Origin of the sequence: Pandoraea pulmonicola (assembly GCF_000815105.2) — a bacterium.
In the GTDB taxonomy this organism is placed as follows: Bacteria; Pseudomonadota; Gammaproteobacteria; order Burkholderiales; family Burkholderiaceae; genus Pandoraea; species Pandoraea pulmonicola.
Genome location: NZ_CP010310.2, coordinates 171,605 through 229,275 on the forward strand (window position 1 = coordinate 171,605; position 57,671 = coordinate 229,275).

The window sequence follows — 57,671 nt, forward strand, 5'->3', positions numbered from 1 at the left end:
CATCAGACTCTTGCCGTCGAGATCGTAGACGAAGAAATAGCCGTCCTTGCCGAACTCCATGCGCGCAAGCGTGGCGAGCGCCGCTTCGCGTGCGGCGGGTGTATCGGGGCCGTTGTAGAGCGGTTCGATGGCGTTGCGTGCGAGCCCCACGTAATGCAGCAGCTCGGCCCGCTTGTTGGCCAGTAACGCGGTCTGCACCGCTTCGTGTTGCGCGCGCGCGAGCTCGTTTCCCTGATAGCGCACGGCCAGCGCGATGGCGACCATCGCGAGCGCAACGGGTAGCAGCGCAAGGACGAAAAATTTCTGTCGGAGATTCATGGCAATCGAAAAGCCTGCAATGCCGCCGCGTGCTGCGGTGGGCATTTGGCAGGCGTTCGCTACGTAATAGCACGTAGTTCGCCTGCGTAGTTCCGCGCTTGTGGCACGGCGGGCAAACGCCAATACTACACGGCGAATCGTGGCTGGGGCTGCCGAGTGCGTCTCCCGGACGAATCTCGGAGCCCGGCGTTCTTGCTCCGGACCTTGCGCAACCGCAAGTCATTCACAAGTTCGCGTTATCGGCCTTCGCTGCACCCAGACCCCCGCAAAGAGGGGCAATACGGGTGCGGGTGTGCCACGTTTCACGGCGTCGTCGCGACGTCGATACAAGAGGCGGGACAGTGCCGCAACGGCGCCGTCCCGGAATTGCTGCCCTAAGGAGGCAGTTCCGAGGAGAGACAATGAATCGCATCTGGCAACAACTGCCCTGGGCAGCCGTGGCCATCGTCGGCGCGTGCGCGCTCGGCACGGTGGCACTCTCGCGCGGCGAAACCGTCAGCGCACTCTGGATCGTGATCGCAGCCATCTGCGTTTATCTGATCGCCTATCGCTTCTACAGCAAGTTCATCGCCACGCGCGTCGCGCAGCTCGACGGCACACGCATGACGCCCGCCTGGCGTCACAACGACGGCCTGGATTACGTGCCGACCAACCGCTACGTGCTGTTCGGTCATCACTTCGCCGCGATTGCCGGTGCCGGCCCGCTCGTCGGTCCCGTGCTCGCCGCGCAGATGGGGTACCTGCCGGGCATGCTGTGGATTCTTGCCGGCGTGGTGTTCGCCGGCGCCGTGCAGGACTTCATGGTGCTGTTCATCTCCACGCGCCGCGACGGCCGCTCGCTGGGTGACCTCGTGAAGTCCGAACTCGGCATGATTCCCGGCGTGATCGCGCTGTTCGGCGCGTTCCTCATCATGATCATCATCCTCGCGGTGCTCGCGCTGATCGTGGTCAAGGCACTGACCGGGTCGCCGTGGGGCACGTTCACCGTCGGGCTGACCATTCCGATCGCGCTGTTCATGGGCGTGTACACGCGCTTCATCCGCCCGGGCCGCATCGGCGAAGTGTCGATCATCGGCTTCGTCATGCTCATGGCCGCGATCTACTTCGGTCAGAGCGTGCACGACAGCGCCGCGCTCGCGCCGCTGTTTACGTTCGACGGCAAGCAACTGACGTGGATGCTGATCGGCTACGGCTTCATCGCCTCGGTCCTGCCGGTGTGGCTGCTGCTCGCGCCGCGCGACTATCTGTCGACGTTCCTCAAGATCGGCACGATCCTGGCCCTCGCGATCGGCATTCTGGTTGTCGCGCCGGAGCTGAAGATGCCTGCGCTCACGCAGTTCGTCGACGGCAGCGGTCCGGTATGGTCGGGCAAGCTGTTCCCGTTCCTCTTCATCACGATCGCGTGCGGCGCCGTGTCGGGTTTTCATGCCCTGATCTCGTCGGGCACCACGCCGAAGCTCCTCGATAACGAAGTCAACGCGCGTTTCATCGGTTACGGCGGCATGCTGATGGAGTCGTTCGTGGCCATCATGGCGCTGGTGGCGGCGTCGGTGATCGACCCGGGGGTGTACTTCGCGATGAACAGCCCGGCGGCCGTGATCGGCACGACGCCGGAAGCCGTGGCGCAAGTCGTCTCCGGCTGGGGCTTCACCATCACGCCGGACGTGTTGACGGCCACGGCACAGGCCGTGGGCGAACACACGATCATTTCGCGCGCCGGTGGCGCACCGACGCTCGCCGTCGGCATGGCGCACATCCTGCACCAGGTGGTTGGCGGCGAAGCGATGATGGCCTTCTGGTACCACTTCGCGATCCTGTTCGAAGCGCTGTTCATCCTGACGGCCGTCGACGCCGGCACGCGCGCCGGGCGCTTCATGCTGCAGGATCTGCTTGGCACTTTCGTGCCGTCGCTCAAGCGCACCGAATCGCTGCCCGCCAACCTGATCGCGACGGCGCTTTGCGTGGCCGCTTGGGGTTATTTCCTGTATCAGGGCGTGGTCGATCCGCTCGGCGGCATCAATACCCTGTGGCCGCTCTTCGGCATCTCCAACCAGATGCTCGCCGCCATTGCGCTGACGCTCGCCACGTGCGTGCTCTTCAAGCTCAAGCGCGAGCGCTTCGCCTGGGTGACGATCCTGCCGACGCTGTGGCTGCTCGCCTGCACGCTCACGGCTGGCTGGCAGAAGATGTTCGATCCGGATCCGAAGGTCGGCTTCCTGGCCCACGCGGCCAAGTATCAGGCAGCTCTGGCTGACGGCAAGCTGCTCGCACCGGCCAAGTCGATGGCGCAGATGCAGCAGATCGTGTTCAACGACTACGTGGACGCGACGCTCGCCGGCGTGTTCATGTTCGTGGTGGTGGCCGTGGTGGTGTTCGGTCTGCGCACCGTCATCGTGGCGCGCAACGCCGGCAAGCCGACGGCCAAGGAAACGCCGTTCGAGCCGATGCCCGCAGGCCGTCAGGTCTGAGGCGAACGGGAGATGCCATGCTCGACGACGTCGGTAGCGAACTCGGTAAGGTCGGCCGATATCTGGGACAGGCCATGCGGTTGATGGTCGGCCTGCCCGATTACGACACGTACGTGGCGCACATGCGCGCCACGCACCCGGATCGTCCGGTCATGAGCTATGAGGCGTTCTTCCGGGAGCGTCAGGAAGCGCGCTACGGCGGCAAGAGCGGCGGACGCTGCTGCTGAACGCCTGCCGCGCGCCATGCGTCGGTGATGAAAAACGCCCGGTGGCATCCATCGGGCGTCCTGGCTTGCGGACTTGGATCGGTGCCCGGGCGACGATGCAGCGCCTCGCCCGAGGCTCTGCATCACATCACTTTTACATCACCTTTGCGCAGTGCGCGTTGGCCGCGCTTCGGCGATAGCCATCGAACACCTGCGCGATGACGCGCACCAGCAGGCGCCCCGCCGGTAGCACGCGCAGTCCGTGCGCATCGAGGCTCACGAGACCATCGGCGGCCAGATCGGCCATCTCACCGAGTTCGTCGGCAAAGTACGTGACGAAATCGATCTCGTGCGCCTGCTCGATGGTCGTGAAATCCAGCGTCATATGGCACATCAGACCGGAAATCACGTCGCGGCGGAGCCGGTCGTCCGCCGTGAGCCGCACGCCGCGCGTGATTGCCAGTCCGCCCGCGTCGATCGCCTCGTAATAGGCCTTCAGGGTCTTGGCGTTCTGCGCATAACTATCGCCGATGCGCCCGATGGACGACATGCCCACGCCGATCAGATCGCAGTCCGCACGCGTGCTGTAGCCCTGGAAGTTACGATGCAGCGTGCCGGCCGCCTGCGCGTGCGCGAGCTCGTCGTCGGGACGTGCGAAGTGATCCATGCCGATGTAGAGGTAACCGGCATCGGTCAGCCGCGCGATGATCGTCTGCAGCAGCGCGAGCTTCTGCGCGCCGTCGGGCAGCGTATCGGGCAGACGGCGCTGCATCTTGAACTGCTGCGGCAGGTGCGCGTAGCTGAACACCGACAGACGGTCGGGCGCCATGTCGATCACGGCGTCGAGCGTGTTCGAGAATGATTCGGGCGTTTGGTATGGCAGACCGTAGATCAGGTCGAAGTTGATCGAACGGAAGCCGCTGCCTCGTGCCGCGTCGAGTGTGGCCTCGACGAGCGCGCGCGGCTGCACGCGATGGATGGCTTCCTGCACACGGGGATCGAAGTCCTGCACGCCGATCGACAACCGGTTGAAGCCGAGGGCCCGCAGGGCACGAATCGACGTCGGGCCTGCACTGCGCGGATCGATCTCGATAGCGTATTCGGCGCTGTCGTCGCTTGCCATCACGAACTGACGGCTGATGGTGTCGACGAGCGAGGCGATCTGTTCCAGCGAGAGAAACGTCGGCGTGCCGCCGCCCCAGTGCATCTGCGCCAGCTTGCGGCCGGCGCCGAGCAGCGACGCCTGCCGTGCAATCTCGGCGTGCAGTCGCTCGACGTACGCCTGTGCGTGCGCACGGTTGCCGGTGACGATCTTGTTGCAGGCACAGTAGAAGCACACGGTATCGCAGAACGGAACATGCACGTAGAGCGAGAGCGGCTTGCCCGTGCGCTTGGACTGCGCGGCAGCGCGAGCGTAATCCTCGACGCTGAAATCGTCGTGAAATTGCAGTGCCGTCGGGTACGACGTGTAGCGCGGGCCATTCACATCGTAGCGACGCAGCAACTGTGCGTCGAAGTAGGCCGGCGCGGAAGGCGAGATCGACGGTGCACCGGGCGTCGTGCGCGACTTGCACGGCGTCTGCAGTTCGCCGGCGGCCGCGTCGTGCGACGTGCAGCCGGGACACCCATGAGCGGTGTTCGTCGCCGCGGCGCTGACGCAACGCGGCGGCATCAATGGCAGGGGATTCATGACGAAGTCGGCTCCAGGCCGGTTACGAAGGTGACATGGCACTGTAGCGTCGCGATGAACGCGCCGCCCTGACTTGCGTCAAACACCTCGCTGCCGCCGCCCGCATGCCGTGGAGCGCCACGGACGCCCAGGGGCGGCCAGCACGTCGAGCCGGTCTGCACGAAATTGGGCATCACGCCGACGTTCATGCGTAGCAAGACGCGTGGCGGCCATGCGCCAAATTCATTGCCATGTCAGGCAAATTTTGGCGACGTACGGTAAGCTAACGTCTTATTGAAGTCCCGCCGCGTCGACAGCCCTGGCGGCCGCGCGGCGCATCCCCGAAACAGTTCGGGGCGGCGGTCCGCCTGATGCCTGTGGGAACCCGCAGAACCGGTGAAACTCCGGTCCGCCCTTGCTGGTCTTTGCCGGAACGACGCGGCACATCACGTTTGGAAACAACATGGACCGTCTGCAATCGATGCGCGTTTTCGTCAAGGTGGCCGACAACGGGAGCTTCGCCCGCACGGCTGCCCAGATGGATCTGTCGGCCGCCGTGGTCACGCGGCACGTCGCGGAACTGGAATCGCATCTCGGCGTTCGTCTGCTCAACCGCACCACGCGCAGCCTGTCACTCACGGGCGCAGGGCAGGTGTATCTCGAACGTTGCCGTCAGATCATCGATGAAGTCGACGAGGCCGACGCCCTCATCTCCAGCGCGTCGCGCGATCCGAAGGGCACGCTCAAGGTGGTCGCGCCGGTCTCGTTCGGCCTGCGCAACCTCGCGCCGCTCGTCAAGAAGTACCAGGAAATGCATCCCAAGGTGGTGGTCGACCTGACGTTGACCGACCGCGCCATCGATCTGGTGGAGGAAGGCTACGACTGCGGCATTCTGCTCACGCGCATGATCAACAGCGAAAGCCTGATTTCGCGCGTGCTTGCCGAGACGCGCGTGATGCTGTGCGCTTCGCCAGCCTACATTGCCGAGCACGGCGAGCCGGTGACGCCGCAGGAGCTGAGCGAGCATGGCGTGCTTGGCCTGCCGAACGACTTCTGGAGCGACGACCGCGTATTTTCCGGCCCCGATGGCGAAGTGCGTGTGCGAGTGCAGAACAAGTTCATCTGCAACAACACGGCATTGTTGCGTCAGTCGGTGTTGCTGGGGCACGGCATTGCGTTCCTGCCGTCGTACCTCGTTGGCAACGACGTGCGCGACGGCGACCTCGTCGCACTGCTGCGCAACTACACGCAAACGCCCATCGACGTCTCGCTCGTCTACCCAAGCCGCAAGTATCTGTCGGCGAAGACACGCGGTTTCATCGATCTGACGGTTGAATATTTCCGCCAGAACGAAGGTATTTCGGCCGCCGAGCGCTGGGTGCCGCCCAAGCTGCCGTCGCCGACCACGCCCATTTCCGAAATACCGGTGTGACGCCGCGCCGACCGAACCGGTTGGGCTGAGCGGCGCTGCATCGCAGCCATAAGGCAAAATGACCGCTTCCTGCAAGGGAAGCGGTCATTTTCATTACCCCGTTGGATCGGGACCCTGTCGTGCAGTCCCGATACGCGCTCAGAATGGTGCGTCGTCGTCGAACGAGGCGTCGTCGGACGGTGCCGCCTTGCTGCTCGTCGTCTTGGGCTTCGCCGTCGTCTTGCGCGCTGCCGCCTTCTTCGCAGGCGCCTTCGTGGCAGCAGTCTTCGCCGCGGTCTTGCGCGCGGGCGCGGCTTTCTCGTCACCCTCGCCGTCGGCTGCCTTCGCGGCCGTCTTTTTCGGTGCCTTGGCCTCGAATTCGAAGCCGATGGTGCCGTCCTTCTGCTTGGCCAGGTAGGCCTTGAACGTGCGACCCGTGCGCGACGACTTGAAGTTCGTCAGCAGGTCGGTCTTCCCTTCGGTGAGCAGTTTGTGAATCTGCTCGCGCGAGATTTCCTGCTGCAGAATCACCTTGCCCGAGGTGAAATCGCACGTCTTCGGGTTGGCCACGGCGTTCTCGCACACGTAGCGCATGCCGTGTTCGAACACGCGCCCACCGCACTTCGGGCACTTGCCGACCGGCTCCTGACCCGTGAAGTCCGGCGCTTCGCCGTCTTCGTCGCCGTTGTCCTGACCGAAATCGAACTCGAGCTTGTAACCCATCTCGTCGTCGGGCGAGAGCTTGAGAATCGCCGAGAACGGGCGTCCCATCTTGCTGCGGAAGCCCGACAGCGGCCCGATCGTCTTGTTCTTCAGAAGCTCTTCGACTTCCGGGATTTCGAACTGGCGTCCACCCGGAATCTTCGAGATCGAGAAGCTGCAGTTCGTACACGCGAATCGGCGATAGTTCTCCTTGACCACGCTGCCGCAATGCGGGCACGGAGTGGTGAGGGTCGCATAGTCGCCGGGGATCGTGTCCGAATCGTATTCCTTCGCGCGCTTGACGATGGTCTGCGTCATCTGCGCGATTTCGTGCATGAACTCGTCGCGCTTGAGGCCGCCGCGCTCGATCTGCGAGAGCTTGGCTTCCCATTCGCCCGTGAGCTCGGGCAAGGTGAGTTCGTCCACGCCCAGGCCGCGCAGCAGCGTCATGAGCTGGAACGCCTTGGCCGTCGGATGCAGCTCGCGGCCTTCGCGCACGAGGTACTTTTCCGTGAGCAGGCCTTCGATGATGGCCGCGCGCGTGGCCGGCGTGCCCAGACCCTTGCCTGCCATTGCCTCGCGAAGTTCGCCGTCTTCGACGAGCTTGCCCGCGCCTTCCATCGCCGAGAGCAGTGTGGCTTCGCTGTAGCGTGCGGGCGGCTTGGTCTGCAGACCCACGGCCTCGACCTTGTCCACCCCGACTTTCTCGTCCTTGGCGACTGGCACGAGGTTCGGCTGATCCTCCTTGCCCGCTTTGTTCTCTTTACCGTCGCCCGCGCCTTCCTTGCCGTAGACCGCGAGCCAGCCGGCGTTCACCAGCACCTTGCCTTCGGTCTTGAAGTGATGCCCCACGACTTCCGTGATGCGGGTCGTCACCTGATACTCGGCCGCCGGGAAGAACACGGCGAGGAAGCGCTTGACCACGAGGTCGTAGAGCTTCTGCTCCGGCTCGGAGAGGTTCTTCGGCGCCTGCAGCGTCGGGATGATGGCGAAGTGGTCGCTGATCTTGCTGTTGTCGAAGATCCGCTTATTCGGCTTGACCCAGTCCCTGGTCAGGACCTGGTTGGCGAACTGATGATAGTTGTTGCTCTCCTTGAGCACGGCCATCGTCTCCTTGACGGTGGCCAGATAGTCTTCCGGCAGTGCGCGCGCGTCGGTACGGGGGTACGTGAGCACCTTGTGCTTTTCGTACAGCGCTTGCGCCAGACCCAGCGTGTTCTTCGCGGAGAAACCGAAGCGGCCGTTCGCTTCGCGCTGCAGGCTCGTCAAGTCGAAGAGCAGCGGCGAGAGTTGCGTCGTGGGCTTCGACTCCTCGGTCACCGTGCCGTGTTTGCCGCGCACGGCCGCCACGACCGACTCGGCCGCGGCCAGGCTCCACAGACGCGAGTCGCGCTGTTCCGGATCGAATTCGTTGCGCTTGAAGTTCGGGTCGAACCAGCGGCCTTCGTAGAAGCCTGCCGACGCGACGAACTCGGCCTTCACTTCCCAATAGTCGCGCGAGACGAACTTGCGGATCTTCTCTTCGCGCTCGACCACGATCGACAGCGTCGGTGTCTGCACGCGACCGACCGTTGTGAGGAAGAAGCCGCCGCCCTTGCTGTTGAAGGCGGTCATGGCGCGCGTGCCGTTGATGCCGACGAGCCAGTCGGCTTCGGCGCGGCTGCGCGCGGCGTCGGCGAGCGGCAGCATGTCGCCGTCGCTGCGCAGGCGCTTGAAGCCGTCGCGGATCGACTGCGGGGTCATCGACTGCAGCCACAGACGCTTGACGGGCTGCTTCGCCTTCGCGTGTTGCGCGATCAGGCGGAAAATCAGCTCACCTTCGCGCCCCGCGTCACAAGCATTGATCAGGACGTCCACGTCCTTGCGCTTGATCAGGCGGGTGAGCACCTTCAGGCGCGACTCGCTCTTGGCGATCGGCTTGAGGTCGAAGTGGGGGGGAATCACGGGAAGGTTGGCGAAGCTCCACTTGCCGCGTTTGACTTCATAGTCTTCCGGCGCGCCGATTTCGACGAGGTGGCCAACCGCCGACGAGACGACGTAATCGTCGCTCTCGAAGTACTCGTCATGCTTGGTAAAGCCGCCCAGCGCCCGCGCGATGTCATTCGCGACAGACGGTTTCTCGGCAATGATCAGAGCTTTTGACATGACGTTAGGTAATGTTGAGGAGGTGTCGCCAGGCGACATTCGTTGGCTTTATAACATATAGCCAAGCCGGCGTTGCCGTCGGATCGGGCACAAGGCGTACCCGAAAGCGGCACATCATAAGCGCGTCGCAAGCCGTCGGCAAGGCCGCCGCCCGCCCGGGGCTCACGCGCCGGTCCGCCCTGCGCGAAGGCCGGCCGGGACAGTCGCGCTCAGGCCAGCAGGTGCTCGCGCAGCGCGGGAGCGGCGACAGTGGCGTCGCCCAGCACGCGGGCGTCGAGCATGCGCTCGAGAATGCCCATGGCAGGCAGCACCGGCCCGAAGAACCGGGCCTGTCCGGCATGCTGGCGGGCATCCTGAACCAGAACGGTCGGAAAGTTCTCGATGTCGTGGTCGTCGAGCCAGTCGGCGTGCGTCTCGATATCCACCCAGACGAAGCACAGTTCGGGATGATGCGCCGCCAACTGCTCCAGCGTCTCCCGGTATTCGCGGCACGTACCGCACCACGCCGCGCACAGGCAGGCCACGAGGCGAGTGTTGCCATCGCTCAGCAGGGCGGCCAGCGCGGATCGGTCGGCGACGGGATCAAGAACGGGCATGGTGTCTGTGGTGTTGGTGTCGTGGCCCGCCGTGGGCGGCCGACCGTGATCGATGATCGAGTGCCGGGTGGTCCCGGGCGGCCGATGGCTCCGACGCGCTCAGGCCTCCGGTCCATCGAGCCGGGCAAACTGGCCGCCCGGCAGGCGAACGATCCGTCCGCCGAGCTCCAGCAGGCCCAACTGTGCAAGCACCGCGGTGACTGGCATGCCGGTGCGCTCGCACAGGGTGTCGGCGCTGACCGGATCATAACCCAGCGCTTCGAGAACTGCTGCGGCGCCCGGCGTTGCCATGCCGGCATGGACACGCGACAGGCCGGGTGCGTTCCCGGCGGGTTCGACGTGGGTGGCGGGCGCCGACCGGGCCGCGTCGCGCCTACCGCTGTGCGCACGCTGCCTATCGGTGGTCGCCCGGCGGCGGGCGCCGGCCGGGGCGGTGCTCGCCACGCTTACCGTCGGGCGGTCGATGCCCAAGGCCTCGAGGACGTCGTCAGGCGAGGCGACGAGGGTTGCGCCGTCGCGGATCAGCGTGTGGCAGCCCCGGCTTTGCGGTGCGTGGATGGAGCCGGGCACGGCCAGGACGTCGCGCCCGAGTTCGCCCGCCAGCCGAGCCGTGATGAGCGAGCCGGACTGTGTGGCCGCTTCGACCACGACGGTGCAGCGCGAGAGCGCGGCGATCAGGCGATTTCGACGAGGAAAATGATCCGGCCGCGGCGGCGTGCCGATCGGGAAAGCCGAGAGCAGCAGGCCCCGCTCGGCGATGCGTTGCGCCAATGCGTCGTGCCGCGATGGATAGATGACGTCGACGCCGGTGCCGACGACCGCACATGTGCTACCCGCCGTCTCCACGGCGCCTTCGTGGGCCGCCGCGTCGATGCCGGCGGCGAGACCCGATACCACGGTGACGCCGGCGTCACCGAGCGCGCGGGCGAAATGCCGGGCGTTCTCCCGCCCCTGCGGCGTGGCCCGGCGGCTGCCGACGATGGCCGCCGCCGTCAGGGCGCGATTCGGCAGCGAAGCGTCGCCACGGCAATAGAGGATGGGCGGCGCGTCGCCCAGTGCCAGCAACGCGCGCGGGTAGGCGCACTCGGACAGCGTCACCACCGCACAGCCGGAACGGCTCGCCCAGTCGAGCGTGCGGGCGATCTGATCGTCGAGCTCGGGCGACGGGCGGGCGAGCAGTCGTGCGACGAGTTCCGGCGGAAGCACATTGCCGAGCCGGGCGGCGGACGTCCGGAAGATGACATCGGGCGGGCCGAATGCCGCCAACAGACGCCGCACCGCCGCGCCGGACACGCCCGGCGTGTGGCACAGCCGCAGCCAGTCCTTGATTTCCGCGTGGTTCGCACCGATCTGTTCGGCATCGTGCACCGCAGGGTCGTCCTCGCCGGCGACGGTTGCCGTTCGATCGACGTCGAGATCCGCGCCGGGCAATGCCGGCGAGGCGGGAGAGTGCTCGTCATGCGTCAGCGGGGGCGAGGGCGCTATGTTAAAATTTTTCATCATCCGGTAAGCATTGACCGGGGGGCCAAGGTTGGCGGAAACGGCGGCGCGGGCACCGCGACGCATCGGCCATCGCATGATTGTGTGTTTCCAGGCCCACGCGCGGCAATGCGGCGAATTCCCGTTTTTCATCATGGCATTACTGACAATCCTTCAATATCCCGATCCGCGTCTGCACAAGATCGCCAAACCGGTGGCCGAAGTCGACGACCGGATCCGCCAGCTCGTCAAGGACATGGCCGAGACCATGTACGACGCGCCCGGCATCGGCCTTGCCGCCACGCAGGTCGACGTGCACGAGCAGGTCATCGTGATGGACCTCTCGGAGACGCGCGATGAACTGCGCGTCTTCATCAATCCGAAACTCGTGTGGCGCAGCGACGAACAAAAGGTCTACGAAGAGGGCTGCCTTTCGGTGCCCGGCATCTATGACGAAGTCGAGCGCGCCGACCGTGTTCGGGTGCGCGCGCTCAACGAAAAGGGCGAGGAATTCGAACTGGACGCCGATGGCCTGCTCGCCGTGTGCATTCAACACGAAATGGATCACCTCAAAGGCCGCGTGTTCGTCGAATACCTCTCGCCGCTCAAGCGCAATCGCATCAAGCAGAAGATGAAAAAGCAGGCCGTGCGCGCCTGATGCCGGGGCGCGCGGCGTGGGCGCGTCCGGTAAAACCCTCTATACTTGCAGCGCTCGCGGACCTTGCGTCCGCCTTTCGCTGCTGCGACGGGGCGTCTCGAACGTCTGCCGTCGGGCCAATTCCCGACTGTTTGCCGAGATGTCCATCGCCATTTCTTCGTCGTCGTCCCGCGCTCGCACGATCTACCGGCTGAGTGCCGCACTGCTGTTCGCCTTCCTGCTGACCGGGCTGTTCGATCGCGACCCCTGGAAGGCCGACGAGCCGTACTCCGTCGGCATGGTGCTCAATTTCTTCCGCGGCCATGACCTGATCGTGCCCCATGTGGCCGCGGATCCGTTCGTCGAGAAGCCTCCCGTCATGTACTGGACGGGCGCCATCTTCGCGCGACTCGCCTCCGGCGTGCTGCCGGTCTTCGACGGTGCGCAACTTGCCGTGCTCGCCTGGCTCGTTGTCGCCGTGCTGTGCGTCGGCCGCCTTGCGCAACGGCTGTATGGTGCGCGGGACGTGAACCATGCACACGGCGCCGCCACCTTCCAGTGGCTCGCCCCCATGCTGATGGTCGGCAGCTTCGGCGCCATCGAGAACATTCACAAGCTCACGGCCGACGTGCCGCAAATGGCCGGCACCGCGTTGGCGCTGGCGGCGCTCGCGCGCCTGGCTCGCGCGGAAAACGCCGCGCGACGGTGGGGATTGCTCTTCGGCACCGGCGCGGGGATTGCGTTTCTGAGCAAGGGCCTGCTCGTGCCCGGCGTGCTCGGTCTCACGGCGCTGGCCGTGCTCGTGGTGCCCGCGTATCGCACACGCCGCTATGCCGCTGCGCTCGCGTGGGCGGTGCTCGCCGCGTTGCCCTGGCTGATCGTCTGGCCAGTGCTGTTCTGGCATGCGTCCGAGCCGCTCTTCATCGAATGGTTCTGGGACAATAACTTCGGCCGCTTCTTCGGTTTCGTCCACCTGGGCGGCGAGCGCAAATCGTACTGGAACGACTTGACGAGCCTGATCGGCCTGACGTTCCCCGCCGGATGGCTGGCGCTTGGCGCATTGATCGCGCAGTTGCGCGACGGTGGCGTGCGCCGCTTCGTCGGCGAGCGTCCCGAACTGGCGATGCTCTGGTTGTACGTGGCGCTGTTCCTGTTGACGCTGGTGGTTTCGTCGGCCATTCGCGATATCTACATGCTGCCGCTGTTTCCGGCCATCGCGGTGCTCGGTGCGGGTGTGCGTCTGCCGGCATGGCTGGAGAAGACGTGGTCCGGTGTGGCGCTCGTGCTGATGAGCGTGCTGGGATTGTTCCTATGGGTGCGCTGGGGCCTGCAATTGACCGGCCACGGTCACGTCGCCGCCGGGCCGATCGGCAAATGGCTACCGCTCGACTACGTGCTGCCGTTCTCGCCGGGCCTCGTGCTCGCGGCCGTGGGTGTCGCGGCATTGTGGGCGGCGGCCATCGTCCATCGTCGTCAACTGGGGGCGCTCGTCTTCGGTTTCGCCGGCCTGATGTTCGTGTGGGGAACGCTCTCGACGCTGTTGCTGCCGTGGGTGAACGAGGCGCGCAGCTATCGCGTGCCCTTCGCGGCGCTGCGTGCGGCGCTCACCCAGCACGTACCGCCGACGGCCAACGCATGCGTCGGCTCGTTCAACGTCGGCGAGTCGGAGCGCGCCATGCTCGACTATTTCATCGATCTGCGGCCGGTGCAGTTGCCCGATCTCGCGCAGGCGTCGCGCTGCGGCGTGTTGCTCGTCTTGGACAAGGCGGGTGCGCGCATCGACGTGCCGGCCGGCTGGCGCGAGATCTGGCAGGGCGGTCGCGCGGGCGACACCAACGAACGTTTCCGCGCGTTCGTCGTGCCGGGCGCCGCCGGCTAAGTCGCGGCAAGCCAGAGCCAGTCACAGCGTTAGCAGGAGGAAGTTCATGACGCTTCGCATCGTTTTCGCCGGTACGCCGGAATTCGCCCAGACCGCGCTCGCCGCCATCGACGCCGCAGGTTTTCCTGTTGAGTTGGTGCTTACTCAGCCAGATCGGCCCGCAGGCCGAGGAATGAAGCTGCAGGCCAGCCCGGTCAAACGCTATGCACAAGCGCACGATATGCCGGTGGCGCAACCGCCGTCGCTGCGTCGCAATGGCAAGTATCCCGAGGAGGCTGCGGCAACCATCGACCAACTGCGCGCCCTGTCGCCGGACGTCATGGTGGTGGCTGCCTACGGTCTGATCCTGCCGCAGGAGGTGCTCGACCTGCCGCGCTACGGCTGCCTGAACATCCACGGTTCGCTGTTGCCGCGCTGGCGTGGGGCGGCGCCCATTCACCGAGCCATCGAGGCGGGCGATGCCGAGACCGGCATCACCATCATGCAGATGGACGCGGGGCTCGACACCGGTGCAATGATTCTGCGCGAAGCGCTGCCGATCGCCGGCGACGACACGACGGCAACGCTGCATGACCGCATGGCGGCGCTTGGCGGCAAGCTGATCGTCGAGGCTCTGCAACAGCTTGCGCGCGACGGCCGTCTGAGCGCCGAACCCCAGCCGGACGCGGGCGTGACCTACGCCGAGAAGATCGCCAAGCACGAAGCGGTGCTCGACTGGACGAAATCCGCCGCGGCGCTCTCCCGCCAGGTGCGCGCTTTCGATCCCTTTCCCGGTGCCCTCGGTACGGTGCACGCCACGCCGGTCAAGCTGTGGCGAGCCGGCCCGGTAGCCGGCAAGCCGGGGACGGCGCCCGGCACCGTGCTCGAAGTGAGCGCTGACGCCGTCGTCATCGCCTGCGGCGAAGGCGCGCTGCGTGTGACGGAATGCCAGAAGCCCGGCGGCAAGCGCCTGCCGGTGCGCGAATTCCTCGCCGGCTTCGCGCTGACGCCGGGCGACGTGTTCGTTTCCGGCGAGGCGCAGATGCGATGACGTTGTCGTGTCACGCCGATTTTGTGTCGCAAAACGTTGCGAAAACGGCGCAAAACGTCGGTGAATACGCCGGCAAACGCCCCGAAACTTCCGAAAACGTGGGAATCGGCAGAACCGTTGTTGAATTTTCGCTGGCCGTCGCCATCTAACGCCCGAGGACGCGCACTGTGCGTGCATTCCTCGGGTCATCAGGATTTGCAGAGGAGAACACCATGTTCAATTGGATGAAGACCACCCTGCTGATGGCGGCCATCACCGCGTTGTTCATGGTGGTCGGCGGCATGATCGGCGGCAGGCAGGGCATGATGCTCGCGCTGGCGTTCGCGCTCGCGATGAATTTCTTTTCGTACTGGTTCTCGGACAAGATGGTGCTGCGCATGTATAACGCGCAGCAAGTCGACGAGACGAGTGCGCCGCAGTTCTACAACATGGTGCGCGAGCTTTCGCAGCGTGCCGGGCTGCCGATGCCGAAGGTCTACCTCATCAACGAGGATGCGCCCAACGCGTTCGCGACCGGCCGCAATCCCGAGAATGCGGCCGTGGCTGCCACGACCGGCATCCTGCGCGTGCTCTCCGACCGTGAGCTGCGCGGCGTGATGGCGCACGAGCTGGCGCACGTGAAGCACCGCGACATCCTCATCTCGACGATTTCCGCCACCATGGCCGGTGCGATCTCCGCGCTCGCCAACTTCGCGATGTTCTTCGGTGGACGCGACGAGAACGGCCGCCCGGCGAACCCGATCGCAAGCATTGCCGTCGCGATTCTGGCGCCGCTGGCCGCGTCGCTGATCCAGATGGCGATCTCGCGCGCGCGCGAATTCGAGGCCGATCGTGGCGGCGCGGAAATCTCCGGCGACCCGCAAGCGCTCGCGATGGCGCTCGACAAGATTCACCGCTATGCGCAGGGCATTCCGTTCGCGGCGGCCGAGCAGCACCCGGCCACCGCGCAGATGATGATCATGAATCCGCTCTCCGGCGGCGCGATCGCCAATCTGTTCTCGACGCACCCGGCGACCGAAGAACGTATCGCGCGTCTGATGGAAATGGCGCGCACCGGCCAGTACCCGGTCTGACGCGCCCCGGAGGCGACACGTCCGGCCATCGAGGCCATGAAAGTGAGGGCTGACCTCACGTGTGGCGTGCGCTATGGCCGGGACGAGCACCACGCTCGGCCGACTCCCCTCAGTCTGCTATCCTGTCGCCCGACAGCCGTCCGATAGCCCCCATGCCCGCCGTCGCGCGGGCATGTTTGTTTGTAGAAAGCCATGCCGCAACCGAGCCTGCCCTCCGAATCCCTGGCCTATGCGCTGCAGCGCGCCGCGCAGGCCCTCGAAGCCGTCCAGAAGGGCACCGCGTTGCCGCAAGCGCTGGCACAAGCCACCACGCAGTGCGCGCCGACCGTGCGCGCTGCCGCGCAGGACCTGGCCTATCGCGCCGTGCGTCGCCTCGGCAGCAGCCGCGCGTTGCTCGCCGTGCTCGTCAAACCTGCGTTGCAGGCGCGCGTGCGGGACATCCTGTTGTGCGCTCTCGCCTTGCTTCAGGATGACGCCGAAGATGCTGCGTACACCGAATTTACCGTCGTCGATCAGGCCGTGGAGGCCATTGCCGCCCAGCGTCGCACCGTTGCCGCGAAGGGGTTGGCCAATGCCGTGCTGCGCCGGTTCCTGCGCGAGCGCGAGGCGCTGATGGCCGAGATCGCCACGCAGCCCGAAGCGCGCTGGAATTACCCGGCGTGGTGGATCGACACGGTGCGCGAGGCCTATCCGGATCAATGGGAGACATTGCTCCGCGCCGGCGACAGCCGTGGTCCGATGACGTTGCGCGTGAACACGCGGCGCATCAGCGTGGCGGCCATGAAGGCCTGCCTGTCGCTTGCCGGCATGGAGGCGGAGGCGATCGGTCCGGTCGCGCTGCGGCTCGCGCAAGCGGTGCCGGTGGAGCGCCTGCCCGGCTTTGCCGACGGCTGGGTGTCCGTGCAGGATGCCGGTGCGCAACTCGCCGCGCCGCTGGTGCTCGGCGAGAACCCGCGCGCGGGCATGCGCGTGCTCGACGCCTGCGCCGCCCCCGGCGGCAAGACCGGCCATCTGCTGGAGATGGCCGACGTACAGGTCACCGCGCTCGAATCCGATCGCACGCGCGTGCCGCGCATCCATGAAAACCTCGAGCGGCTCGGACTGAGCGCGGATGTGCGCATCGGCGACGCCGGCAATCCCGCCAAGTGGTCCGGTGGCGGCTGGGACGGCGTGCCGTTCGATCGCATTCTGGCCGATGTCCCGTGCTCGGCGGCCGGGATCGTGCGTCGCCATCCGGACATTCGCTGGCTGCGTCGGGCGGCCGACATCGGCGCGCTGGTCGAAGAACAGCGCCGCATTCTGCTTGCACTCTGGGATACGCTCGCCGTGGGTGGTGAACTCATCTACGCCACGTGCTCCGTCTTTCCCGCGGAAAACGAAAAGCAAGCGCAATGGTTTGAACGTGTTCGCACAGATGCGGTACGATTGGACGCTCCCGGGCAATTGCTGATGACCCCTGGCGGCGCCCACGACGGCTTCTATTACGCTCGCTTCCAGAAACGGTGACTTTCTCCCAACGGCTACTGGCTTGTCTGCTGCCGCTGCTGCTGGGCGCTTTTGCGCTCGGCTTTGCAGGCTCCGCGCGCGCCGACAACGAAATTCAGGTGCGCGAGGCCCGGCTCGAACCCGCCGACGGCGGCTGGTCGCTCGACGCGCGCTTCGCATTCGAACTCAACAGCAGCCTCGAGGACGCCGTCAACCGCGGCATTTCCCTCTATTTCACGACTGACTTCGAACTCACACGCTCGCGTTGGTACTGGTTCGACGAGAAGGTCGTCTCCACGTCGCAGAGCGTCCGGCTGTGGTTTCAGCCGCTCACGCGTCAGTACCGCGTCTCCAGCAATAACGGCAACAGCAGCAACGGTGGCCTGCAACTGGGCTTCGGCTCGTTGCGCGAAGCGCTGGCGCTCGTGCGCAACGTGAGCGGCTGGCGAGTCATCGACAAGGGCGTGGTCAAGCCGGGCACGCAGTACCAGGCCTCGGTGCGCATGCGGCTCGACAACGCACTGATGCCCAAGCCGTTCCAGATCGACGCCGTCAACAACCGCGACTGGAATCTGAGCTCCGACTGGACACGCTTCATGTTCTCTCCCTCGCAGCCTGCCGCCGCGGCAAACCTGCCGGTGATGATGGTGGCCTCGGCGGCCGTGGCGAATCCGTCGGCCGGCGGCGCGGCGAGCGTCCCCGCGGCGAATCTATTGCCGGCCGATGCATCCGCGAGCGACACCCTGGCGGGACTGACGGTGCCTGCCGCGAACGCACATCTGATCGGCAGACTGCCGCTCGCCTACAGTCCGGCATTGCCGCCTGGAGCCGCCCGTGTCAAATAATGGCGGCGGCCTGCTCAAGCGCATCGTCATTCGCACGCTGATCGTCACGATGGCGCTCGTCGCCATCGGACTGTTCGGCCTGCTCGCGCTGGCCTCGGCCAACACCGAATTCTTCGATCGCTACTATTCGCTGCTCTACACGGCGAACATCGCGGTCGCGATCATCTTCATCTTCATCGTCGGCGCGCTGGTCTGGATCATTCTCGCGCGTCTGCGCCAGCGACGTTTCGGCACGCGCCTGCTTGCCAAGCTCGCGGTCTTCTTCGCGCTGGTCGGCGTGCTGCCGGGCGGCATCATCTACCTGGTGTCGCTGCAGTTCGTGTCGCGAAGCATCGAGTCCTGGTTCGACGTGCGCGTGGAGACGGCGCTCGACTCCGGGCTCGAACTCGGCCGCGCGATTCTGAACAACGGACTTTCGGACCTGAGTGCGAAGGCGCAGCTCGTGGCCGACAACCTTACCCCCAGCGGCGACAAGGGCGCCACGCTCACACTGCTGCGCATGCGCGATCAGTTCGGCCTGCAGGACGCGACCATCGTCGACGGCAACGGCCGCGTGCTGGCGTCGGCGTCGGGCAGCTTCAACGCGCTCGTGCCCGATCTGCCCACGCCGCTGATGCTGCGCCAGGCGCGCGCCCAGTCGCGCGGCTATACCGCGATCGAAGGCGGCAGCGAAGGTTACGACAAGCATCAGGGCGACGACCAACTGCGCTGGCGCGTAGTGATGCGCATTCCATCCGGCTTCTCGTCGTCGTTGCAGGATGAGGAGCGGTTCCTGCAGGTCACGCAACTGGTGCCCGCCAATCTGGCGCAGAACGCGGAGGCCGTGCAGAACGCCTATCGCGAATACCAGGAGAAGGCGCTCGGCCGCACCGGTCTGCGCAAGATGTACATCGGCACGCTGACGCTCTCGCTCTTTCTCGCCACGTTCGTGGCGATGATGTTGGCGCTCGCCCTGGGCAACCAGCTGGCGCGGCCGCTTTTTCTGCTCGCGCGCGGCACGCAGGAAGTCGCGGCGGGCGACCTCTCGCCCAAGGGCGAAGTGCGTACCAACGACGAACTCGGCTTCCTCACGCAGGCCTTCAACGCGATGACGCGCCAGCTCTCGGACGCGCGTGCCAGTGTGGAGCGCAACCGTCTGGCATTGGAAAGTTCGAAAGCTCACCTGGAGAGTATTCTGTCGAGTCTGACGGCCGGGGTGTTCGTGTTCGACCGTGATTTCCGGTTGACAACGGCCAACGCGGGAGCCGAACGCATCTTCAAGCAGAGTTTCCAGGGCGAACTGAATCGCTCACCGGCGCATATTCCCGCGCTGGTGGAGTTCGGCGAGACGCTGCGCCGCGCGTTTGCCGATCGCGACGCGAACGCCGATCTCGGCCCAGGTGGTCATTGGCAGCAACAGATCGGCCTGACGTTGCCGGGCGAGACCGATGCCGTGACGCTGCTCGTGCGCGGCTCGCATCTGCCCGAGCCGATGGTCGCGGTGGCGGGGGTACCCATGCGGGCGGGAGGCGGCTACGTGGTCGTGTTCGACGACATCAGCGACGTGATTTCCGCACAGCGCTCGGTGGCGTGGGCGGAAGTCGCGCGCCGGCTGGCGCATGAGATCAAGAATCCGCTCACGCCGATTCAGCTCTCGGCCGAACGCCTGCAGATGAAGCTCTCCGACAAGCTGCCGCCGGCGGAGGCCGAGGTGCTGCGCAAGGGCGCCACGACCATCGTCAACCAGGTCGCGGCGATGAAGCGCATGGTCGACGATTTCCGCGACTACGCGCGGCTGCCGCCGGCCATCATGCATCCGCTGCAGCTCAACGAGTTGATCGGCGAGGTATTGACGCTTTATGGTGTCGACGAGGGGCGCGGTGCGATCCGTCCGTACCTCGACGCCGACCTGCCGGAGATTCGCGGCGACTCGACGCAATTGCGACAGGTTATTCATAATCTGCTGCAGAATGCTCAAGATGCTGTCAGCGGAACCGAAAACCCTCTTATCACGGTGGAAACGAAGACAGTAGAATACGCAGGAACGGAGTCCGGCGAACCGAAGCGCACGGCGGTGCGTCTGACGATCACGGACAACGGGCCCGGTTTCCCGGCACGTATCCTGACCCGCGCATTCGAGCCGTACGTGACGACCAAGGCGAAGGGCACCGGGCTCGGGCTGGCGATGGTCAAGAAGATCATCGACGAACACCAGGCACGCATCGACATTCGAAACCGGTCACTTCCCGAGGGCGAAGGCAGTGCAGGCGCACAGATTTCGATCTTGTTTACTCAATTGGCTGACGACCAGGACCTGCCGCGCAACAAGCCGGCGGAACACACGAAGGTAGCGTAAATGGCAACCATTTTGGTGGTGGACGACGAAATGGGGATCCGGGAGCTGCTCTCGGAGATTCTGAGCGACGAGGGGCATGTGGTGGAGGTGGCGGAGAACGCGCAGGAAGCGCGTGCCTACCGCGCCGCGCACACGCCCGATCTCGTGCTGCTCGATATCTGGATGCCCGATACCGATGGCGTGACCTTGCTCAAGGAGTGGGCGGCGCAGCAGTTGCTGACCATGCCCGTGATCATGATGTCGGGCCACGCCACGATCGACACCGCCGTCGAGGCGACCAAGATCGGTGCACTCAATTTCCTCGAAAAGCCCATCGCGCTGCAAAAGTTGCTGCAGGCGGTGGAACAGGGCCTCGCGCGCGGCAAGCGCGATGCGGCGGGCGGCGCGCCGAGCGCATTCGATGCGGGCGACGAGGCTCTCGAAGCGGGTGTGTTCGGCGAGAGCGAGTCACGTCATGCGGGAGCGGGCCTGAACGGTTCGGCGACCCATCACGCCCCGCTTGGCGCACACGACGCGGAGAGCGGCGCCGCGGCCGCCGCTGGGGGCATGACGCCGGATATCTCGTTCGACGTACCGTTGCGTGAAGCGCGCGACGCCTTCGAGCGCGCCTATTTCGTCTACCATCTGGCCAAGGAGCACGGCAGCATGACGCGCGTGGCCGAGAAGACGGGGCTGGAGCGCACACACCTGTATCGCAAGCTCAAGCAACTCGGCGTGGAGCTGTCCAAGAGCAAGACTTGACGGCGCGGTTGGTGAGGTGGCGCATGAAGGTGCCTCGCAATGCCGTTTTCCAGCAGGTTTTTTCGATAAAGGGGCTTGCGTAAAGCGCATTCAGTCTCTATAATCGCTTCTCTCTTGGCCCGGTAGCTCAGTTGGTAGAGCAGCGGATTGAAAATCCGCGTGTCGTTGGTTCGATTCCGACCCAGGCCACCAAATTCGAAGGGCTTGCGCATCTCGCAAGCCCTTTTTGCGTTTGAACCAGAACGCTGCCCAATGATGGGTATCACGTCCCGGCGATGGCGCTCCGACGCATCGCGGTTCAAAATCGCGTGATAAATCCCGCACGCGGGTTGCCCGGCGGCAGCCGCAGGCGCGTGCCCGGCCCCCGTCGCCCTGACGGCGAGGGCGATACTGCTAGCGCATGATCATGACGACAAGCACCGATTCCGCCCTCGTTCTGTTCTCCGGTGGACAGGATTCGACCACCTGCCTCGCGTGGGCGCTCTCGCGCTATGCGCGGGTGGAGACGCTGGGCTTCGACTACGGCCAGCGTCACAGCGTGGAGCTGGAGTGCCGCACCGACGTGCTTGCCAAACTGCGCGAGCGTTTCCCGCAGTGGGCGCCGCGTCTGGGCGACGATCACATGATCGACCTGTCGATCCTGGGCCAGATCAGCGAAACGTCGCTTACGCGCGAGACCACCATTGCGATGGCGGCGAACAACCTGCCGAACACCTTCGTGCCGGGCCGGAACCTGCTGTTCCTGACGATCGGTGCGACCATTGCCTATCGGCGCGGGCTGCGCGTGCTGGTCGGCGGCATGTGCGAGACGGATTTTTCGGGCTACCCCGACTGTCGCGACGACACCATGAAGGCCCTGCAGGTCGCGCTCAACCTGGGCATGGATCAGCGCTTCATCGTCGAGACGCCGCTCATGTGGATCGACAAGGCCGATACCTGGCAGATGGCGCAGGATCTGGGCGGCGACAAGCTCGTCGAGACCGTGCGTGAAGATACGCATACCTGCTATCTGGGCGAGCGCAGCGTGCTGCATCCGTGGGGCTACGGTTGCGGCGAATGCCCGGCGTGCCAGTTGCGCCAGCGCGGCTACGAGCAGTGGCGTGCGCGCACAGGCGATCAGGACCGCGGCGCGGCCTGACCCTGACCCTTTAGGAATCGAGAGAATCATGACGTACGCGGTAAAGGAAATCTTCTACACCTTGCAGGGCGAGGGCGCGAACGCCGGACGCCCGGCGGTGTTCTGCCGGTTCGCGGGCTGCAACCTGTGGACCGGGCGTGAGGAGGACCGTGCCGAGGCCGTCTGCCAGTTCTGCGATACGGATTTTGTCGGCACCGACGGCGAGAACGGCGGCAAGTACCGCACGCCGGCCGAACTCGTCGCGCAGATCGTGGCGCTGTGGCCTGCGGACGACCGCGCCAACCGCTTCGTCGTATGCACGGGCGGCGAGCCGCTGCTGCAGCTCGACGCACCGCTCATCGACGCGCTTCACGCCGAAGGTTTTCGCATCGCGGTGGAAACGAACGGCACGCAGGGGGTCCCTGAGGGCATCGACTGGGTGTGCGTGAGCCCGAAGGCCGATGCGGAACTGGTCGTCACGCATGGCGACGAACTGAAGGTGGTGGTGCCGCAGGACCACCAGCGTCTGGCCGATTACGAGACGCTGGACTTCGCGCACTTCTATCTGCAACCGATGGACGGTCCGCTGCGCGACACCAACACGAAGCTGGCGATCGACTATTGCAAGGCGCATCCGCGCTGGTCGCTGTCGATGCAAACGCACAAATACCTGAATATTCCCTGAGCCGTTGCTGTGATTACGATTACCCGGAAACTCGAATTCGATGCGGGCCACCGCATCCCCGATCACCGAAGCCAGTGCCGCAACCTGCACGGGCATCGTTACGTGCTGGAGATCACGCTCGCCGGCGAAGTGAGCCGCGAGAGCGGTGCGTCCGACAACGGCATGGTGATGGACTTCGCCGACGTGAAGGCGCTCGCCAACGAGCACCTCGTGTCGGTGTGGGACCACGCATTCCTCGTCTATGAAGGCGATACGGCCGTGCGCACGTTCCTCGAGACGATGCCGGACCACAAGACCGTGGTGTTCGATCGCGTGCCGACGGTGGAGAATCTCGCCGCCGCCGCATTCGACAAGTTGAGCGGCGTGTTCGACGCGCACTATGGCCGCGATCTGCGCCTGGTGCGCCTGCGCCTGTACGAGACGCCGAACTGCTGGTCGGAAGTCACGGCCTGACGCCCAGAAGGACGGCCGGCTGGGAGCCGGCCCAGAGCCGGACGATTTCGATACTTCCCTCCTGAAGTCGACGCCCGTCGAGGCGTCGATGACCGAAAGTGCCAACCCGTCAGATTTGGAGTCTGGCGGGTTTTTCATTTTCGGAGAAGGTATGACACGAATTTCACCGTCCAACGGCATTGTTGCGTTCGACGATTCCACACAGGTGCGAATCACGAGGGTCCATCATCTCGGCCAGCACGAAGGCATGCGCTCGCTCGATCGCGTCCTGAACGGCCAACCGACGGCCATGTCGCCTGTCTCGAATGCCGACCCCTCGGCGGCCTCGCGCGACGCGTTTCGCGACGATTTGCGTGCGGCGCGCCCTGGCGTCGAACCCGAGCCCCGGGGCCTGTATCTCGACATTCCACCGCCATCGTCGCCCGGTTTCGACGATCCGCCGCCGCCGTACTCGCCGCCGGGCGTAAGCGCTCCCTATCTTCCCGCGAGTCCCCCGCCGCCGTACACGCCGGGCGAGATGTTCGAAGCCCCGCCTCTGTATCTGCCACCCGGCGTGGAAGGGCTTGCGGGGCAGGCCCCTTCGTCCGGTCGTGGGCGTCTCTGGCGCGCTATCATGCGGATTGCACAACGTGACTAACAGGGGACTCCTCACATGAAGATGCTGCTGCGCGGCCTGTTGACCGCATTCCTGCTTACCGCTTTCGCACTGCCGGCCACGCCCGCCTTCGCGCGCGACCAGGTCGTGTATCACATCAACGATGCCGAGCATCAGGCGCTCGCCGCGCTGCGCAGCATTCGCAATCAGCTCGACACCGTGCCCGACAGCGACATCGTGGTCGTCGCCTATGCGCAGGGCGTCGATTTCCTGATGGAGAGCTACAAGGATGCTGCCACGGTCGGACCGCTGATTTCGGCGTTGCACGCGCGCGGCGTCAAGTTCGAGGCGTGCGAGATCACGCTCAAGCAGCGCAACTTCAAGAAGGACCAATTCGTGCTCGATGCCGATTTCACGCCGTCCGGTGTGGTCGAACTCACGCGCCTGCAACAGAAGGGCTACGCGTACATCAAGCCGTAAGACCGCGCGATGTGAGTACAACGAACCCCGGCCACGAGCCGGGGTTTTTCATGGCCGGCGTGGCGAGCGGGCGACGGGCGCTGCGGGTGGGGCGTCCGCCCGCACGACTTTTTCGTTTGGCGCACAATAGACGAATGCTCGCCCCCGGAGATGCGCCATGTCGATGCCTTCCGTCGTGCGCCGGCTCGTGGCCGGATTCGCCGTCACGCTCGTGAGCGTGGCGTGCCAGCCCATACCGTATGCGGTTGCCGCCGCGCAGGCGCCTGCCCAGACGCTCACCGATCAGGCCGTGCATCACTACGAGGCGGGGCAGCAGACGCAGGCGCTCGACGAATTCCGCCGCGCCGCCGAGCAGGGCAATCGCCTGGCGCAGTTCGATTACGCGATGATGCTGCTCAACGGGGAAGGCGTGGCGGCCGATCCGCGTGGCGCCGTGCAATGGCTGGAGCGCGCCGCCAACGCCGGCATGTCGCAGGCGCAATACGTCTACGGCAAGATGTTCGACGACGGCTACATCGTCGACAAGTCGATTCCGCAGGCCAACCGGTGGTACGAGAAAGCGGCCAAGCAGGGGCATGTGCAGGCGCAGGCGGCCATTGCCAACGAATACTTCATCGGCCGCGGCGTGCCGCGCGACTACAAGACCGCCTTCGGCTGGTACGAGAAAGCTGCGCAAGGCGGCGACCTGCCGTCGCAGTACATCGTCGCGAGCTACTACGAACGGGGCTACGGTGTGGTCGCACCGGATCTCGGCCGCGCTCGACTGTGGTACGAAAAAGCGGCCGCGCAGGGCGACGTGGCCGCTCAGGGAAAGCTCGATGCGATGAATCGTGAGCGCTCGTCTCTGGCGCCCGCGACCGCGCGTTAGGCGCCGCTAGCTCTGCATGAGCCGCTTCTCGCGAGCGACGCTCATCAGAATGCCGACACCAAGCCCGAGCGTGACCAGCGCCGTGCCGCCGTAGCTCATGAACGGCAGCGGCACGCCGACCACGGGCAGGATGCCGCTCACCATGCCCATGTTCACGAAGGCGTAGGTGAAGAAGATCATCGTGACGGCGCCCGCGAGCAGCCGTCCGAACAACGTCGCGCCGCTCGCCGCAATCATCAGCCCGCGCGCCACGAGCAGCAGATACAGCACGAGCAGCACGCCTTCGCCGATCAGCCCGAATTCTTCGGCGAAGACCGCGAAGATGAAGTCGGTGTGCTTCTCCGGGATGAATTCGAGGTGAGCCTGCGTTCCCTTGAGCCAGCCCTTGCCCATGGTCCCGCCGGAACCGATGGCGATCACCGACTGAATCGTGTGGAACCCCTTGCCGAGCGGGTCCGACGTGGGATCGAGCAGCGTGCACACGCGGTGCTTCTGGTAGTCGTGCAGGATGTGCCATTCGACGTCCGGCTGGCAGATCCTGTCTTCGAGGGCGAGGATCGTGCCGACGCCGAGCACCCCGGCGACGAGCACCGGCAGAATCAGCTTCCATGACAGTCCCGCCAGATAGATCACGTACAGGCCGGCGGCCGCCACCAGCAGGCCGGTGCCGAGGTCGGGCTGCTTGGCGATGAGCCCCACGGGCACGCCCAGCAGCGCGAGCGCGGCCAGATAGTCGTACCAGCGGATGTTGCCTTCGCGCTTCTGGAAGTACCACGCGAGCATCAGCGGCATGGCGATCTTCATGATCTCGGACGGCTGGATCACCATGCCGACGTTCAGCCAGCGCTTCGCGCCCTTCTTCGTCAGGCCGAACATCGCCACCGCAATGAGCAACGCGACACCGGCCGTGTAGAGCGGCACCGCGAACTTCATGAGCGTCTGCGTGGGCAGCACGGCGAGCACCCACATCAGCATGAACGTGAGCACGATGTTGCGGATCTGGTCTTCCACGCGGCCGGGCACGTCGACGCTGGCGCTGTACAGCGTGACCAAACCCGCGCACAGCAGCAGGAAGACGATCAGCGCGAGCGGCTTGTCGAAGGCGACGAACAGGCGCTTGACCTGCTCCTTCCACGAATGTTTGTCGAGCGCCATCATGGCGTTCCTCCTTGCGCCCGGATGGCGGCGCGATGGCGGGCTTCGTCGGCGACGGTCGGGCTCACGGCCGGCTTCCCTGGCCGTTGAGGCTGCGGCGCGCTCGGCGTAGTTGGCGCTTTCGGTGTGTCGGGCGCTGGCACGGCTCCGGCGGCCGACGCCTTCGCGTCGGCGGTGCGCGGTACGAGCGCGGTGCCGGCCATGCGCGTGCCGCGCTCGGCGGCGCTCGCGGGCGGTGCATCCGGCGTGGCGGAAACACCGGCCATGGCGCCGGAAGCCGCGCCGGGAGACGAGGCGGCCTGCAGTGCCGCGGCTTCGGCCGCGCGCTCCTTCGGTTCGTCGATGAGGTAGTAGTCGAGCAGGCGGCGCGCCACCGGACCGGCCTGCGCCCCTCCCCAGCCGGCGTTCTCGACGATCAGCGCGATCGCGATCTTCGGGTCCTCGGCCGGTGCGAACGCGATGAAAAGCGCATGGTCGCGCTTGAATTCAGGAATCGCGTTGTGGTTGTACTTCTCGTTCTTGCCGAGCGAGTAGACCTGCGCCGTGCCGGTTTTGCCGCCCGCCTCGTACGGCGCGCCCGCGAATGCCTGGCGGCCGGTGCCTTCCTTGATCACGCCGACCATTGCGCGTTTGACGAAGTCGACATCCGCCTGCTTGTAGGGCAGACGCGCGCTCTCATGCGGCACGGTGAGCTGGCGCGAGTGCGTGACGGGGTCTTCGACGGCCTTCACGAGGTGAGGCTTCATCACCACGCCGTTGTTGGCCAGCGTCGCGGTCGCGTGCGCGAGCTGCAGGATCGTGAACGAGTTGTAGCCCTGCCCGATCCCCAGACTGATCGTCTCGCCGTCGTACCACTTCTGCTGCGCGGGCTTCTTGTAGGCTTTGCGCTTCCATTCGGTCGACGGCAGAATGCCGCGCGCCTCGCCTTCGATGTCGATGCCCGTCAACTGACCGAAACCGAGCGGCGCCATGAAGTCGTGGATCGCGTTCACGCCGAGGTCGTGCGCGAGCATGTAGTAATACGTGTCGTTCGAGACCACGATCGAGCGGTACATGTCGATCCAGCCCTGACCGTTGCGCACGTCGTTGCGGAACGTGTGATTGCCCAGCGTGAACGAGCCCGTGTCCTGGAAGCCCCAGTTGGTCGTGCGCTTGCCGAGCTCGAGCGCGGCAAGCGCCATGAACGGCTTGTACGTCGAGCCGATCGGATACGTGCCGCGCAGCGGCCGGTTGAGCAGCGGCCGATCGGGCGAGTTGTTCAGCGCGTCCCAGTTCTGCTGATCGATACCTTCGACGAAGAGGTTCGGATCGAAGCTCGGCGCCGACACGAAGGCCAGCACGTCGCCGGTCTTCGGCTCGATCGCGACGACCGCGCCGCGTCGTCCGGCGAACGCCTGCTCGGCCACCTGCTGGAGCTTGATGTCGATCGACAGCACGAGGTTGTCGCCCGGCGTGGCCGGCGTGCGCGAGATCGTGCGCACCGGGCGGCCGCCCGCGGTGACTTCGATTTCCTCGAAGCCGGTGATGCCGTGCAACTGCGTCTCGTAACTCTGCTCGACGCCGATCTTGCCGATATAGTCGGTGCCCTTGTAATTGTTGGCGTCGCGCCGGATGTCGTACTTCGCGCTGTCGCTGTCGTTCTCGTCGCTCATCGCCTCGATGCGTTGACGATCGCGCTGCGAGATACGGCCGATGTAGCCGATCACGTGCGCGGCCGTCTCGCCGAGCGGATATTGCCGGAACAGGCGAGCGTGCACGTCCACGCCGGGGAAACGGAAACGCTGCGCGGTGAAGCGCGCGACTTCCTCGTCGGTCAGGCGCGTGCGGATCGGCAGGCTCTCGAAGCTCTTGCTGTCGTCCATGAGCTTCTTGAAGCGGGCGCGGTCGCGCGGCGTGATCTCGATTACGTCGGACAGATCGGTGATCAGGTCTTCGAGCGGACGACCGATCTTGGACGGCGTGATTTCCAGCGTGTAGGCGGAATAGTTGCGCGCGAGCACCACGCCGTTGCGGTCCATGATCACGCCCCGGTTGGGCACGATGGGCGCGAGGGAGACGCGGTTTTCGTCGGCTTGCAGCGCGTACTGGTTGTGGCGGAAGACCTGCAGGTAGACGAAGCGTACGCCGAGCAGGCTGAAACAGATCAGCACGAAGAGCGCGGCCGCCGTCACCCGCAGATGGAACGTCTGCAGTTGTTGCTGAGGATTCTTGAACTCGGTCATGCGGGCGGGGCTCGGTGGCGCGATCGGGCGGGCGGCGGGCCCGTCAGATCGGACGCGTGTCGTCTCGGTCGACGGCGCGCTTTTGCGGCGCCAGCAGCAGGACGCTGATTACCGGCCATAGCAAGGCTTCGACGAAGCTCGCCGCGAGCGGCCACCAGCCCGGGAACGCCGCCCCCGTCGCCAGACGGATGATGAACGGCACCACATGCGCGAGCAGCAGCAGCGGCAGCACCGTGAGCGCCTGTCCGAGCAGCGTGAAGAACAGCACCCGGCGGTGAATCATGATCGCGCCGTAGGACAGCAGCGTGTAGGCGAGGGCGTGCTCGCCAAGCAGGCCGGCGTTGTGCACGTCCATGAGCAATCCGACGAGGAACGCCACGCCCATGCCGACCTTGCGGGGCTGGTGGATGTTCCAGAACATGAGCACCAGCGCGACGAAGTCGGGCATGGCCGGCGCGTGGCCCCACGGCATCAGGTTCACCAGAAACGCCACCACGAGGCTGAGCGCGATGAAGTACGGATTGACCGGCAGCAGAATGTATTGCGGTCGTGACATGTCGATTCCTCAGTGGCCTTTTCTGATGGTCGGCGCGCGTTTCGGATCGGCGCGCGTGCCGCCTTTCTGGCCAGGCTTCTCGCCGCTCGCGGACGGATCGGAGGCGCGCGCGAGATCGGCGGCGGCGTCCGGATGCAGGGCAAGCGGCGTGGTGTATTGCAGAACCAGCACCTGGCGCTGGCTGCGCAGATTGGCCACCGGCTGACACAGAATACGCGCAAACGCGGTGTCGGAGACGCGGTCGACCTTGGTGATGCGCGCCACCGGCAGGCCGGCCGGATAGATGCCGTCCAGACCGCTCGTGGCGATTTCGTCGCCGACCTTCACGTCGGCCGACAGTGGGATGAAGCGCAGGTCGAGCACGTCGCCGCGCAGGCCGCCGTAGATCACGCTGTGCACGCCGCTGCGCTCGACCTGCACGGGCACCGCCTGTTCGCGGTCGGTGAGCAGCGTGACTTCGCTTTGCAGCAGGAACACGCGCGAGACCTGTCCGAGCAGGCCCTGTTCGGTGACGACCGGCGCGCCGAGCTTCACGCCGTGCTTCGTGCCCCGGTCGATCACCACGCGCTGCGTGAACGGATCGCGCGTGTCGTATTCGATTTCGGCGGGGATGCTCGGCACCGGCAGGCGCTCGCGCAGCGAGAGCAACTGGCGCAGGTGCTCATTCTCGCTGACCAGTTGATTGTTGCGCTGGGCCTGCACCGAAAGGGCGAGATTGCGCTCGCGCAGGAGGTGGTTCTCGCTCGTCAACTGCGATTCGGTGGAGAAGAAACCCGCAACGCCGAGAATGGCGTCGCGCGGCAGCAGCATGAGCCGTTGTACCGGATAAAGGGCCGTCCCGACGACGGCGCGCAGCCGCTCGAGCGTGTTGTAGTGCGAGTCGACCACGAGCAGGCCGATGGCGAGCGCGACAAAACAGATCAGCCGGGCCAACGCCGACGGTCCCTGTTTGAACAGTGGCGGCGGACTGTACTGCATGGTGGGCCCTTCAGGGAAGCACGCGCAGCGAGGCGCTGCGGTGCGCGTGTGATGTCAGTCGTGCGCGACGCTGCGGCGCCGTGCGCGGGGTCTTGCTGCGCGGCGGGTCGTGCCTGGCGTGGTGTGGACGGGATTGCCCCACCGCGCCGGACGACGAACCGCGCACGTCGGCTTACTCGTAGGAGAAGATACTGCCGAGCTTGTCCATGCGCTCGAGGGCCATACCCGAGCCGCGCACCACGCAGGTGAGCGGGTCTTCGGCGACGAGCACCGGCAGGCCGGTTTCTTCGGCGAGCAGACGGTCGAGGTCGCGCAGCAGCGCGCCACCGCCCGTGAGCATCATGCCGCGCTCGGCGATGTCGGCGCCCAGTTCCGGCGGCGTCTGCTCCAGCGCGATCTTCACCGACGACACGATCTGGTTGAGCGGATCGGTCAACGCTTCGAGGATTTCGTTGCTGGAAATGGTGAAGGCGCGCGGAATCCCTTCCGAGAGGTTGCGGCCCTTGACTTCCATTTCCTTGACTTCCGAACCCGGGAAGGCCGAGCCGATTTCCTTCTTGATGGCTTCGGCGGTCTGTTCGCCGATCAGCATGCCGTAGTTGCGGCGGATGTAGTTGACGATGGCTTCGTCGAACTTGTCGCCACCGACGCGCACCGAACCCTTGTAGACGATGCCGCCCAGCGAGATCACACCCACTTCGGTCGTGCCGCCGCCGATGTCGACGACCATCGAGCCCGTGGCTTCCGAGACCGGCAGCCCGGCGCCGATGGCGGCGGCCATCGGCTCTTCGATCAGGTAGACCTGCGAGGCGCCGGCGCCGTGCGCGGCTTCCTTGATGGCGCGACGCTCGACCTGGGTCGAGCCGCACGGCACGCAGATGATGATGCGCGGCGACGGCGAGAACAGGCGCGACTCGTGCGCCATCTTGATGAACTGCTTGATCATCTGCTCGGTCACCGTGAAGTCGGCGATCACGCCGTCCTTCATCGGGCGGATGGCCTCGATGTTGCCCGGCACCTTGCCGAGCATCTGCTTGGCTTCCTTGCCGACGGCCTGGATCGTCTTCTTGCCGCTCGGGCCACCTTCCTGACGGATGGCGACTACCGACGGTTCGTCGAGGACGACGCCCTTGCCGCGCATGTAGATGAGGGTGTTGGCCGTGCCCAGATCGATGGCCAGGTCGTTGGAGAAGTAGCTGCGAAGAAAACCGAACATGCAAAATCCTGTGTTTGCGTGAAGCCGTCCCAATGGTTGTGACTGGGACGGCTGCCTGTCATCTGGGTTCCGGCCTGTTCGCAAAAAAATCGCCAGGCGCCATGCGGCGGCTCGCGAAACATGCTGACAAACCGAGGAATGCTGTACCGGGCAGGAGGCGGGGCTGCCGTCATAAATCCGTCGCGTCAGGGTCTTCCACTGGACTGCGCGATCGTCTGTCGCGCCCCCCGGACTCGCCGTGGCCCACCTGCGCGACAGCGGCGGAGGGTCAAAAACACGCTCCGACGCAAATTTAATGCGCAATGATACCTTATAATTTCGCAGGTTTTGCAGGAAAAACGAGCACGTTGACACCACATTCGACGCCCCCGCGAATCGCGCCGGGAGCCTTGTGGCACGGCGCGCCGACCTTCCCGCGCAGCCCGGTGCGCGCAGCGAAACGGCGAGCGAGTCGCCACTCGTGCGCAGATTCGCCGCATTCTGTCCCTAATTTTGGCGACAGGCGTGCATCCGGCTGCTTCCCCATGCGCATTTTTTCGGGATTTCTTCATGGCTTTGAATCTCTCAGACGTCAAACGCATCGCTCATCTCGCGCGTCTCGAGCTGGCCGATGACGAGGCGGCTCACATGGAAAAGGAGCTCAACGGCTTCTTCGCGCTCGTCGAGCAGATGCAGTCGGTCGACACGACGGACGTCGCACCGCTTGCGCATCCGATCGAGCAAATCCAGGCGGTCGCTCAGCGGCTGCGTACCGATGCCGTGACGGAGCTCGTCGATCGCGAGGCCAATCAGCGTCCGGCGCCTGCCGTCCAGGACGGCCTCTATCTGGTACCGAAGGTCATCGAATGAGGTCGACGCCGCGCGTTGGTCCCTTCACGCCGATGCACGCCGTGAAGGGCGCGCGCGGATAGCGTCTCCCTTATGCCCTCATGCGCTCTACAGCAGCCACCATGGAACAAGATCTGATTCATTTGCAGGATTTGCGCGCCGCGCTCGACGCCAAGCGCGTCTCGAGCGTGGAGCTCACGCAGCACTATCTGGACCGCATTGCCGGCGCCGCCGATCTGAACGCCTTCGTGCACGTCGATGCCGACGCGAGCCTCGCGCAGGCGCGCGCGGCCGATGCGCGCATCGCCGCCGGTGAAGGCGCCACGCGCCCCCTGCTGGGCATTCCCGTCGCGCACAAGGACGTGTTCGTCACGCGCGGCTGGCGCAGCACGGCCGGCTCGCGCATGCTCGAGAGCTACACGAGCCCGTTCGACGCCGCCGTGGTCGAGCGTCTGGCCGACGCCGGCATGGTCACGCTGGGCAAGACCAACATGGACGAATTCGCGATGGGTTCGTCGAACGAAAACTCGCACTTCGGCCCGGTGAAGAACCCGTGGGACACGCGCGCCGTGCCCGGCGGTTCGTCGGGTGGCTCGGCCGCCGCGGTGGCGGCGCGTCTCGCGCCGGTCGCCACCGGCACCGACACGGGCGGCTCGATCCGTCAGCCGGCAGCGTTTTGCGGCGTGACCGGCATCAAGCCGACGTATGGCCGCGTGTCGCGCTACGGCATGATCGCGTTCGCGTCGTCGCTCGATCAGGGCGGCCCGTTCGGTCATAGTGCCGCGGACTGCGCCTGGATGCTCAACGGCATGGCTGGCTTCGATGCGCGCGACTCCACCAGCCTGGAGCGCGCCGACGAGGACTTCGCCCGCGGCCTGGGCAAGCCGCTCGATGGCGCGACGGCCGACAAGCCGCTCGCCGGTCTGCGCATCGGTCTGCCCGCCGAATACTTCGGCGAGGGGCTCGATGCCGACGTGCGCCAGGCCATCGACCAAGCCCTCGCCGAATTCGAGAAGCTCGGTGCCGTGCGCGTGCCGGTGTCGCTGCCCAAGACCGAGCTGTCGATCCCGGTGTACTACGTGCTGGCCCCGGCCGAAGCGTCGTCGAACCTGTCGCGTTTCGATGGTGTGCGCTACGGCCACCGTGCCGGCGAGTACCGCGATCTGCTCGACATGTACAAGAAGTCGCGCGCCGAAGGCTTCGGCACCGAGGTCAAGCGCCGCATTCTGGTGGGCACGTACGTGCTTTCGCATGGCTACTACGACGCCTATTACCTGAAGGCGCAGAAGATCCGTCGTCTGATCGCGCAGGACTTCCAGAACGCGTTCGCGCAGTGCGACGTGATCATGGGCCCGGTGGCGCCGTCGGTGGCGTGGAACCTCGGCGAGAAGAGCGCCGATCCGGTGCAGATGTATCTGGCCGACATCTACACGCTGTCGGTGAGCCTGGCCGGTCTGCCGGGCATGAGCCTGCCGGTCGGCGCGGGGCGCGATGGGCGTCCGGTCGGTCTGCAGATGATCGGCAACTATTTCGACGAAGCCCGCCTGCTGCAAGTGGCCGACGCGTTCCAGCGCGCGACGGACTGGCACCGGCGCGCTCCGGCGGGTCGCTGATCATGGCCCGCACGCGTGTGGTGACGTCCCGGCCCGCAATGGCCAATCTGGCGGCCAAGGCGCTGACGCTGACCGGTCTGGTGCTTGCGCTGGCATCGTGCACCTTGCCGTTCAACCGGCCGACGCCCATCGCCTATCGTGAAATCAATCTGTCGGGCTACTGCTCGCAGACGGACGAGGACGGCTTCCGCGAGCAGGCAACGCTCAAGGTCTCGGCCAACCAGGTGCAGACGCTCGACTGGCGTCTGTGGGTCGGCAACCGCGGCAGTTGCCACTTCAATCTGGCGGACTTCCACCAGACGCAGTGGCGTCCGAGCATCGAGCTGCGGGCGAACCGCGGCAACTGCAAGCTGCTGATCTGGCAGGATCCGGGCAACGTGACCATCGGGCATGCGAACTGCGAGTCGTATTGCACGCCGGGCATCTATGAGAACGCCTGGCCGGTGAGCTTCGATCCGCGCTCGGGCATCTGCGCGGCGGATACCCGCCGGTAAGCACGCGCGCCGGAGGCGAGAACAGGAACGCGCTGGTGCGTCGCCCGAACGGGAGAACGGGAGGACGCGCCGGCGGCAAGGGCAGGGCGAGAGTGCCGTGCCGACAAGTTGAGACAGGGTGAACCTTATGCAATGGGAAGTCGTTATTGGTCTGGAGACGCACGCACAGCTCTCCACCGCTTCCAAGATTTTCTCGGGCGCGTCGACGCAGTTCGGCGCCGCCCCCAACACGCAGGCCTGTCCCGTGGATCTGGCGCTGCCGGGCGTGTTGCCGGTGCTCAATCGCGGCGCGGTCGAGCGCGCGATCGAATTCGGTCTGGCCATTGGCGCGACGATTGCGCCGCGCAGCATCTTCGCGCGCAAGAATTACTTCTACCCGGATCTGCCCAAGGGCTATCAGATCAGCCAGTACGAAATCCCGGTGGTGCAGGGCGGCTCGCTGAAGATCCAGGTCGAAGCGGACGCCCGCACCGGTCGTGAAGCTTACGAGAAGGTCGTGACGCTCACGCGCGCGCACCTGGAAGAGGACGCGGGCAAGTCGTTGCACGAAGACTTCGCCGGCATGACCGGCATCGATCTGAACCGCGCGGGCACGCCGCTGCTCGAGATCGTGACCGAGCCCGACATGCGCAGCGCGGCGGAAGCCGTGGCCTACGCGAAGGCGCTGCACGGCCTGGTGGTGTGGCTCGGCATCTGCGACGGCAACATGCAGGAAGGCTCGTTCCGCTGCGACGCCAACGTGTCGGTGCGTCCGGTCGGTCAGAAGGCATTCGGCACGCGCGCCGAAATCAAGAACCTGAACTCGTTCCGCTTCCTCGAGGAGGCGATTCAGTACGAGGTGCGTCGCCAGATCGAATTGATCGAAGACGGTGGCGAGGTAGTGCAGGAAACGCGTCTGTACGATCCGGACAAGAAGGAAACGCGCTCGATGCGCAGCAAGGAAGACGCGCACGACTACCGCTACTTCCCGGACCCGGACCTGATGCCGCTCGTGATCGACAGCGAGTGGGTCGAGCGTGTGCGCGCCGCGCTGCCCGAGTTGCCCGCCGGCATGCAGGCGCGCTTCGTCGAGTCGTACGGCCTATCGGAGTACGACGCCGCCGTGCTCACGCAGTCGAAGGCGCAGGCCGCCTACTTCGAAGCCGTGGTGGCGAAGGCCGGCAAGGCCAGCGCGAAGCCGGCCGCCAACTGGATCATGGGCGAGCTGTCCTCGCAACTGAATCGGGAAGACATCGGCATCGACGCCAGCCCGGTCTCGAGCGCCCAGCTCGCGGGTCTGCTCGCGCGCATCGCCGACAACACGATCTCCAACAAGATCGCCAAGGAAGTGTTCCAACTGATGTGGGAGGAGCGCGCGAGCGACGAAGGCGCGGCCGATCGCATCATCGAGGCGAAGGGCCTCAAGCAGATCACCGACACCGGCGCCATCGAGAAGATCATCGACGAGGTGCTCGCGGCCAACGCCAAGTCCGTCGAGGAATTCCGCGCGGGCAAGGAGAAGGCGTTCAATGCGCTGGTCGGCCAGGCGATGAAGGCCACCAAGGGCAAGGCGAACCCGGCGCAGGTCAACGAGCTGCTCAAGAAGAAGCTCGGCGCCTGATCGTCATCCGGCTTCCGACGCCTCCCGCCACCGGGGGGCGTCGGGCCCAAGCGCGGCAGCCTGTCCGGTGCCGCGCTTTTGTTTTATCCGCGCGCCATATCTCGCGCAGCGATTCGCTTATGCCGCGATTTTTTTTGCGGTCCGCAAATTGCGCCATACTGCCGATTCCAGCGTCCCGATTCGGGCGCATCGAGGGAGTAGGGAGTTGGCGATGTTCGAGAAATTCCGCGTACCGCTCGGCAAGAAGCTCGACCTGTCTGACTACGATCCGGCGGAGAAGCCGTTTGCGGGCGAGACCAAGGACGACGACAAGGCGCACATGGCCGAACTGGCCGCCAGGCTCGACGAACTGCAGACCATCCTGCACGCCAACAGCAGGCACCGCGTACTGCTCGTACTCCAGGGGATGGACACCAGCGGCAAGGACGGCACGATCCGCGCGGTCTTCCAGAATGTCGATCCGCTAGGCGTTCGCGTGGCCAATTTCAAGGCGCCCACGCCCATCGAACTGGCGCGCGACTTCCTGTGGCGCGTACACATGGCCGTGCCGGCGGCGGGCGAGCTCACCATCTTCAATCGCAGCCATTACGAGGACGTGCTCATCACGCGCGTGCACGACTGGATCGATGCCGACGAGTGCAAGCGTCGCTACACGCACATCAACAATTTCGAGCGGCTGCTCGCGGACAACGACACCACGATCATCAAGTGCTTCCTCCATATCTCGGCGGAGGAGCAGCGCAAGCGGCTGCAGGAGCGCATCGACGATCCGAACAAGCACTGGAAGTTCGAGCTGGGCGACCTCAAGGAACGCGGCTTCTGGCCGCAATACACGAAGGCGTACGAAGCCGCTTTATCGGCCACCTCGACGGAATATGCGCCGTGGTATATCGTGCCTTCCGACTCGAAACGCCACCGTAATCTGATGGTGGCAGAGTTGCTGGTCGCCGCAATGTCCGAACTGAAACTGTCCTATCCGCCGGCAAGGCCGGAGTTGACGGGCTTGAAAGTGGAGTGAGGAGAGGGCGCGGCGATTGACGATTGTTTTGATAGAAAAAACCGGCGCGGCGGGGTGAGCGGGGGCTTGTCCGGCGACTGGCGCTGCATGGGGAAACGGGGAAGAAGATGAGTCAGGAGAACGCCCGCCGGCCGACGCCGGAAGACGCGACAGTCCGCGGGCAGGAGACGGGGAACGGCAGCGCGCCGGTGCGCGTCGCCCAGGTTGGCAACGGCACGGCAAGGGGGGCGGCGCATGCCGCGAGCAGGTCGGAGAAGCCGGTCGGAGGCCGGCCCTCCGTGCGCTCGCGTCGTGGGATCGTCGGCCTGCTGGGGCTCGTGCTGGTGGCCGGCGTCGGCATGTGGCTGCACTCGCGCGGTGGGGACAAGCCCGCCAAGGCTGCACTCGCGCCGTCCGTGACGGTCGCCACGGTCGAAGTGCGCGACGTGCCCGTGCGGCTCATTGCCAACGGCACGGTGACCGCGCGCCAGACCATCGAGGTGCGCCCGCAGATCTCCAGCACCATCCGGCAGGTCCACATCAAGGAAGGCGATTTCGTCAAGGCCGGCCAGCTGCTGTTCTCGCTGGACGCGCGCATGGACGAAGCGAACCTCAAGAAAGTGCAGGCGCAACTGGCGAAGGACGAAGCCGATCTCGCCAACGCCCGCCGCACGCTCGCCCGCACCCGGCAGTTGATCGCCGAGCATTTCGTGTCGCAAAGCGCGCTCGATACGGCGCAGAGCAGCGTGGACAGCCTTACCGCGCAGGTCGCCGCCGATCGCGCCGCCATCTCCGCGAGCCAGGTGGCCGTGGACTACAACCAGATCCGCGCCGGTATCGACGGCCGCACCGGCGCCATCAACGTCCACCCCGGCAGCCTCGTCACGCCTGGCGGCGCCGCCCTCGTGAGCATCACGCAGCTCGATCCGATCGACATCAGCTTCACGCTGCCGGAGGGCGCGCTGGCCGAGTTGCAGGCCGCACGCGCCGGCGGCCCGGTCTCGGTGACCGCCACGTTGGGCACCACCGGCGTGACGGTCAGCGGGCAGCTCAGCTTCATCGACAATGCCGTCGATTCGCAGACCGGCACCATCCGTCTGAAAGCCGCCTACGACAACCGCGACGCCCGGCTCTGGCCCGGCATGTACCTGAACGTCGCCGTGATCGGCCGCGTGCTCAAGCAGGCGAGCGTGGTGCCGCCGCAAGCCGTGCAGACCGGTCCGGACGGCAAGTTCGTCTACGTGATCGGGGCCGACAACAAGGTCAGCGCGAAGCCCGTGAAGGTCGGCTACGTGGAAGCGAAGCTCGCCGTGGTCGAAGGCGTGGAAGCCGGCGCCCGCGTCGTGCAGGAAGGTGCCGAGAACCTGCGCCCGGGCAACACCGTCACGATCGTGAAGGCCTCGTCATGAACCTGTCCGAGCTCTGCATCCGCCGGCCGGTCATGACGATCCTGCTGTGCGTGGCCGCCGTCGTGGCCGGCCTGATCGCGTACGGCCAGATCCCGATCTCCGCGCTGCCCAGCTACAACTCGCCGGTCATCCAGGTCACGGCAACGCTGCCCGGTGCGAGCCCCGAGACGATGGCCGCTTCGGTTGCCGCGCCGATGGAAAAGCAGTTCTCGACGATCGCCGGCGTGGCGGTCATCAGCTCGACCAATACGCAGGGCACGACGTCGATCATCATCGAGTTCGACAGCGATCGCGACATCGATGCGGCCGCCGTCGACGTGCAGGCGGCGCTGTTCCGCGCGCAGCGCAAGCTGCCGGTGGAGATGACCACGCCGCCGTCCTATCGCAAGGTCAATCCGGCGGATGCGCCGATCCTGTTTCTCGCGATGAACTCGCCGTCGATGTCGCTCGCCGAACTCGACGACTACGCGGAAAACCTCGTCTCGCCCACGCTCTCCACGCTGCCTGGCGTGGCGCAGGTGCTGATCTATGGACAGAAGCGTTTCGCCGTGCGCGTCAAGGCGCGCCCCGACGCGCTCGCCGCACGCAAGCTCACGCTCGACGACGTGGCGCGCGCGCTCGCCTCGGCCAACGCCAACAGTCCGGTGGGCACGCTCGATGGCGCGCGCCAGACGCTCACCATCGAGGCCAACCGTCAGATGACGAAGGCCGACCAGTTCGCGAACCTGATCATCGCTAGCGTGAACGGCAACCCGGTGTATCTGCGCGACGTGGCCGAAGTGCAGGACAGCGTGGAATCGGTGAAGACCGGCAGTTGGGTCAACGGCGAGCGTTCGATCGTGCTCGCGGTGCTGCGCCAGCCGAACGCGAACACGGTGGCCACGGTCGATCAGGTCAAGGCGTCGCTGCCGCGTCTGGCCGAACAGATGCCGCAGTCGATCCAGGTGAAGCTGCTCAACGACCGGTCGGTGTCGATCCGCGAGTCGATCGACGACGTGCAGTTCACGCTCGCACTCACGGTGATTCTCGTCACGCTCGTGATCTTCCTGTTCCTGCGGCGGCTCGCGGCGACGATGATTCCGGTGATGTCGCTGCCGGTGTCGCTCATCGGCACCGTCGCGCTCATGAAGGGCATGGGCTACTCCATCGACAACATCTCGCTGCTCGGCATTACGCTGGCCGTGGGGCTGGTGGTCGACGACGCCATCGTGATGCTCGAGAACATCGTGCGGCACATCGAGAACGGCGTGCCGCCGCTGCGCGCGGCGCTCGTCGGCTCGCGCGAGATGGGCTTCACGATCCTGTCGATCTCGATCTCCCTCGTGGCCGTGTTCATCCCGATCTTCTTCATGCCGGGCGTGATCGGGCTCATGTTCCACGAGTTCGCGGTGGTGGTGTCGCTGGCGATCCTGGTGTCGGCGGCCGTCTCGCTCACGCTCATCCCCATGCTGTGCAGCCGTTATCTCAAGCACGAGCAGGACGAAGGGCTCGGGCTGCGCGCCACGCAGTGGTTCGAGGACGGTTTCGTATCGGTGCAGGACGCCTATGTGCGCAGCGTGGACTGGTGCCTCGCGCACCGCAAGTGGGTGATGGCGATGGCCGGCGCGACCTTCGTGGCCACCGGCGTGCTGTTCGCCACGATCCCGAAGGGCTTTTTTCCGAGCGAAGACATCGGACAGGTGCAGGTCACGGCCGAAGGCGCGCAGGACATCTCGTTCTCGGCGATGTCCGCCCTGTTGCGGCAGGCGGGCGACATCATCCGCGCGAATCCGGCGGTCGGCACGGTGATCGTGTCGGCGAACGACAGCAACCAGGGTCGCATGTTCATCAACCTGAAGCCGCACGGCGAGCGCCCGCACATGAGCGAAGTGCTCGAAACCCTGCGGCGCGACGTCAAGCAGGTGCCCGGCCTGAACGTGTATTTCAATCCGGTGCAGAACCTGCAACTGGGCGGCAAGCAGAGCAAGAGCCGCTATCAGTACGTGATGCAGAGCGTGAAGCCGGGCGAGATGCAGCTCTGGTCCGACCGGCTCATGAACCTGATGCGCGCCGACCCGATCTTCCGGGACGTGACGACCGATGCGCAGATGAAGGGCCTGCAGGCGCAGCTCACCATCGACCGCGACAAGGCGAACACGCTCGGCGTGGCGATCGGCGATATTCGCAGTGCGCTCTATAGCGCGTTCGGCGAGCGGCAGGTGTCGACGATCTACACGCCGAGCGACAGCTATCAAGTGATTCTGCAGGCGACCGACAGCGATCGTCGCGACGAGAGTGCGTTCGACAAGATCTACGTGCGCGGCAAGGGCGGCGCGCTGGTGCCGCTCTCGGCCGTGGCCACCGTCGAGCGCAAGATGGGGCCGGTGTCGGTCAACCATCAGGGGCAGTTGCAGGCGGTGACGCTCTCGTTCAACCTCGCCCCGGGGGCGGCGTTGGGCGATGCGTCGCGCAAGATCGTGGGCTATCAGCAGCAGCTCGGTTTCCCACCGAGCATCATCACGAGCTGGGGCGGCGATGCGGCCGCGTTCCAGAAGTCGCAGTCGAGCCAGGTGGTGCTGCTCGTCGGCGCGCTGCTCGTGATCTACGTGCTGCTCGGCGTGCTCTACGAGAGCTACATCCATCCGATCACGATTCTCGCGGGGCTGCCGTCGGCGGCTGTCGGCGCGCTGCTCACGCTGCGGATCTTCGGCATGGACCTGTCGCTCATCGCGGTGATCGGGATTCTGATGCTCATCGGCATCGTGAAGAAGAACGCCATCATGATGATCGACTTCGCGCTCGACGCGCAGCGCAACGGCGGCCTGACGCCCGCCGAGGCGATCCGCCAGGCGTGCGCGCTGCGCTTCCGCCCGATCATGATGACCACGCTCGCGGCACTCATGGGCGCGCTGCCGATTGCGCTGGGGCTCGGCGCCGGGGCGGAGCTGCGTCAACCACTCGGGCTGGCGGTCGTCGGCGGATTGCTGTTCTCGCAAGTCATCACGCTCTACATCACGCCGGTGATCTATCTCTATCTGGATCGCTTCGCGGGCGACGGCCCGCTCGTGCTGCCCGGCGATCGCGCCGCCAACGACAGCCGCGACCGAGACGACAGCTCGCCCGCAGGCGGGCACGACGCGACGCGCGAGGAAGGGCGTCACGTCGACCCCGCGCACTGAGTGCGCCGATACACGCTGAAACGTGTCGACAGGCGCTGACGTACGGTGCCAAAGCAAGTGCGACTGACGCCATAGTTTTGCGACTGAGCAACGAAGTTGGTGCGACTAACCCATATGCCGAGAATTTGCTCAACCGCGGCGGTACCGCAGCCCCGATGCCGTAAAACCGGGCAGCACGACACACGAATTGTTCAGGGCCGACTAAATAATCTCCAGGTAACGCTTGAGTTCCCAGTCGGTTACGGAAGTTAGCGATTGCTCGTACTCCCATTCGCGTGTTGAGCAAAAATGCTCGACGAACGGCTCACCGAGCCACTCACGTGCAATCGAAGACCCTCGCATTCGCTCGACCGCATCCATTAGCGTGCGAGGGTTACGGTCCAGCATTTCCCGGGAAGCATGGCCGTCAACAAGTGACAAGCCTTCCTCAATACCGGCCATACCACTGGCTACGGCTGCAGCAATAGAGAGGTACGGGTTTGCATCGGCACCGGGGCAGCGTGTCTCCAATCTGGTGGATGATGCACCGGCGGGAATCACGCGCAGGCTGGCCGTTCGGTCGTCGATCCCCCATGTGGCGGTTGTTGGCGCCCAAAATCCGTCGACCAAACGTTTGTAGCTGTTTACGTTTGGCCAGTATAGTGGTCCGAACTCTCCCATATAGCGCAGTTGCCCTGCCACATAGCTCTCAAGAAGCCGACTCATGCCGTGAGATCGACGGCGATCGTAAAAGACATTGGATGTCCCGTCTATCAGACTCTGATGAATATGGCCGGAACAACCGGGCAGTCTAGAATTCCACTTGGCCATGAACGACGGCATGATGCCGAATCGATGCGCAATTTCCTTAACCCCAGCCTTGAAAAGGACCGCGCGGTCGGCTGTTTCCAGAGCAACGCCGTAGGCGAGAGCCACTTCATACACGCCTGGACCGGTCTCCGTGTGGAGGCCTTCGATTGGTATCCGAAAGGCGCGCATTTCTGAAAGCAGGGTCTGAATGTACGCGCTATTCGCTTGAGTGCGCAGTAACGAATATCCAAACATTCCTGGCGTGATAGGTTGGGGGTCCACGCCTTTCTTTTCGTTCCAGGATTGAGGCGTCTCGGAAAAATTGAACCACTCAAATTCCACGCCACAAATCACGGTCAAACCAGTTTGTTGTGCGCGGTCGAGTACGCGTCGCAATACCTGCCGTGGGCACAGTGGGTGTGCGGTTCCATCTGACTGTAAGAACTCCCCGAGAACGAATGGCACCTGATCGTCCCAGGGAACACGACGCAACGTCCTAGAGTCAAGACGGACGCCTGCATCTGGATATCCCTTATGCCCAATATTGCCGTAGGGTGAATCGGCTACGTCCCAACCGAAAATCACGTTGCAAAAGCCGAGCTTATCGGTAACAGCCGACAGTGCTTTGTCCAAGCTCACATACTTTCCGCGGAGGATGCCATCCAAGTCTGTGACACCGATCTTGACCGAAGTCACGCTTTCCTGGCTGAGCGACTGCCATGGATTAAGCGCAGCTCTGTCAGAATTTCCGTCGGGTTCACGTAACATTATCTTGGACTCTCCCAAACCAGCATAGTGATTCAAAAAATGATCTACAGACATTGATGTTGATCCCGGATATGCGAGAACAACTATTAGGTTATCGATTTACCCTGTGTGTTGTATTGCGCCTGTAATTTAGTCGGGAGATCGGGCATCAGCTGTCTCTTGAACTTGGGATAACACAACGCACGCAGTCCGCTGGATCGCAAAAATGTCGGCATCCAATACGTTGGCATTTGATGCGGCCAACGAACACGTGAGCAAGCTGTCGGCGCTATAACGTGTGGGGGCTACCCATTCGCCCTTCACACGGTGATAATTGACGCGTTTTAACGATCTATACAGGTTGGCGTCTAGACCCTCATATCCCGAAATGACGCCAGGCACTTCGGAGAGCATCAATAGCGATGCACCGTACGCTATTTCCTCGCGGGAGGAAGCGGTGCCTGGTGGCAGGCCAAGCTGAATACGTACATGCTCCTCCACCAGATGGACCCCAAACGCGTCATAGATTGCTTCTGCTACGCCGCCACCGACAGGTCGAATCGCAATTTCTCCAAACGTCAGGATTCCATCAGAAAAGAAAAATTCGAAGTGGAATACCCCATCGAGCGTGCCAAAGGCCCGTAAGATGGTCGAGAGTAGGTCGCATGCTGCCTTATGGATCGCATCTTTTCTATTGGTGAAGCGCGTTCCTGCCCAGCGTCGACCGGAAAAATTCAGAGGAGCCACTTCATATCGCCCGAGAGACGAGAACAGGATCTCGCCGTTTCGCACCACCGCGTCCAAATGATGCACGTCGCCGTTGACGAACTGCTCGACAAGGTATCCGCAACGCCGCGAATTTTGCCATTCAAGAAACGCATCAACATCAGATGGTTTTGATAAAACGGATATTCCTTGAGCACCATATCCGTCACGAGGTTTGGCTACGAGTTTCCCGTAGCGCGTAAACAATTGTCGTATGCCTTTGTCGTCGACGCCATCGGCAAACGCCGGGATCCGGATACCGCATCCATCCAAGGCACGCTTCATTGCCACCTTGTCGCGATACAGCTCTGCCTGCGATACGCTAATGCTCGAAAATCCGAGAGCGTTGCGTGCCGCTACGACTGGGGAGAGATCCTGCTCAGAAATAGTTAAAACTTGAGATAAAGAATGACGAGACATGATTACGCGCAACAACTGTGTGAGGTAGTCGTTGCAGTCGCGTAATTCAATCAGATGGAGTTCGGCACACGATTCTAAGGGAGGGAGGCGTGATGTCCGTACGGAATGAATAAAGATGAGCGGTCTTCCTCGCAGAGGTTCGATAATCTTGCCATCGCGAAGTAGTAAATCATAGTCAACGCGAGCTACGATGGCGATAGGGGATTCATGGTCAATCGTCAAAACGAGCTCTCCTGAGTGAATACACAAGAAAAATTAAGCCAACAATTGCGTTCACTAACCAAACAATCAAGAAACCTTTCAGTTCCAATAAGTAGGTGTTCATCCCGTTGGACAAGACAACAGCGAGTGCACCAACCATCGCAACAGCGCCGAACGCAGTGCCAGTAGATCGAGATGAGACGATTCTTGTTGTCATCAAGTCGATCCGGTTGCCGAGGAGCACCTCACCAACGGTGAATAGGGTCATAGAAAACCCTATCAACATCATCGACGCCGCGGGACTGGTTTGCCAGAAGGCTCCGTCACCTAGGCTTGATATCGCGCAGCAAAGGAAAAAGCCGACGAAGCTCGCGTAGCCCACCCAAGCCGGCGTTTCGGCGATACGCTTGGAGCAAGTTAGCTGGATCGAAACGACAACTACAGTATTGACAAGAAAAGCACCCGCGACAAAGGTGCTTCCGAATCGCTGTTCAAAGTAAAACGGCATCAGGAATTCGAAATGCGAGTAAGCTGCGAAAAGTCCAAACTGGAGCCACAGTGTGTTCAGGAATGCCCCTGAGCGTAAGTCTCTCCATCGGAAAGATTGACTTCCCAGTCCTAACGGAACTTCGCTACGACGGAAAAACATAAGTAATCCGACATTAATTGCGTACACCGCGACAATTACCTCGCATGCCAACGTGAAATGGCTCTCCACTAGAAGTGCGCCTAAAAGCGGACCAACGGCAGCACCTAAGTTGAGAGATACGTTTCGCAGGCCGACGACTCGTGCTAACGCCGACGGGAAATTTCGGAATTGTTCAAATAGCAGTTTGCGGAGCGCGGGGTGATAAATTGCCGCACCGACTCCATTTAGAAGTGCAGACGCGAGTAGCGTCGTGTGAGTGGGAGTTTTGAGTAATAGAGCAAACGCTGAAAGTCGTAAGACCACACCTGCCAGTGCGAGTGGGCGAGCTCCCCACATGTCGGTGAGCATCCCGCCAAGTAATGACGTAGCACGTTGGGCGACCACTTTCACCGATACCAACACGCCAGCGAACGCCAATCCATATCCAAGAGTTTTGGCAACGTAGATGGCAAAGTATGGAGTAATGATCGAGCTGCCGAGACTGAACAGCAAAATGCTACCCAAATGTACGACAACCCATGGTCGGATGAGCAATCGTCGGTCTGACCGAGAGCTATTTAGAGGCAACTCGAGCTTGCTCATATGGCGTCGCTCTCGAAGACCATCCCCGTATAGCTATCGGCCGCATAGCTAAGCACCTTACCTCCGAAAGGGGTTGCTCGCACCATGAGGCCTGCGTAGCGCGAATCGATGGCGAAAGCGCCGAACACCAGGCCGAAGGTATCAGCGCTAAGTCCGCTATCTGAAGACCATCCGATTAGTGAGCTCGTACTGGCAAAAATGCGTTGTTGTAAGACATAGGGAACGTTACTCGCGAGCAGGTCCCGTAGATGGCTTGCCCATTCCGATACTGTGAAGTCCTCGCCGAAAATTACCCCTTTTCCGCACTCTCCGTTAACCGGTTTAGCAACTAACGAGGATTGAAGTGCTAGTACATCCGCAAGAACTTTTTCCGTTAGAAGTAGAGTTTTCGGAACGTATCGTCTGATGTCCGCTAGCTCAGATTCTGAATAGCTGCTGACATAGATTGGATCCCAAAGGAGCGCCAGTGTTGCCTTGTTGCTGAAAAGACGTGAATCGAGCGGCATGCCAATTCCAATATTTCCCTCCTTCGCGCTGTTGATAAGGGGAGAATAAAGTTCCGGATGGCGACATATGTCGCTTGCCCCAAACAATCGGTAGACATAATGGATGCGCTTCTTGTTCATATACACGCCATCAGCACGAACTTCGAGATTACCTATCTCGCATACGGTGACGTTCGCTCCGAGCTTTCTGAGAGACTGCGCCATCGCTTCGTTCCAATGAGCAAACCTCAAACGGTAATCAAGTGAAGCGACGATTCGAATGTTCAAGATTCCTGAGTCTGAACGGAATTTGTTCGCCTCGCTTATGACCATGGCGGCCCACAAACGGGCCGTGTCTTTCCGAGTGAACTTTTGTGCGCTGATGTGGGCGGCGACCAAGGGGTGATGTTCAATCGTTTTCAGCGCCTCATCCAAATGAAAGCCGCCAATAGAACTCCCGATGTTGAACTCAGTGAATTTCCAACCATCGTTTGTCAAGTACGCATCGCTTCTGGCAAAAGGTGCACAAGAGGTGGAGGGCAGCACTGTCATTGCTGATATATGGTCATCCGAAAATCCACATGCTTTTCCGAAAGCTCGCATGTCTCCGGAAAAAAGGCGGTCCGGTAACGAGTAAATTAAGTTGATTAGCCGTATTGTTGCCTCCCCCACCTCACTGGCCAAACCGGTGCTTATAGCTATTGGACTCGCGACCAGCCGCTCTTTGAGCGATACCATTCCTTTCGAAACCTGTTCCGACGCAGCTTCGGAGAAAGCTCGGAAGAATGCCGTCGCGGGTGCGTCGTCAAGGGAGTAATAGGTTTGCTGACTCATGACGTTATTGTTCCTTCGTCGAACCGGAAGTGATCCAGCGTATCTTCGAGCAAATCCAAGAAATTCAACGTAAGCCAGAACGCTTCCGTAGTAGGTGTCCAGCGTGAGTACTTGAGATTCCCTGACAAACTACAGATCAAATATGTAATGAACCGGACGCGCTGCGCCTGCGTAGTTTTTTGCCGTGTGTAGGTATCGAGAATTCTGACCGAATTTGCTATCAAAGCGCGCCTAGCTTTCACGCTTTCCAGTAAGTCCCGCGGTGCCAGGAGTATTAGGTTGGCGAAAATTGAGTGCACCATACAAGCCAAGTCATACAGCGGATCGAAGTACCCTGGATCGGGGTTCGGGGTGTCGTCCCACGTAACGCGCGGATCGATAAATATTGGAGTTGCTTTTTCCATGATGATGTTGCCTAGATGAGGGTCTCCATGGACGAGCGCTTCCACATCAGGAAGAAACGCTGAATAGCGTTCCAAGACTCGCGACATTGCGGTTCTGAGCGAGCAGCTTTGCGTACGACCTGTTGCCCACGCAGTGACGTAATAGGTTTCAATATCGAGGTCTGTGAAGGCTGCCAAATTCTTCGTCGTCAGATCGGATCGAAGAATTTTTGAAAGTCGTTTAGCGACAATGGCGTCGTGATAGCTCGACGCATACCGGCGCTGTGTTGCGAGGTGAAGTTGCCGCAGCGCTAACAGGCACGGTGCAACTAATTGGAAATGGCCAATGCCGGTGACGTCGATCACCGAATCACGTAATTGCCGCTCCAACGTTTTTCCCGGAGCGAATTCAGTGGCGTAGATGCCCCTATCTGCCTCGAAATAGACGACGGGGGGACAAATGCCGGGGAGTGCGGCATTCATTCGTTTTATATGCGCAACTTCCTCTGCAGCAAGGCGAGAACGGATTGCTTTTACCACCACGCTGCAATATGCGTCGACCTTCACGACGGTCGTGGCTTCCGCGCCACCGCAAAGTGTTTCAAGCCTTAGCCTGCAGAGCGATGGGAGTTTTTCGCGGACGGTGAATAAGAGGTGCGACTCCATCAAAACACGCTCCGTTGTCTTGATACGTTCAGGCAATGTTGACGGGGAGTCTCCCATTTACTGCTCCCCAAAAATTAGCAAAAGTGGAGGGACAGGGAGATGAATTCGACAGTGACTTCCGACATGCCTGGGCGTTGGAGTCGTTTGCCGAATGGTGAACGTTGGGAAGGAGATGGCGCGGCTTAAGGTTGGCACGGAAGGCTCGATTCTTGAAGAATTTGACTTTCAGAATCTAGTCGAACTGGGAAAAAAAGATATGGGATGGCTCCGAATTTCCTGTGAAATTTTAGAGGAATACGAACTATTGCGTTGATATTGAATGCCTGCCCAATTGTCGAACACGTCGTGGACATCAATAAAGTTCGCGGGATTAGACCACCACACTTTGCCGTCGCAGCATTTCCCCAAGTACTCCCATGCGTCAGGATGGCATCCCCACTTTCAGTACAGAAGACGTTGGGTTACGCAGCTCGCGAGGAAAATCCGGAGGCGTGACAGCAATAGGAACTGTCCAATTACAGTGCACGGGAGTTGCATTTTTGGGGTTCGTGAGGTTTTGCTGGCGATGAGCGAACCCAGTCGCGAGTTGGTGCATAGCCTATGCGGGAAACGCACTACTTTGGCGTGGCCGTAGGGCAGTCGCGACAACTTTGAGGCGTGTACATCGTGACGTTTGGCGCTATCGGCGATAGGTCATTGATTTATGTAGTCCTCAGTCGTATATACCCCGTCCCCTTACGGCTGACGCAAATCCCGCCCCCCGGCGCGGCATGCGTTCAATATGCCTTTCTCTGCGTCGGTACGCGATCCTCGCGGCCATGCCGCATGGCTTGTGAATCGGCTGATTCCATCCGCGGACGCCCAATTTTTCAAGTCCTCGGTCTGCGTCTAGTCTCCGTCTGAATTTCTCCTTCGCAACGCAGAAGACGTTCCATCCCCAGGGCTCCCGGCCCGCATCGTTCGACGGGGAATCTCCGGTGTTTTTTGGGTTATGAGTACGCGTCCCCGACTATCGGAAATGGCGCGCGTATGGGCCATTTCTTGCCCACGGGTTATGTCGATTTGCGAAAGAGGCGTGCCGCACGCAACAACCGCCGCTCGCCCATTCGGGCATAAATCGCCCCTGTCGCCGTAGACGAAGTCTCTCGAATCGCGGTGTCATTTCTCTCAACTCCACAATCGGAAAACAGACATGAACGTACATGCAACCGCGAGCGAAGTCGCAAAAACCAGGACCACGATCACGCAACGGCTGACGCAGCGCTTGAGCCGCCGTCGTCAACGAGGCGTGACATTGGTGGAACTGTCGGTGGCGGTGGCCGTGATGGGCCTGATCATGGCCGGCGCCATGGTCGGTGTGCCGCGCCTGATGAACAGCGTGAAGCTCTCGCAGGAAATGAAGGACTGGCAGATGGCGGCCCTGGCCGTGCAGAACGGCGTGGCCTCGGGCACGCTCACCGCGAACTCGAGCGATGACGAAATTATGAAGATGGCTGTCACCGAGCCGTTCAACCGTACCGATGCCGGTAAGCGACTGCTCAATCGATTCGGCGGCACTATCGTCATCGCGCCGGTGCCCGGCAGCGGTTACCCGTCGAGCGGAGTCACCGTCACATCTGGCGGCTATCCGAGCGCGCAGTGCGCGGAATTCGCCGGAAAAATGAACAACCTGTTCGCGACCTTGACGGTCAATGGTACGGAAATCAAGTCCGACAAGAAGTTAGACATCCCGGGCATTACCGATGCGTGTGCGAAGAAGGGCGGCAGCGACGTGACTCAGGCCGAGATGGTTTTCACCATCGCAGGATGAGAGGCGTTCCGGGAGAACTGACACGGAGGTGAACAAGGCATGAACGATTTCAGAATGCGCACCGCAGTTCTCGCTCTGGTTCTCGGCGGTGGGGTCGCTTCGACGCACGCCGCCGAGGTTCCCTCGGGCGCCGACGTGACGCGGTTGTTCGCGAGCCACAAACCGCTCACGCAGTGGCCCGCCCAGGCGACGGATCGCGTGCACGCCACGCCGCGCGAGCCGTCCGCACGGCCGCTCGCTCAAGAGACCGTCGACGAATCGCGCTGGCAGGTGGCGCCCGCACTCGAGCTTGCGCCTGTGGAGCCCCCACCTGCACCGGCGCCGCGACTTGTATCCGAGTCCGAGCCGACGCCCGAGTCCGCAGCTGCCCCCGCTCCGGCGCCGCTCACGCCGGCATTGCAACTCGCTCTGCAACCGGAGGATGGCCGCCTGTCGCAAGCCGTGCGGCGATACGCGGAGCGAAACGGCTGGCAGCTCGCGTGGGAAATCGAGCGCGACTTCCCCATCGAGTATCCAGCCACGTTTCACGGAGACTTCCTCGGCATCATCGAACAGATCGTGCTGTCGCTGCACAACACCGACGCACCGATTCGCGTGAAGGTGTACGAGGCCAATCGCGTGCTGCGTGTCGTGCACGCCACGCAATAACAAGCGCCGTGCCAAGCGCGCGGCCAATAATCACGGAAGCGGATTTCATGAGAAAGCGACTCGGCGTGTTGTGCGCCACTACGTTACTGGCGGCATGCGGCACACCGGGCATGCTGTCCAAGACCGACGAGAACGTCACGCAGGCGCGCGAGATCGCGCAGGCCGCGGTACAAACCCATATGGCGCCTCCGATTCAGGCGGTCGAGCGCGTCCAGGGCGCGTGGCTGGCCAGGAAATCCGTGGCGGTGAATGCGAACGTCGCCCTGCCCGAATTCTTCGAACGCAACGTTCGTTTCTCCACCGGGACGCCCGTCCCGATGTCGATGCTGCTCGCGCAGGTCGCGCGCGGCAACGGTCTGACCATCCGCGTTGCGTCGGACGTGTCGTGCGACAGCAGCGCAGGCGGCGGTTCGCGCGGAAGCTCCGGCGGGCCGGGTGTGCGAGGCGGCATGGGCGGCCCCGGCGCTCAAGCGGCACATGCGTTCCTCAGTTGCAGCGAGTCGGGCGAGCCCACCGTACCGCTCCAGTACAACGGTTCGCTCTCGGGGCTGCTCGACACCATCGCGCATCGTTCCGGCACGCACTGGACCTATCGCGACGGCGTGATCCACTTCGCGCGCTACGTCACGCGCACGTTCCAGATCAAGATGATGCCGGGTAGCTCCTCCTATACGGCCTCGGTCGGCAAGGCCTCGAAGTTGACGGCGAAACGCGGTGCGTCGGGCGGCGGGGGCGGGGCCGGCGGAGGCGACACGGGCGGCGTCGATCTGAGCTTCAACGCCGACGCGCGCGTGAGCGTGGAGTCCGAGCTCGACTACTGGAGCGATCTCGTGAAAACCGTCACCGACATGCTCTCGCCGGGCGGGCGCGTCACGCCGTCGGTCGTCACGAGCTCGCTCGTCGTGACCGATACCGCCGACGTGATGGAGCGCGTGGCGCGCTACATCGATTCGGAGAACGCGGTGCTCGGCCGGCAGGTCAAGCTGCGCGTGCAGGTGTACTCCGTCAATCTCGACGAAAAGTCGGCCGCCGGCATCGACTGGAATCTCGTCTATCAATCGGCCAGCGGTCTCGTGGCGCAGTTCGGCGGCCCGGCGCTGGGCGGCATGCTGACCTCGCGCAACGGCGGGCTGAACATCAGCAGGATTCCTAACGGACGCCTGGCCGGCTCCACGGCGCTGTTTCGCGCGCTCAGTCAGCAGGGACGCGTGAGCACGGTCATCGATACCACGGTCGTCACGCTGAACAACCAGCCGGCGCCGGTGGCCGTCACGCAGAACCAGGGCTTCGTCGCCCAGACCAAGATGACGCCCGGCAACTACGGCGGGCAGGCGGTCGTGACCGCCGAGCAGTCGGTGCTGACCACGGGTTTCGTGATGAACCTTCTGCCCACATTGATGGACAACCGCAGCGTGATGCTGCAGGTCCAGATCGATATGTCCGATCTGAAGAAGCTCGAGAAGATCAATCTGCGCACGGGCAAGGAGTCGCCGAGCGGCGGAGATGGCGGTGGCGGGCCGAACGTCAAGGGGAAGCGGGACGAAGACGGTGTGGAGGTCGAGGTGGGCGGTGGCGACGAACGCGGTCGCCGCGACGACGGCCTGGGCGTCGGCACCTTCATGCAGCTTCCGCTTACGTCCTCCGTGCAAACGATGCAGCGCGCCTCGCTCAAGTCGGGCGACACGCTTGTGCTCAGCGGTTTCCGACGCAAGGACGACCGCACCGACCGCGATGGCGTCTTCAACTACCAGGGCGGCACGAAGGAAGCGACGCAGAGTGTGAACGAGGTCGTGATCCTGATATCGCCGGAACTCACCGAGGGCGCGTGATATGGCGCACGCACTTGCCAATGGTCTAGTCGTCGGCGCGCAGTGGGAGACGCTGATCGGCCTGCAAAAGGAGATGGCCGAGATCCGCAGTCTCGCCAGAAGCCGCGACGCGTCGCACTACGTGGTGGCAGACGACGGTGCGGGAACGCGTACCGTGGGGCTGCTCTCGCTGAGCGCCGCCGCGGACGTTGCGGTCCCGGTGGCGCAGTACGCGCTCGCGGCCCTGATCGGGGCGCTGGTCGACGGACCGAACGTGGCGTTCATCCATCCCGATCCCGACAATTCCGCAAACGCGTTTTTCGTCACGCTGCGCGATCGCCGCCCCGAGCTCGACATGGCGTTACCGGCATCGCAGCTCAAGCGTCGTCTGGAGCAGTGGTGTTCGGAAATCGAAGGCCCCGTGAAGGTCGCCGGCGTGAGTTGCCTGGATATACCGCAGGCGGACGTCGCATTGACGCTCGACGACGTGCTGGCGTCGTTGCGGAAAGACGCGCCGGCCGACGCGCGGCTCAAGCCGGTGCGGACCTCGCTGCCGGTGCGCCAGATCCGGATCGCGGCCACCGCCATCGTGGCGCTTGCCCTCGTCGGCGGCGCGGGGCTGTGGGCCTGGTCCTGGTACGACGGCGTGCAACAGGAGAAGCGGGCGCGGGCCAATCAGGTCGATCCGATCGAGGCGTACCGGCAGGCGCTCGCGCGTGCCATTGCCGCTGAACCGTTCTCGACCGGCGCCTCGTACGCACGACGTCTGCAACACGCGGTTCAACGCCTGCCGGCCGATGCCGGCGGGTGGCGTCCGGCGTCGATCGACTGCAAGGGCGATCGTTGCGAGATCGGCTGGCGGCGCAGCGAGGGCGGTACGTTCGACCTGCTGCTCTCGCAACGGCCCGACGCGCGCATCGTCGACCTCGATCATGCCAGCGAAACCCTGACGATCGCAGGCGACGCGCCGCTTCCCGCGAAGACCGTTCCGGCGTCGTCCGCGGTGGCATCGGGCGCGGCGAGCGCGCCCAGCTCGGCCAGTGCTGCGGAAGCGACCGCTGTCGACGCCGCCGAGGATGACGGCGACGCGGGCGTGACGCCGGTGCCGCACCACCAGTTCCTGCGCACGGCGGGCGCGCGGCTGCAGGCGCTGGGCGACTACGGCATGGACATCTCGCTGACGATGCCGGCGCCGCTGACCTCCGTGCCCCCCGGGGTCGCGGCGCGTCGGGACGTGCCGCCTCCCATCCTGAAAGGCCAATGGACGATGGCCGGACATCTCGCCTTCTTCGATTCGGTGGCCGGCCTGATGATGCGCGCGGGCAACATGTCGCTCGTCGAACTGAAGATCGTCATCGACGACGGCAAGCCCGTCTTCTCCGCTCAAGGAACCTACTATGTTCACTAAGGTTTGCCGCATGGCGGCACTGGCGATGCTCGTGGCTGCGCCCGGATGGCTGGGCAGCACAACGGTCCACGCCGAGGAAACCATCGACGCGTTCGCGCGGGCGCATCTCAAGGCGTCGCAGCAGGCGCAGGACGAGAAAGACGCCAAGGCCGCCAAGGCGGCGGGCGACGCACAGGAGCGCACCGCCGCTCCGCCGCGCGGGGATGTGCCGCCCGAGCTGCTGTACATCTACGGCGTGGAGAACGCCGTCGTCGCGTACGTGCGGGTGGAGGGCCGCTACGGCCGCAGCGTCGGCAAGGGCGACAAGATCGGCGAGTGGCAGGTCGTCAACATCGGCGACGATTTCGTCGACGTGCGTCGCGGCGCCAGGCAGCAGCGCCTGCTGTTGCCGAGCGCGTTCGGGGCGGCGCCGCCGACGCCCGACGCCGAAAGGCAGAGCGCACGGGGATGGTCCGATGGCTACGCTGGCTAAGCGCCTTTGGGCAGCGCTGGCGCGTATCGGGCAACGCTCCCGAGCGCGACCGATGGCGCGCCCGATCGCCGATCTGCGCGAGGCGGACATTCAGGCGTTCGGCTGGCGGCAGGACCTCGGCATCGTGCTCGCCGGCGCCGAGCAGGGTTCGCTGGTGCTCGTCGCCATGAAACCGCGTTTGTATCTTGTGCTGCTCGAACACAACACCTTCGTGCGCACTCAGGGCTCCGATCTGCTCGAGCGTTTCGATCACGCGGTACGCGCCAAGCACCGTCTCGATCTCGAGGGCATCTACGTCGGCTCCACGGAAGAGATCCTCCTCATGCAGTCGCGTCTGCAACAGCAGGGAGGCGACGACGATCCGCGCGACGCGCAGCGTACCGGCGCGTATCGCAACTTCGATCTGATCATCGAGCGCGCCATCGACGCCGGTGCCTCCGACGTCCATTTCGAGTTTCGCGACGCCCATATCGTGCGCGTGCGCATGCGCATTCACGGCAAGCTGCGCATGACGCCCGACAGCGACCGGCTCGCACGCGACTATCACGCCATGCTCGACGCCGTGTCCGCCGCTTACAACTCGCGCGCCGATCCCAGCAGCCGCAGTCACAATCACTTCGACGAGGCGCAGCACCAGAGCTGCTCGATCCCGCTCACGCTGCGCCATCGCAAGTACCAGCTTCGCTTCCAGAGCGTGAAGGAAAACCGCGGCGTGGACGTGGTGCTGCGTCTGCTCGTCAACGAGGCGCTCGAAGGCGACGTGCTCACACTCGCGCAGCTCGGGTATTCGGACGACCAGATAGAAGTCCTCGAGGACGCCGTGCACCGCTGTCCGGGGCTGACCGTCATCGCGGGCGAGACCGGCTCGGGAAAGTCCACGACGCTGCGCACGCTCATGACCTACGAGCGCGAGTCCGGCAAGAAATTCTTCTCGATCGAAGATCCGGTCGAATACATCCAGCCGCACATGACGCAGATCCCGATTCAGCGGCGCGCGGAGGATGGCCCGGGCGAGTCGCCGTTCGGTGCGGCGGCGAAAGTGCTGCTGCGCGGCGACCCGGACAAACTGATGCCCGGCGAGATCCGCGACGCGGAAACCGGCTCGTTCGCCAAGTCGATGACCGAGACGGGACACCAGGTGCTCTCGACCGTGCACGCGTCGAGCGCGTTCGGCATCATCTCGCGGCTGGTCAGCGAGGAGATCGGCATGCCGCTCGCTGCCGTGGCCGCCCCGAACTTTCTGGCGGCCATCGTCTACCAGAAGCTCATTCCGGTGCTGTGCGAGCACTGCAAGCAGCCGGCGCAGCAAGGGCTCGACGCCGCCATGCTCGGCGTGATCGGCGCGCTCGGCATCGACACGTCGAAGGTGTGCGTGGAGGGGCCGGGATGCGAGCGATGCGACGGACGCGGCACGGGCGGACAGACCGTCGTTGCCGAAGTGTGCGAACCGACCGACGAGATGCTCGAGATGCTGCGCGAGTCACGCTTCTGGGACGCCGAACGCCTGTGGCGCACGGGGCACGACGGCGACCCATGCAGCCCGAACATGACCGGCAAATCGGCCATGGAGCACGCGATGTACAAGATGTCGCAAGGTCTGGTCGATCCGCGCGACATCGAAGCCGCCTTCTGCAAACTCAAGAAATTTCACTTCCGTCAGACGACGTCGCCGGGCGCCAACGCGCCGCGACGGCTCGCCAGCGTGTAGCCGCACGCCCCGACGTACGCCTGATGTCCTGCCCGCCTGCCCATGATCGACGCCGCCAACCGCCTGCTCGCCAAACTCACCCCCGCTCGCGATCCCTATCCGGGACTGTCCAAAGCCAAGCGCCAGTTCCACAAGCAGCGCGCGAAGTTCTACAGCGACTTCGCCGATGCCATCGAAGACGGCGCGAACCCGTTCGAACTCTTCTCGCGCCGATATGCGCGCGCGAAGGAGCGGCGCAATCCGATGGCGCCGCTCTACGCCGTGTGGCGGGATCGCGCCAGTTCGAAGAATCTGCAAAAGTCGTGGTCGGGCACCATTCCCGACGAGGACCTCGTCGTCATCGCGGCCGGCGAGAAGGGCGACCTGCCCGGCACGTTGCGGTTCCTCGCACGCGTGGTCACCCTCCAGCAGCAGACCCGCAGCGCGATCGCCGGCGCCGTTGCGCTCCCGATCTTCATGTCGGTGCTGCTCGCCGCGATTCAACTGGGGGTCGCCTACGGCATGATGCCGATCATGACGGAGATCATGCCGCCCGAGCACTTCCCGCTCGTCGGCGCCGGCCTTTACGCGATGTCGGGCTTCGTCGCGAACTGGTGGCCGTTCCTCTACGGGCTGCCGCTGCTGCTCGTCGTACTGATGTCGCTGTCGTTCAGCCGCTGGACAGGGCCGCTGCGCAACCGGCTCGACGGCCTCGGCCCCTACGCGGTCTATCGCGACGTGCGCGCGGGCGAGTTCCTCGTGGCGCTGGCCGCGCTCACGAGCGCGAAGACGTCGGTATTCGACGCCATCTCGCTGCTGCTCTCCGGGGCGTCGCCGTGGTTGCGATGGCATCTGCTGCGCATGCGGGCCTCGCTCAAGAGCGAACGCAGCATGATCAAGGCAATGGACACGGGGATCTTCAACGAAGAGGTGTTCGACCGGCTCGTCGAGTACTCCGACCGCACCAACTTCGACGCCGGCATCCGCAAGATCGGCCTGATGACCATCGAGGAAGTCGCCGAGCGCATCAAGCAGCGCTCGGCCACGCTGCGCTCGGTGCTGCTCGCCATGGTCGGTTTGACGATCGTCTTCACCGTGGGCGGGATGCTGCAGATCGGCCACGCCGCCGGCGAGTACGCGAAATCGGCGTTCTGACCATGGCCGACGTCTTCGAATCCGTGTGGCGCGAATTCCAGGCCCTGCCGCGCGAAGCGGTCGTGGCGGCCATGGCGATGCTGGGCCTGTTCGCGGGCAGCTTTCTGAACGTGGTCGTCTTTCGTCTGCCGCGCATGCTCGAGACGCAATGGGCACGCGAGACGGCGCTCTGGTCCGGGCAGACGCCGATGGTCACGCCGACCTTCAACCTCGCCTGGCCGCCATCGCACTGCCCGCGCTGCGACGCGCGCATCGCGGTGCGGCACAACCTCCCCGTGCTTGGCTTCGCGCTGCTGCTCGGCCGGTGTGCGCACTGCCGCGCTGGCATCGCGTTGCGCTACCCGCTGGTCGAACTGGCGACCGGCATCGCGTTCGCCGCCATCGCGTGGCAGTTCGCACCGTCGAAGCAGTATCTGACGATGTTCGCATGGTGCGGCTTCGGCGCCACGCTGATCGCGCTCGTGCTGATCGACTTCGACACCTGTCTGCTGCCCGACGTGCTGACGTTGCCGCTGCTGTGGGCCGGGCTGCTGTGCAGTGCGGTCGGATTGACGCTGCCGCTCGACGATGCCGTGCGGGGCGCCGCGCTCGGCTACATTGTGATGTGGACGACGGCGGGTGTTTACCACCGGCTGACCGGCAGTGACGGACTCGGCGGCGGCGATGCGAAGTTCGTGGCGGCCTGCGGCGCATGGCTGGGATGGATCGGCGTGCCGCTG

The 57,671-nt window shown here is 64.1% G+C and carries 46 protein-coding genes, 1 tRNA gene and 1 pseudogene (2 of these 48 running past the window's edge); 33 read left to right on the plus strand and 15 right to left on the minus strand.

Annotation, left to right across the window (positions count from 1 at the left end; all coding sequences use genetic code 11):
• On the minus strand, window positions 1-318 hold the 5' portion of the coding sequence (locus RO07_RS00670; RefSeq protein ID WP_039413770.1) for a cache domain-containing protein. Its footprint begins 1,068 nt before the window's first position; only the first 318 of its 1,386 coding nucleotides appear in the window; its start codon is at window positions 316-318; the stop codon falls past the left edge of the window.
• A 401-nt stretch (window positions 319-719) separates the two neighbouring features.
• Here RO07_RS00670 and RO07_RS00675 point away from each other — a divergent pair, with 401 nt between their 5' ends.
• A complete protein-coding gene (locus RO07_RS00675) occupies window positions 720-2,786 on the plus strand; it encodes a carbon starvation CstA family protein (protein WP_039407174.1) in 2,067 nt (688 codons plus the stop codon).
• A gap of 17 nt (window positions 2,787-2,803) precedes the next feature.
• Window positions 2,804-3,013: a YbdD/YjiX family protein gene (locus tag RO07_RS00680; protein WP_039407176.1), complete on the plus strand. Its 210-nt coding sequence runs from the start codon at window positions 2,804-2,806 to the stop codon at window positions 3,011-3,013.
• A gap of 133 nt (window positions 3,014-3,146) precedes the next feature.
• On the opposite strand, the gene hemN is transcribed toward RO07_RS00680, so the two are convergent.
• Window positions 3,147-4,682: an oxygen-independent coproporphyrinogen III oxidase gene (hemN, locus tag RO07_RS00685; protein ID WP_237171351.1), complete on the minus strand. Its 1,536-nt coding sequence runs from the start codon at window positions 4,680-4,682 to the stop codon at window positions 3,147-3,149.
• A gap of 442 nt (window positions 4,683-5,124) precedes the next feature.
• Here hemN and RO07_RS00695 point away from each other — a divergent pair, with 442 nt between their 5' ends.
• Complete coding sequence (locus RO07_RS00695) at window positions 5,125-6,093, plus strand: LysR family transcriptional regulator (protein WP_039407182.1); 969 nt, start codon at window positions 5,125-5,127, stop codon at window positions 6,091-6,093.
• Window positions 6,094-6,231: 138 nt separating this feature from the next.
• Here RO07_RS00695 and RO07_RS00700 read toward each other — a convergent pair whose 3' ends face one another.
• The 3 genes from RO07_RS00700 to dprA form a co-directional block, all read right to left on the minus strand.
• Window positions 6,232-8,919 carry a DNA topoisomerase III gene (locus RO07_RS00700; RefSeq protein WP_039407184.1) on the minus strand — a complete coding sequence of 896 codons (2,688 nt, stop codon included), beginning with the start codon at window positions 8,917-8,919 and terminating at the stop codon, window positions 6,232-6,234.
• A gap of 209 nt (window positions 8,920-9,128) precedes the next feature.
• On the minus strand, window positions 9,129-9,515 hold the full coding sequence (locus RO07_RS00705) for a thioredoxin family protein (RefSeq protein ID WP_052266911.1): 387 nt from the start codon (window positions 9,513-9,515) through the stop codon (window positions 9,129-9,131).
• A 99-nt stretch (window positions 9,516-9,614) separates the two neighbouring features.
• A complete protein-coding gene (gene dprA / locus RO07_RS00710; protein WP_237171352.1) occupies window positions 9,615-11,018 on the minus strand; it encodes a DNA-processing protein DprA in 1,404 nt (467 codons plus the stop codon).
• Window positions 11,019-11,148: 130 nt separating this feature from the next.
• On the opposite strand from dprA, the gene def reads away from it, so the two are divergent.
• The 15 genes and pseudogenes from def to RO07_RS00785 all read left to right on the plus strand — a co-directional run bounded on the left by def (window position 11,149) and on the right by RO07_RS00785 (window position 25,217).
• Complete coding sequence (gene def / locus RO07_RS00715) at window positions 11,149-11,652, plus strand: peptide deformylase (RefSeq protein ID WP_039413780.1); 504 nt, start codon at window positions 11,149-11,151, stop codon at window positions 11,650-11,652.
• Between the two features lie 139 nt (window positions 11,653-11,791).
• Window positions 11,792-13,510: an ArnT family glycosyltransferase gene (locus tag RO07_RS00720; protein WP_052266912.1), complete on the plus strand. Its 1,719-nt coding sequence runs from the start codon at window positions 11,792-11,794 to the stop codon at window positions 13,508-13,510.
• A gap of 46 nt (window positions 13,511-13,556) precedes the next feature.
• On the plus strand, window positions 13,557-14,540 hold the full coding sequence (gene fmt / locus RO07_RS00725; protein WP_039407186.1) for a methionyl-tRNA formyltransferase: 984 nt from the start codon (window positions 13,557-13,559) through the stop codon (window positions 14,538-14,540).
• Between the two features lie 212 nt (window positions 14,541-14,752).
• Window positions 14,753-15,613, plus strand: a complete 861-nt coding sequence (htpX, locus tag RO07_RS00730) for a zinc metalloprotease HtpX (protein WP_039407189.1) — start codon at window positions 14,753-14,755, stop codon at window positions 15,611-15,613.
• Between the two features lie 192 nt (window positions 15,614-15,805).
• Window positions 15,806-17,119: a 16S rRNA (cytosine(967)-C(5))-methyltransferase RsmB gene (gene rsmB / locus RO07_RS00735; RefSeq protein WP_039407190.1), complete on the plus strand. Its 1,314-nt coding sequence runs from the start codon at window positions 15,806-15,808 to the stop codon at window positions 17,117-17,119.
• A pseudogene (locus RO07_RS26475) lies at window positions 17,116-17,718 on the plus strand (DUF4390 domain-containing protein); the annotation flags it as partial. The gene rsmB and the pseudogene RO07_RS26475, both read left to right, overlap by 4 nt.
• Before the next feature lie 274 nt (window positions 17,719-17,992).
• Window positions 17,993-20,278, plus strand: coding sequence for a sensor histidine kinase (locus RO07_RS00745; RefSeq protein WP_269466456.1), 2,286 nt, complete (start codon window positions 17,993-17,995; stop codon window positions 20,276-20,278).
• The gene (locus tag RO07_RS00750) at window positions 20,279-21,019 is read left to right on the plus strand and encodes a response regulator (RefSeq protein ID WP_039407196.1); all 741 of its coding nucleotides are present in this window, start codon (window positions 20,279-20,281) and stop codon (window positions 21,017-21,019) included.
• A 116-nt stretch (window positions 21,020-21,135) separates the two neighbouring features.
• Window positions 21,136-21,211, plus strand: a tRNA-Phe gene (locus RO07_RS00755).
• Between the two features lie 208 nt (window positions 21,212-21,419).
• The gene (queC, locus tag RO07_RS00760) at window positions 21,420-22,157 is read left to right on the plus strand and encodes a 7-cyano-7-deazaguanine synthase QueC (protein ID WP_039407198.1); all 738 of its coding nucleotides are present in this window, start codon (window positions 21,420-21,422) and stop codon (window positions 22,155-22,157) included.
• Between the two features lie 28 nt (window positions 22,158-22,185).
• On the plus strand, window positions 22,186-22,821 hold the full coding sequence (gene queE, locus RO07_RS00765) for a 7-carboxy-7-deazaguanine synthase (RefSeq protein WP_039407200.1): 636 nt from the start codon (window positions 22,186-22,188) through the stop codon (window positions 22,819-22,821).
• 12 nt (window positions 22,822-22,833) lie between these two features.
• On the plus strand, window positions 22,834-23,274 hold the full coding sequence (gene queD, locus RO07_RS00770) for a 6-carboxytetrahydropterin synthase QueD (RefSeq protein WP_418303738.1): 441 nt from the start codon (window positions 22,834-22,836) through the stop codon (window positions 23,272-23,274).
• Window positions 23,275-23,425: 151 nt separating this feature from the next.
• Window positions 23,426-23,911 carry a hypothetical protein gene (locus tag RO07_RS00775; RefSeq protein WP_039407206.1) on the plus strand — a complete coding sequence of 162 codons (486 nt, stop codon included), beginning with the start codon at window positions 23,426-23,428 and terminating at the stop codon, window positions 23,909-23,911.
• A gap of 15 nt (window positions 23,912-23,926) precedes the next feature.
• Window positions 23,927-24,349 (plus strand): DsrE family protein, encoded by a 423-nt coding sequence (locus RO07_RS00780; RefSeq protein ID WP_039407209.1) that lies wholly within the window; start codon window positions 23,927-23,929, stop codon window positions 24,347-24,349.
• 157 nt (window positions 24,350-24,506) lie between these two features.
• A complete protein-coding gene (locus tag RO07_RS00785) occupies window positions 24,507-25,217 on the plus strand; it encodes a tetratricopeptide repeat protein (RefSeq protein ID WP_039407211.1) in 711 nt (236 codons plus the stop codon).
• A 6-nt stretch (window positions 25,218-25,223) separates the two neighbouring features.
• On the opposite strand, the gene rodA is transcribed toward RO07_RS00785, so the two are convergent.
• The 5 genes from rodA to RO07_RS00810 form a co-directional block, all read right to left on the minus strand.
• Entirely contained in the window at window positions 25,224-26,372 is a 1,149-nt protein-coding gene (gene rodA / locus RO07_RS00790) for a rod shape-determining protein RodA (RefSeq protein WP_039413787.1), read from the minus strand.
• Window positions 26,372-28,594: a penicillin-binding protein 2 gene (mrdA, locus tag RO07_RS00795; RefSeq protein WP_039407213.1), complete on the minus strand. Its 2,223-nt coding sequence runs from the start codon at window positions 28,592-28,594 to the stop codon at window positions 26,372-26,374. The genes rodA and mrdA overlap by 1 nt, the downstream gene beginning before the upstream one ends.
• Before the next feature lie 43 nt (window positions 28,595-28,637).
• Complete coding sequence (gene mreD / locus RO07_RS00800) at window positions 28,638-29,150, minus strand: rod shape-determining protein MreD (RefSeq protein WP_039407216.1); 513 nt, start codon at window positions 29,148-29,150, stop codon at window positions 28,638-28,640.
• A 9-nt stretch (window positions 29,151-29,159) separates the two neighbouring features.
• Entirely contained in the window at window positions 29,160-30,128 is a 969-nt protein-coding gene (gene mreC / locus RO07_RS00805; protein ID WP_052266913.1) for a rod shape-determining protein MreC, read from the minus strand.
• A 172-nt stretch (window positions 30,129-30,300) separates the two neighbouring features.
• Window positions 30,301-31,344, minus strand: coding sequence for a rod shape-determining protein (locus RO07_RS00810; RefSeq protein ID WP_010805637.1), 1,044 nt, complete (start codon window positions 31,342-31,344; stop codon window positions 30,301-30,303).
• 549 nt (window positions 31,345-31,893) lie between these two features.
• Here RO07_RS00810 and gatC point away from each other — a divergent pair.
• The 7 genes from gatC to RO07_RS00845 all read left to right on the plus strand — a co-directional run bounded on the left by gatC (window position 31,894) and on the right by RO07_RS00845 (window position 41,443).
• On the plus strand, window positions 31,894-32,193 hold the full coding sequence (gene gatC, locus RO07_RS00815; RefSeq protein WP_039407218.1) for an Asp-tRNA(Asn)/Glu-tRNA(Gln) amidotransferase subunit GatC: 300 nt from the start codon (window positions 31,894-31,896) through the stop codon (window positions 32,191-32,193).
• Window positions 32,194-32,294: 101 nt separating this feature from the next.
• Entirely contained in the window at window positions 32,295-33,785 is a 1,491-nt protein-coding gene (gene gatA / locus RO07_RS00820; protein ID WP_115089000.1) for an Asp-tRNA(Asn)/Glu-tRNA(Gln) amidotransferase subunit GatA, read from the plus strand.
• A 2-nt stretch (window positions 33,786-33,787) separates the two neighbouring features.
• Window positions 33,788-34,279: a hypothetical protein gene (locus RO07_RS00825; RefSeq protein ID WP_039407221.1), complete on the plus strand. Its 492-nt coding sequence runs from the start codon at window positions 33,788-33,790 to the stop codon at window positions 34,277-34,279.
• Between the two features lie 127 nt (window positions 34,280-34,406).
• The gene (gene gatB / locus RO07_RS00830) at window positions 34,407-35,879 is read left to right on the plus strand and encodes an Asp-tRNA(Asn)/Glu-tRNA(Gln) amidotransferase subunit GatB (RefSeq protein WP_039407224.1); all 1,473 of its coding nucleotides are present in this window, start codon (window positions 34,407-34,409) and stop codon (window positions 35,877-35,879) included.
• Window positions 35,880-36,090: 211 nt separating this feature from the next.
• A complete protein-coding gene (locus tag RO07_RS00835; protein WP_039407227.1) occupies window positions 36,091-36,897 on the plus strand; it encodes a polyphosphate kinase 2 family protein in 807 nt (268 codons plus the stop codon).
• A 107-nt stretch (window positions 36,898-37,004) separates the two neighbouring features.
• A complete protein-coding gene (locus RO07_RS00840) occupies window positions 37,005-38,285 on the plus strand; it encodes an efflux RND transporter periplasmic adaptor subunit (protein WP_084072379.1) in 1,281 nt (426 codons plus the stop codon).
• Complete coding sequence (locus RO07_RS00845) at window positions 38,282-41,443, plus strand: efflux RND transporter permease subunit (RefSeq protein WP_084072380.1); 3,162 nt, start codon at window positions 38,282-38,284, stop codon at window positions 41,441-41,443. Before RO07_RS00840 ends, RO07_RS00845 begins: the two co-directional genes overlap by 4 nt.
• A gap of 201 nt (window positions 41,444-41,644) precedes the next feature.
• Here the strand turns inward: RO07_RS00845 and RO07_RS00850 are convergent, their stop codons facing one another.
• From RO07_RS00850 to RO07_RS00870, 5 genes are all read right to left on the minus strand, one after another.
• Entirely contained in the window at window positions 41,645-43,054 is a 1,410-nt protein-coding gene (locus RO07_RS00850) for a glutamine synthetase family protein (protein WP_237171353.1), read from the minus strand.
• A 75-nt stretch (window positions 43,055-43,129) separates the two neighbouring features.
• The gene (locus tag RO07_RS00855) at window positions 43,130-44,386 is read right to left on the minus strand and encodes an ATP-grasp domain-containing protein (protein ID WP_115088998.1); all 1,257 of its coding nucleotides are present in this window, start codon (window positions 44,384-44,386) and stop codon (window positions 43,130-43,132) included.
• Window positions 44,376-45,596: an MFS transporter gene (locus RO07_RS00860; protein ID WP_084072382.1), complete on the minus strand. Its 1,221-nt coding sequence runs from the start codon at window positions 45,594-45,596 to the stop codon at window positions 44,376-44,378. The genes RO07_RS00855 and RO07_RS00860 overlap by 11 nt, the downstream gene beginning before the upstream one ends.
• Entirely contained in the window at window positions 45,593-46,915 is a 1,323-nt protein-coding gene (locus tag RO07_RS00865; protein ID WP_115088996.1) for an ATP-grasp domain-containing protein, read from the minus strand. The genes RO07_RS00860 and RO07_RS00865 overlap by 4 nt, the downstream gene beginning before the upstream one ends.
• Window positions 46,912-48,021 (minus strand): aminoglycoside phosphotransferase family protein, encoded by a 1,110-nt coding sequence (locus tag RO07_RS00870; RefSeq protein ID WP_084072383.1) that lies wholly within the window; start codon window positions 48,019-48,021, stop codon window positions 46,912-46,914. Before RO07_RS00870 ends, RO07_RS00865 begins: the two co-directional genes overlap by 4 nt.
• 1,135 nt (window positions 48,022-49,156) lie before the next feature.
• Here RO07_RS00870 and RO07_RS00875 point away from each other — a divergent pair.
• The 8 genes in view from RO07_RS00875 to RO07_RS00910 are tightly spaced (at most 47 nt apart) and all read left to right on the plus strand, a layout consistent with a single transcriptional unit that may run on beyond the window.
• A complete protein-coding gene (locus tag RO07_RS00875; RefSeq protein WP_039407242.1) occupies window positions 49,157-49,774 on the plus strand; it encodes a type 4 pilus major pilin in 618 nt (205 codons plus the stop codon).
• A 39-nt stretch (window positions 49,775-49,813) separates the two neighbouring features.
• Window positions 49,814-50,422: a toxin co-regulated pilus biosynthesis Q family protein gene (locus tag RO07_RS00880; protein WP_052266914.1), complete on the plus strand. Its 609-nt coding sequence runs from the start codon at window positions 49,814-49,816 to the stop codon at window positions 50,420-50,422.
• Between the two features lie 47 nt (window positions 50,423-50,469).
• A complete protein-coding gene (locus RO07_RS00885) occupies window positions 50,470-52,251 on the plus strand; it encodes a secretin N-terminal domain-containing protein (protein WP_084072384.1) in 1,782 nt (593 codons plus the stop codon).
• 1 nt (window position 52,252) lies between these two features.
• On the plus strand, window positions 52,253-53,638 hold the full coding sequence (pilO2, locus tag RO07_RS00890) for a type 4b pilus protein PilO2 (protein ID WP_039407245.1): 1,386 nt from the start codon (window positions 52,253-52,255) through the stop codon (window positions 53,636-53,638).
• Window positions 53,628-54,110: a hypothetical protein gene (locus RO07_RS26240; protein ID WP_160118085.1), complete on the plus strand. Its 483-nt coding sequence runs from the start codon at window positions 53,628-53,630 to the stop codon at window positions 54,108-54,110. Before pilO2 ends, RO07_RS26240 begins: the two co-directional genes overlap by 11 nt.
• Window positions 54,094-55,818 carry a GspE/PulE family protein gene (locus tag RO07_RS00900; RefSeq protein WP_160118084.1) on the plus strand — a complete coding sequence of 575 codons (1,725 nt, stop codon included), beginning with the start codon at window positions 54,094-54,096 and terminating at the stop codon, window positions 55,816-55,818. The genes RO07_RS26240 and RO07_RS00900 overlap by 17 nt, the downstream gene beginning before the upstream one ends.
• Before the next feature lie 42 nt (window positions 55,819-55,860).
• A complete protein-coding gene (locus RO07_RS00905; protein ID WP_039407252.1) occupies window positions 55,861-56,952 on the plus strand; it encodes a type II secretion system F family protein in 1,092 nt (363 codons plus the stop codon).
• A gap of 2 nt (window positions 56,953-56,954) precedes the next feature.
• Window positions 56,955-57,671 carry the 5' portion of a prepilin peptidase gene (locus tag RO07_RS00910; RefSeq protein WP_052266916.1) on the plus strand. 174 nt of this gene lie beyond the right edge of the window, so the window shows 717 of its 891 coding nt (coding positions 1-717); its start codon is at window positions 56,955-56,957; its stop codon lies off the right edge, out of view.

What these genes read in the sequence shown, in the direction of transcription:
- pilO2 (WP_039407245.1), top strand. Translation starts at nt 52,253, where the DNA reads ATGGCGCACGCACTTGCCAATGGTCTAGTCGTCGGCGCGCAGTGGGAG.
- RO07_RS00905 (WP_039407252.1), top strand. Translation starts at nt 55,861, where the DNA reads ATGATCGACGCCGCCAACCGCCTGCTCGCCAAACTCACCCCCGCTCGC.
- RO07_RS00745 (WP_269466456.1), top strand. Translation starts at nt 17,993, where the DNA reads ATGGCGCTCGTCGCCATCGGACTGTTCGGCCTGCTCGCGCTGGCCTCG.
- RO07_RS00695 (WP_039407182.1), top strand. Translation starts at nt 5,125, where the DNA reads ATGGACCGTCTGCAATCGATGCGCGTTTTCGTCAAGGTGGCCGACAAC.
- mreC (WP_052266913.1), bottom strand. Translation starts at nt 30,128, where the DNA reads ATGCAGTACAGTCCGCCGCCACTGTTCAAACAGGGACCGTCGGCGTTG.
- dprA (WP_237171352.1), bottom strand. Translation starts at nt 11,018, where the DNA reads ATGATGAAAAATTTTAACATAGCGCCCTCGCCCCCGCTGACGCATGAC.
- RO07_RS00870 (WP_084072383.1), bottom strand. Translation starts at nt 48,021, where the DNA reads ATGGGAGACTCCCCGTCAACATTGCCTGAACGTATCAAGACAACGGAG.
- def (WP_039413780.1), top strand. Translation starts at nt 11,149, where the DNA reads ATGGCATTACTGACAATCCTTCAATATCCCGATCCGCGTCTGCACAAG.
- RO07_RS00825 (WP_039407221.1), top strand. Translation starts at nt 33,788, where the DNA reads ATGGCCCGCACGCGTGTGGTGACGTCCCGGCCCGCAATGGCCAATCTG.
- RO07_RS00675 (WP_039407174.1), top strand. Translation starts at nt 720, where the DNA reads ATGAATCGCATCTGGCAACAACTGCCCTGGGCAGCCGTGGCCATCGTC.
- RO07_RS00835 (WP_039407227.1), top strand. Translation starts at nt 36,091, where the DNA reads ATGTTCGAGAAATTCCGCGTACCGCTCGGCAAGAAGCTCGACCTGTCT.
- htpX (WP_039407189.1), top strand. Translation starts at nt 14,753, where the DNA reads ATGTTCAATTGGATGAAGACCACCCTGCTGATGGCGGCCATCACCGCG.
- RO07_RS00840 (WP_084072379.1), top strand. Translation starts at nt 37,005, where the DNA reads ATGAGTCAGGAGAACGCCCGCCGGCCGACGCCGGAAGACGCGACAGTC.
- RO07_RS00785 (WP_039407211.1), top strand. Translation starts at nt 24,507, where the DNA reads ATGTCGATGCCTTCCGTCGTGCGCCGGCTCGTGGCCGGATTCGCCGTC.
- RO07_RS00875 (WP_039407242.1), top strand. Translation starts at nt 49,157, where the DNA reads ATGAACGTACATGCAACCGCGAGCGAAGTCGCAAAAACCAGGACCACG.
- RO07_RS00885 (WP_084072384.1), top strand. Translation starts at nt 50,470, where the DNA reads ATGAGAAAGCGACTCGGCGTGTTGTGCGCCACTACGTTACTGGCGGCA.
- queC (WP_039407198.1), top strand. Translation starts at nt 21,420, where the DNA reads ATGATCATGACGACAAGCACCGATTCCGCCCTCGTTCTGTTCTCCGGT.
- RO07_RS00850 (WP_237171353.1), bottom strand. Translation starts at nt 43,054, where the DNA reads ATGTCTGTAGATCATTTTTTGAATCACTATGCTGGTTTGGGAGAGTCC.
- hemN (WP_237171351.1), bottom strand. Translation starts at nt 4,682, where the DNA reads ATGAATCCCCTGCCATTGATGCCGCCGCGTTGCGTCAGCGCCGCGGCG.
- fmt (WP_039407186.1), top strand. Translation starts at nt 13,557, where the DNA reads ATGACGCTTCGCATCGTTTTCGCCGGTACGCCGGAATTCGCCCAGACC.
- mrdA (WP_039407213.1), bottom strand. Translation starts at nt 28,594, where the DNA reads ATGACCGAGTTCAAGAATCCTCAGCAACAACTGCAGACGTTCCATCTG.
- RO07_RS00780 (WP_039407209.1), top strand. Translation starts at nt 23,927, where the DNA reads ATGAAGATGCTGCTGCGCGGCCTGTTGACCGCATTCCTGCTTACCGCT.
- RO07_RS00845 (WP_084072380.1), top strand. Translation starts at nt 38,282, where the DNA reads ATGAACCTGTCCGAGCTCTGCATCCGCCGGCCGGTCATGACGATCCTG.
- RO07_RS00810 (WP_010805637.1), bottom strand. Translation starts at nt 31,344, where the DNA reads ATGTTCGGTTTTCTTCGCAGCTACTTCTCCAACGACCTGGCCATCGAT.
- rsmB (WP_039407190.1), top strand. Translation starts at nt 15,806, where the DNA reads ATGCCGCAACCGAGCCTGCCCTCCGAATCCCTGGCCTATGCGCTGCAG.
- gatC (WP_039407218.1), top strand. Translation starts at nt 31,894, where the DNA reads ATGGCTTTGAATCTCTCAGACGTCAAACGCATCGCTCATCTCGCGCGT.
- gatA (WP_115089000.1), top strand. Translation starts at nt 32,295, where the DNA reads ATGGAACAAGATCTGATTCATTTGCAGGATTTGCGCGCCGCGCTCGAC.
- RO07_RS26240 (WP_160118085.1), top strand. Translation starts at nt 53,628, where the DNA reads ATGTTCACTAAGGTTTGCCGCATGGCGGCACTGGCGATGCTCGTGGCT.
- rodA (WP_039413787.1), bottom strand. Translation starts at nt 26,372, where the DNA reads ATGGCGCTCGACAAACATTCGTGGAAGGAGCAGGTCAAGCGCCTGTTC.
- RO07_RS00700 (WP_039407184.1), bottom strand. Translation starts at nt 8,919, where the DNA reads ATGTCAAAAGCTCTGATCATTGCCGAGAAACCGTCTGTCGCGAATGAC.
- mreD (WP_039407216.1), bottom strand. Translation starts at nt 29,150, where the DNA reads ATGTCACGACCGCAATACATTCTGCTGCCGGTCAATCCGTACTTCATC.
- gatB (WP_039407224.1), top strand. Translation starts at nt 34,407, where the DNA reads ATGCAATGGGAAGTCGTTATTGGTCTGGAGACGCACGCACAGCTCTCC.
- RO07_RS00775 (WP_039407206.1), top strand. Translation starts at nt 23,426, where the DNA reads ATGACACGAATTTCACCGTCCAACGGCATTGTTGCGTTCGACGATTCC.
- RO07_RS00880 (WP_052266914.1), top strand. Translation starts at nt 49,814, where the DNA reads ATGAACGATTTCAGAATGCGCACCGCAGTTCTCGCTCTGGTTCTCGGC.
- RO07_RS00865 (WP_115088996.1), bottom strand. Translation starts at nt 46,915, where the DNA reads ATGAGTCAGCAAACCTATTACTCCCTTGACGACGCACCCGCGACGGCA.
- RO07_RS00750 (WP_039407196.1), top strand. Translation starts at nt 20,279, where the DNA reads ATGGCAACCATTTTGGTGGTGGACGACGAAATGGGGATCCGGGAGCTG.
- RO07_RS00720 (WP_052266912.1), top strand. Translation starts at nt 11,792, where the DNA reads ATGTCCATCGCCATTTCTTCGTCGTCGTCCCGCGCTCGCACGATCTAC.
- RO07_RS00705 (WP_052266911.1), bottom strand. Translation starts at nt 9,515, where the DNA reads ATGCCCGTTCTTGATCCCGTCGCCGACCGATCCGCGCTGGCCGCCCTG.
- RO07_RS00900 (WP_160118084.1), top strand. Translation starts at nt 54,094, where the DNA reads ATGGCTACGCTGGCTAAGCGCCTTTGGGCAGCGCTGGCGCGTATCGGG.
- RO07_RS00680 (WP_039407176.1), top strand. Translation starts at nt 2,804, where the DNA reads ATGCTCGACGACGTCGGTAGCGAACTCGGTAAGGTCGGCCGATATCTG.
- queE (WP_039407200.1), top strand. Translation starts at nt 22,186, where the DNA reads ATGACGTACGCGGTAAAGGAAATCTTCTACACCTTGCAGGGCGAGGGC.
- RO07_RS00860 (WP_084072382.1), bottom strand. Translation starts at nt 45,596, where the DNA reads ATGAGCAAGCTCGAGTTGCCTCTAAATAGCTCTCGGTCAGACCGACGA.